Annotated in this window: 52 protein-coding genes, 4 tRNA genes, 1 other RNA gene and 1 riboswitch (1 of these 58 cut by a window edge); of the genes, 28 read left to right on the forward strand and 29 right to left on the reverse strand. The window is 71.7% G+C overall.

The genetic code is table 11. The annotated features are described in order from the left end of the window. Positions 1–163 precede the first annotated feature (163 nt). A complete protein-coding gene (locus tag AMK21_RS07685; RefSeq protein ID WP_073875412.1) occupies positions 164–745 on the reverse strand; it encodes a hypothetical protein in 582 nt (193 codons plus the stop codon). 219 nt (positions 746–964) lie between these two features. Continuing rightward, positions 965–1,207: a hypothetical protein gene (locus tag AMK21_RS07690; RefSeq protein WP_073875674.1), complete on the reverse strand. Its 243-nt coding sequence runs from the start codon at positions 1,205–1,207 to the stop codon at positions 965–967. Positions 1,208–1,309: 102 nt separating this feature from the next. On the opposite strand from AMK21_RS07690, the gene upp reads away from it, so the two are divergent. Beyond that, positions 1,310–1,945 carry a uracil phosphoribosyltransferase gene (gene upp, locus AMK21_RS07695; RefSeq protein WP_018513622.1) on the forward strand — a complete coding sequence of 212 codons (636 nt, stop codon included), beginning with the start codon at positions 1,310–1,312 and terminating at the stop codon, positions 1,943–1,945. A 108-nt stretch (positions 1,946–2,053) separates the two neighbouring features. Here upp and AMK21_RS07700 read toward each other — a convergent pair whose 3' ends face one another. The 6 genes from AMK21_RS07700 to AMK21_RS07725 form a co-directional block, all read right to left on the reverse strand. Continuing rightward, on the reverse strand, positions 2,054–2,671 hold the full coding sequence (locus AMK21_RS07700; RefSeq protein WP_073875414.1) for a LytR C-terminal domain-containing protein: 618 nt from the start codon (positions 2,669–2,671) through the stop codon (positions 2,054–2,056). A gap of 185 nt (positions 2,672–2,856) precedes the next feature. Next, complete coding sequence (locus AMK21_RS07705; RefSeq protein ID WP_003967677.1) at positions 2,857–3,153, reverse strand: type II toxin-antitoxin system VapB family antitoxin; 297 nt, start codon at positions 3,151–3,153, stop codon at positions 2,857–2,859. Between the two features lie 246 nt (positions 3,154–3,399). Beyond that, on the reverse strand, positions 3,400–4,938 hold the full coding sequence (locus tag AMK21_RS07710) for a M28 family metallopeptidase (RefSeq protein WP_073875416.1): 1,539 nt from the start codon (positions 4,936–4,938) through the stop codon (positions 3,400–3,402). Between the two features lie 186 nt (positions 4,939–5,124). Beyond that, positions 5,125–5,757, reverse strand: coding sequence for an HhH-GPD-type base excision DNA repair protein (locus tag AMK21_RS07715; protein WP_073875676.1), 633 nt, complete (start codon positions 5,755–5,757; stop codon positions 5,125–5,127). A 196-nt stretch (positions 5,758–5,953) separates the two neighbouring features. Then, a complete protein-coding gene (locus AMK21_RS07720; RefSeq protein ID WP_073875418.1) occupies positions 5,954–7,198 on the reverse strand; it encodes an RNA polymerase sigma factor in 1,245 nt (414 codons plus the stop codon). An 18-nt stretch (positions 7,199–7,216) separates the two neighbouring features. Next, on the reverse strand, positions 7,217–7,624 hold the full coding sequence (locus AMK21_RS07725) for a YciI family protein (RefSeq protein WP_064232345.1): 408 nt from the start codon (positions 7,622–7,624) through the stop codon (positions 7,217–7,219). Between the two features lie 222 nt (positions 7,625–7,846). Here AMK21_RS07725 and cbiE point away from each other — a divergent pair, with 222 nt between their 5' ends. Both cbiE and cobM read left to right on the forward strand, forming a co-directional pair. Beyond that, positions 7,847–9,112 carry a precorrin-6y C5,15-methyltransferase (decarboxylating) subunit CbiE gene (gene cbiE / locus AMK21_RS07730; RefSeq protein ID WP_073875419.1) on the forward strand — a complete coding sequence of 422 codons (1,266 nt, stop codon included), beginning with the start codon at positions 7,847–7,849 and terminating at the stop codon, positions 9,110–9,112. After that, positions 9,109–9,858, forward strand: coding sequence for a precorrin-4 C(11)-methyltransferase (cobM, locus tag AMK21_RS07735; RefSeq protein WP_073875420.1), 750 nt, complete (start codon positions 9,109–9,111; stop codon positions 9,856–9,858). Before cbiE ends, cobM begins: the two co-directional genes overlap by 4 nt. 73 nt (positions 9,859–9,931) lie before the next feature. Here cobM and AMK21_RS07740 read toward each other — a convergent pair whose 3' ends face one another. After that, positions 9,932–10,585: a GNAT family N-acetyltransferase gene (locus AMK21_RS07740; RefSeq protein WP_073875421.1), complete on the reverse strand. Its 654-nt coding sequence runs from the start codon at positions 10,583–10,585 to the stop codon at positions 9,932–9,934. A 625-nt stretch (positions 10,586–11,210) separates the two neighbouring features. On the opposite strand from AMK21_RS07740, the gene AMK21_RS07745 reads away from it, so the two are divergent. From AMK21_RS07745 to AMK21_RS35840, 5 genes are all read left to right on the forward strand, one after another. Then, entirely contained in the window at positions 11,211–11,552 is a 342-nt protein-coding gene (locus AMK21_RS07745; protein ID WP_073875678.1) for a hypothetical protein, read from the forward strand. Between the two features lie 289 nt (positions 11,553–11,841). Further along, positions 11,842–12,945: a hypothetical protein gene (locus AMK21_RS07750; RefSeq protein ID WP_073875422.1), complete on the forward strand. Its 1,104-nt coding sequence runs from the start codon at positions 11,842–11,844 to the stop codon at positions 12,943–12,945. 114 nt (positions 12,946–13,059) lie between these two features. After that, positions 13,060–13,554: a hypothetical protein gene (locus AMK21_RS35830; protein WP_234421856.1), complete on the forward strand. Its 495-nt coding sequence runs from the start codon at positions 13,060–13,062 to the stop codon at positions 13,552–13,554. A 17-nt stretch (positions 13,555–13,571) separates the two neighbouring features. Next, on the forward strand, positions 13,572–13,904 hold the full coding sequence (locus AMK21_RS35835; protein ID WP_234421857.1) for a hypothetical protein: 333 nt from the start codon (positions 13,572–13,574) through the stop codon (positions 13,902–13,904). 26 nt (positions 13,905–13,930) lie between these two features. Then, positions 13,931–14,206: a hypothetical protein gene (locus AMK21_RS35840; protein ID WP_234421858.1), complete on the forward strand. Its 276-nt coding sequence runs from the start codon at positions 13,931–13,933 to the stop codon at positions 14,204–14,206. A gap of 5 nt (positions 14,207–14,211) precedes the next feature. Here AMK21_RS35840 and AMK21_RS07760 read toward each other — a convergent pair whose 3' ends face one another. Further along, positions 14,212–15,321, reverse strand: coding sequence for a cobalt-precorrin-5B (C(1))-methyltransferase (locus AMK21_RS07760; protein WP_073875424.1), 1,110 nt, complete (start codon positions 15,319–15,321; stop codon positions 14,212–14,214). Between the two features lie 29 nt (positions 15,322–15,350). Here AMK21_RS07760 and AMK21_RS07765 point away from each other — a divergent pair, with 29 nt between their 5' ends. Beyond that, positions 15,351–16,133, forward strand: coding sequence for a cobalt-precorrin-6A reductase (locus AMK21_RS07765; RefSeq protein WP_199863124.1), 783 nt, complete (start codon positions 15,351–15,353; stop codon positions 16,131–16,133). On the opposite strand, the gene AMK21_RS07770 is transcribed toward AMK21_RS07765, so the two are convergent. The 3 genes from AMK21_RS07770 to AMK21_RS07780 are packed head-to-tail and all read right to left on the reverse strand — an operon-like array spanning position 16,103 to position 19,588. Beyond that, positions 16,103–17,614, reverse strand: coding sequence for a precorrin-2 C(20)-methyltransferase (locus AMK21_RS07770; protein WP_199863139.1), 1,512 nt, complete (start codon positions 17,612–17,614; stop codon positions 16,103–16,105). The two genes, AMK21_RS07765 and AMK21_RS07770, sit on opposite strands and share 31 nt — an antisense overlap. A gap of 35 nt (positions 17,615–17,649) precedes the next feature. Continuing rightward, positions 17,650–18,276, reverse strand: coding sequence for a precorrin-8X methylmutase (locus AMK21_RS07775; RefSeq protein ID WP_030562749.1), 627 nt, complete (start codon positions 18,274–18,276; stop codon positions 17,650–17,652). A gap of 37 nt (positions 18,277–18,313) precedes the next feature. Beyond that, positions 18,314–19,588: a nitrite/sulfite reductase gene (locus AMK21_RS07780; protein WP_073875426.1), complete on the reverse strand. Its 1,275-nt coding sequence runs from the start codon at positions 19,586–19,588 to the stop codon at positions 18,314–18,316. Positions 19,589–19,775: 187 nt separating this feature from the next. Next, positions 19,776–19,855, forward strand: a riboswitch (cobalamin riboswitch). A gap of 119 nt (positions 19,856–19,974) precedes the next feature. On the opposite strand from AMK21_RS07780, the gene cobN reads away from it, so the two are divergent. Then, positions 19,975–23,580, forward strand: coding sequence for a cobaltochelatase subunit CobN (gene cobN / locus AMK21_RS07785; RefSeq protein ID WP_073875429.1), 3,606 nt, complete (start codon positions 19,975–19,977; stop codon positions 23,578–23,580). Between the two features lie 413 nt (positions 23,581–23,993). Here the strand turns inward: cobN and AMK21_RS07790 are convergent, their stop codons facing one another. Then, positions 23,994–25,832, reverse strand: coding sequence for a lysyl oxidase family protein (locus AMK21_RS07790; protein ID WP_199863125.1), 1,839 nt, complete (start codon positions 25,830–25,832; stop codon positions 23,994–23,996). 224 nt (positions 25,833–26,056) lie between these two features. Here AMK21_RS07790 and AMK21_RS35035 point away from each other — a divergent pair, with 224 nt between their 5' ends. Then, on the forward strand, positions 26,057–26,197 hold the full coding sequence (locus AMK21_RS35035) for a hypothetical protein (RefSeq protein WP_158070705.1): 141 nt from the start codon (positions 26,057–26,059) through the stop codon (positions 26,195–26,197). A gap of 426 nt (positions 26,198–26,623) precedes the next feature. Here the strand turns inward: AMK21_RS35035 and AMK21_RS07795 are convergent, their stop codons facing one another. Then, positions 26,624–27,700 carry an ABC transporter ATP-binding protein gene (locus AMK21_RS07795; protein WP_073875435.1) on the reverse strand — a complete coding sequence of 359 codons (1,077 nt, stop codon included), beginning with the start codon at positions 27,698–27,700 and terminating at the stop codon, positions 26,624–26,626. Between the two features lie 118 nt (positions 27,701–27,818). On the opposite strand from AMK21_RS07795, the gene AMK21_RS07800 reads away from it, so the two are divergent. Next, positions 27,819–28,100 carry a type II toxin-antitoxin system Phd/YefM family antitoxin gene (locus AMK21_RS07800; RefSeq protein ID WP_234421859.1) on the forward strand — a complete coding sequence of 94 codons (282 nt, stop codon included), beginning with the start codon at positions 27,819–27,821 and terminating at the stop codon, positions 28,098–28,100. Between the two features lie 4 nt (positions 28,101–28,104). After that, a complete protein-coding gene (locus AMK21_RS07805) occupies positions 28,105–28,386 on the forward strand; it encodes a type II toxin-antitoxin system RelE family toxin (protein ID WP_073875686.1) in 282 nt (93 codons plus the stop codon). 361 nt (positions 28,387–28,747) lie between these two features. On the opposite strand, the gene AMK21_RS07810 is transcribed toward AMK21_RS07805, so the two are convergent. From AMK21_RS07810 to AMK21_RS07830, 5 genes are all read right to left on the reverse strand, one after another. Next, positions 28,748–29,173, reverse strand: coding sequence for a type II toxin-antitoxin system VapC family toxin (locus AMK21_RS07810; protein ID WP_073875437.1), 426 nt, complete (start codon positions 29,171–29,173; stop codon positions 28,748–28,750). Next, positions 29,170–29,448, reverse strand: a complete 279-nt coding sequence (locus AMK21_RS07815; RefSeq protein WP_030595375.1) for a CopG family transcriptional regulator — start codon at positions 29,446–29,448, stop codon at positions 29,170–29,172. Before AMK21_RS07815 ends, AMK21_RS07810 begins: the two co-directional genes overlap by 4 nt. 67 nt (positions 29,449–29,515) lie before the next feature. Beyond that, positions 29,516–30,421, reverse strand: coding sequence for a phosphorothioated DNA-binding restriction endonuclease (locus tag AMK21_RS07820; protein WP_073875439.1), 906 nt, complete (start codon positions 30,419–30,421; stop codon positions 29,516–29,518). A gap of 94 nt (positions 30,422–30,515) precedes the next feature. Further along, positions 30,516–32,960 (reverse strand): WYL domain-containing protein, encoded by a 2,445-nt coding sequence (locus AMK21_RS07825; protein ID WP_234421860.1) that lies wholly within the window; start codon positions 32,958–32,960, stop codon positions 30,516–30,518. Positions 32,961–33,230: 270 nt separating this feature from the next. Continuing rightward, positions 33,231–33,318 (reverse strand) — tRNA-Ser (locus AMK21_RS07830). Positions 33,319–33,450: 132 nt separating this feature from the next. On the opposite strand from AMK21_RS07830, the gene ffs reads away from it, so the two are divergent. The 6 genes from ffs (at position 33,451) to AMK21_RS07860 (ending at position 41,880) form a co-directional block, all read left to right on the forward strand. Next, an RNA gene (gene ffs, locus AMK21_RS07835) (signal recognition particle sRNA small type) lies at positions 33,451–33,545 on the forward strand. 128 nt (positions 33,546–33,673) lie between these two features. Next, positions 33,674–35,935, forward strand: coding sequence for a DNA polymerase III subunit gamma and tau (locus tag AMK21_RS07840; RefSeq protein WP_073875441.1), 2,262 nt, complete (start codon positions 33,674–33,676; stop codon positions 35,933–35,935). Positions 35,936–36,035: 100 nt separating this feature from the next. Further along, complete coding sequence (gene purD / locus AMK21_RS07845) at positions 36,036–37,295, forward strand: phosphoribosylamine--glycine ligase (RefSeq protein ID WP_073875443.1); 1,260 nt, start codon at positions 36,036–36,038, stop codon at positions 37,293–37,295. A 280-nt stretch (positions 37,296–37,575) separates the two neighbouring features. Next, positions 37,576–39,225: a hypothetical protein gene (locus AMK21_RS07850; protein ID WP_073875445.1), complete on the forward strand. Its 1,650-nt coding sequence runs from the start codon at positions 37,576–37,578 to the stop codon at positions 39,223–39,225. Positions 39,226–39,415: 190 nt separating this feature from the next. Further along, positions 39,416–40,870, forward strand: a complete 1,455-nt coding sequence (locus tag AMK21_RS07855; protein WP_073875447.1) for a N,N-dimethylformamidase beta subunit family domain-containing protein — start codon at positions 39,416–39,418, stop codon at positions 40,868–40,870. Between the two features lie 95 nt (positions 40,871–40,965). After that, positions 40,966–41,880: a phosphoribosylaminoimidazolesuccinocarboxamide synthase gene (locus AMK21_RS07860; RefSeq protein ID WP_073875449.1), complete on the forward strand. Its 915-nt coding sequence runs from the start codon at positions 40,966–40,968 to the stop codon at positions 41,878–41,880. 49 nt (positions 41,881–41,929) lie between these two features. Here AMK21_RS07860 and AMK21_RS07865 read toward each other — a convergent pair. The 8 genes from AMK21_RS07865 to AMK21_RS07900 form a co-directional block, all read right to left on the reverse strand. Next, positions 41,930–42,005: transfer RNA gene (locus AMK21_RS07865), tRNA-Gly, on the reverse strand. A 23-nt stretch (positions 42,006–42,028) separates the two neighbouring features. Then, the gene (locus AMK21_RS07870) at positions 42,029–42,661 is read right to left on the reverse strand and encodes a response regulator transcription factor (protein ID WP_073875451.1); all 633 of its coding nucleotides are present in this window, start codon (positions 42,659–42,661) and stop codon (positions 42,029–42,031) included. 31 nt (positions 42,662–42,692) lie between these two features. Beyond that, complete coding sequence (locus AMK21_RS07875) at positions 42,693–43,994, reverse strand: sensor histidine kinase (protein ID WP_073875453.1); 1,302 nt, start codon at positions 43,992–43,994, stop codon at positions 42,693–42,695. A gap of 35 nt (positions 43,995–44,029) precedes the next feature. After that, positions 44,030–44,851, reverse strand: a complete 822-nt coding sequence (locus AMK21_RS07880; protein WP_073875455.1) for an ABC transporter permease — start codon at positions 44,849–44,851, stop codon at positions 44,030–44,032. Beyond that, the gene (locus tag AMK21_RS07885) at positions 44,848–45,870 is read right to left on the reverse strand and encodes an ABC transporter ATP-binding protein (protein WP_073875457.1); all 1,023 of its coding nucleotides are present in this window, start codon (positions 45,868–45,870) and stop codon (positions 44,848–44,850) included. Before AMK21_RS07885 ends, AMK21_RS07880 begins: the two co-directional genes overlap by 4 nt. 135 nt (positions 45,871–46,005) lie before the next feature. Beyond that, a tRNA-Gly gene (locus AMK21_RS07890) sits at positions 46,006–46,081 on the reverse strand. Between the two features lie 79 nt (positions 46,082–46,160). Beyond that, positions 46,161–46,232 (reverse strand) — tRNA-Gly (locus AMK21_RS07895). 248 nt (positions 46,233–46,480) lie between these two features. After that, positions 46,481–46,816, reverse strand: coding sequence for a histone-like nucleoid-structuring protein Lsr2 (locus tag AMK21_RS07900; protein ID WP_073875459.1), 336 nt, complete (start codon positions 46,814–46,816; stop codon positions 46,481–46,483). 422 nt (positions 46,817–47,238) lie between these two features. Between AMK21_RS07900 and purS the strand changes: the two genes are divergently transcribed. From purS to purM, 9 genes are all read left to right on the forward strand, one after another. Then, positions 47,239–47,490: a phosphoribosylformylglycinamidine synthase subunit PurS gene (gene purS / locus AMK21_RS07905; RefSeq protein WP_073875461.1), complete on the forward strand. Its 252-nt coding sequence runs from the start codon at positions 47,239–47,241 to the stop codon at positions 47,488–47,490. Beyond that, complete coding sequence (gene purQ / locus AMK21_RS07910) at positions 47,487–48,167, forward strand: phosphoribosylformylglycinamidine synthase subunit PurQ (RefSeq protein ID WP_073875463.1); 681 nt, start codon at positions 47,487–47,489, stop codon at positions 48,165–48,167. Before purS ends, purQ begins: the two co-directional genes overlap by 4 nt. Then, positions 48,164–50,413 carry a phosphoribosylformylglycinamidine synthase subunit PurL gene (purL, locus tag AMK21_RS07915; RefSeq protein WP_073875465.1) on the forward strand — a complete coding sequence of 750 codons (2,250 nt, stop codon included), beginning with the start codon at positions 48,164–48,166 and terminating at the stop codon, positions 50,411–50,413. Before purQ ends, purL begins: the two co-directional genes overlap by 4 nt. A gap of 127 nt (positions 50,414–50,540) precedes the next feature. Next, positions 50,541–51,092 carry an ArsR/SmtB family transcription factor gene (locus tag AMK21_RS07920; protein WP_073875467.1) on the forward strand — a complete coding sequence of 184 codons (552 nt, stop codon included), beginning with the start codon at positions 50,541–50,543 and terminating at the stop codon, positions 51,090–51,092. Between the two features lie 33 nt (positions 51,093–51,125). After that, positions 51,126–51,977, forward strand: a complete 852-nt coding sequence (locus tag AMK21_RS07925; protein ID WP_073875469.1) for a M23 family metallopeptidase — start codon at positions 51,126–51,128, stop codon at positions 51,975–51,977. Between the two features lie 44 nt (positions 51,978–52,021). Then, positions 52,022–52,825 carry a maleylpyruvate isomerase family mycothiol-dependent enzyme gene (locus tag AMK21_RS07930; RefSeq protein WP_073875471.1) on the forward strand — a complete coding sequence of 268 codons (804 nt, stop codon included), beginning with the start codon at positions 52,022–52,024 and terminating at the stop codon, positions 52,823–52,825. A gap of 50 nt (positions 52,826–52,875) precedes the next feature. Beyond that, a complete protein-coding gene (locus AMK21_RS07935) occupies positions 52,876–53,724 on the forward strand; it encodes an META domain-containing protein (RefSeq protein ID WP_073875473.1) in 849 nt (282 codons plus the stop codon). A 342-nt stretch (positions 53,725–54,066) separates the two neighbouring features. Further along, positions 54,067–55,593, forward strand: a complete 1,527-nt coding sequence (gene purF / locus AMK21_RS07940) for an amidophosphoribosyltransferase (RefSeq protein WP_073875475.1) — start codon at positions 54,067–54,069, stop codon at positions 55,591–55,593. A 60-nt stretch (positions 55,594–55,653) separates the two neighbouring features. Continuing rightward, positions 55,654–56,727, forward strand: a complete 1,074-nt coding sequence (gene purM / locus AMK21_RS07945) for a phosphoribosylformylglycinamidine cyclo-ligase (protein WP_073875477.1) — start codon at positions 55,654–55,656, stop codon at positions 56,725–56,727. Positions 56,728–56,853: 126 nt separating this feature from the next. Here the strand turns inward: purM and AMK21_RS07950 are convergent, their stop codons facing one another. Next, on the reverse strand, positions 56,854–56,908 hold the 3' end of the coding sequence (locus tag AMK21_RS07950) for a DUF3073 domain-containing protein (RefSeq protein ID WP_073875479.1). The gene runs 203 nt beyond the window's last position; only the last 55 of its 258 coding nucleotides appear in the window; the start codon falls outside the window, past its right edge; it ends in the stop codon at positions 56,854–56,856.

Consider the following 56,908-nt stretch of genomic DNA (forward strand, 5'->3'; position numbering starts at 1 on the left):
GGACAGGGCGGAAACGGGCCAGGGCCGGAGGGGGCCGGAGTCGGAGTCGGGGGGTGCGCGGTCCGGCTCGGGAAGGTGTCCAGCAGCGGGAGGGTGTCCGGCCGAGGGAGCGCCGTCCGGCCCCCGGGAAGGCTGTCCGGCGGGCAGGGCCGCCGGACAGCCCCTAGCGGACCGCCTCCAGGACCTCGGCCGCTCCCAGCGCGTCGGCGATCTCCGTCAGCGCGTCGGTTCGCAGCGTCAGCAGGTCCTTCTCGGAGACCCCGAAGTCGGCGAGGATGCCCAGATCGCCGATCGGGCCCGCCGGGACGGAGCCGGAGTCAGGATCGGAGCCCGTATCCGCGCCGGGGTCGGTGGTCGTCGCGGAGGAGGACGCGGGCCGGGCCGGGCCGTCCGGTTCGCCGTCCTCCGTGCCGTCGAGGTCGACGAGCTCTTCCAGCGCGGCGATCTCGTCCTCGGCCCCTGGTTCGCGGCCGAGCAGTTCGTCGGTGAGCAGGATCTCCCCGTACGAGGAGCGGGCGGCGGCGGACGCGTCCGAGACGTAGATACGGGGGTCCTCCTCACCGTCCACCCGGAGGATGCCGAACCAGGCGTCCTCCTGCTCGATGTAGACCAGGACCGTGTCCTCGTCCACCGAGACCTTCTGGGCCAGATCCGTCAGGTCGGACAGGGTCTCCACATTGTCGAGCTCTGTATCGCTCGCTTCCCACCCGTCTTCGGTGCGCGCGAGCAGTGCGGCGAAGTACACCGTGACTCTCCCACTGGTCATAGGTGAATCGGTCCGACGGGAGGGCAGACGGCGATCCGTCTGCTCTGAGCCCCGCCCAATCGGCATCGTGGCAGAAACAAGCGCCGAGCGAGACCTCTTCGGCCGTTGCGTCGGCCATCAGTTCCAGGAGTGCCTGGTCGGCCGTCTGCCTGACGGACCCGATCAGCGGAGGGCGTGCGCCGGTGGTACCGGAGGGCTTCACCAGCGGAACGTACGCATCCGCATCTGTTGCCGCATACGGGCCGCACGGGCCCGCCGCGGCTGCACCCGGTCCCGCAGCTGCTTGGCCTCATGGAGCTCGCGGAGGAATTGGGCGCGCCGCCTGCGCCGCGCCGCGTCACTCTCCTGCGCGTCCGTGACGTCACCCGTCGCGCCCTGCGGCTCGCGCGCGTCGCTCACTCCGCGTGAGCCCGGGTTCCGCGGCTGTTCCCCGTCCGCCATCGACACATCACCCCAACGCTGGGTCCGTATGCCCCCACCTTCCCCCCGAACAGGTGGTTGATGCCAGCGCAGAGTGCCGGAAGGCGCGGTTACTGTTGACGCATGCGGATCCACGTCGTCGACCACCCGCTGGTGGCGCACAAACTGACCACGCTGCGCGACAAGCGCACCGACTCCCCGACCTTCCGGCGCCTCGCCGACGAGCTGGTCACCCTTCTCGCCTACGAGGCCACCCGGGACGTGCGTACCGAGCAGGTCGACATCGAGACCCCGGTGACGCCCACGACGGGCGTCAAGCTCTCGCACCCCCGGCCCCTCGTCGTCCCGATCCTGCGCGCCGGCCTCGGGATGCTGGACGGCATGGTGCGGCTGCTGCCCACCGCCGAAGTGGGCTTCCTCGGCATGATCCGCAACGAGGAGACGCTCCAGGCGGAGACGTACGCGACCCGGATGCCCGAGGACCTCTCCGGCCGCCAGGTCTACGTCCTCGACCCGATGCTGGCCACCGGCGGCACGCTCGTCGCGGCCATCCGCGAGCTGATCAAGCGCGGCGCCGACGACGTCACCGCCGTCGTCCTCCTCGCGGCGCCCGAGGGCGTCGAGGTGATGGAGCGCGAGCTGGCGGGCACCCCCGTCACCGTCGTCACCGCCTCCGTCGACGAGCGGCTCAACGAGCACGGCTACATCGTGCCGGGCCTCGGCGACGCCGGTGACCGGATGTACGGGACCGCGGAGTAGCCCACGCCCATCAGGCACGAGAAGAACAGAACGGTGCCCCTTCCACGTGAGCTTCTTTTACGTCGCGGGAGGGGCACCGGTGTGTCCGCGCGTGCCTGTGCGTGCTGCTCAGCCGCTCTTCGTCGTCGAGCAGGACGCCGACGGCGCCGGGGACGGCTTCGTGAGGGCCGTCATCGCGGCCGTGGCCTCCGCCGGGGTGCTGAACGCCTTGAACTTGGCGCCGAGGATCAGGTCGACCTCCGCCGTCTTGCGGTTGTCGGTCTTCCGCACCGTGCCCGGCAGCTGCGTGCCCAGCACGGTGAAGCTGCCGTCCGCCGCGGTCGGTGCGCCGAGCAGCACGCCGGGGCCCGGGACCTTCTTGTCGTACGCCTCCGGGGCGTTGCCCACCTCGCCGACGGTGAACCCGCGCTTCTTCAGCTCGTCCGCGGCGGCCTTGGCGAGCCCGCTGCGGGTCGTCGCGTTGTAGACGTTGACCTTGATCCCGGCCGGCTTCGGCAGAGCCTTGGCGGGGGCCGCGGGCTTCGGCGTGGGGCAGTCCCGCTGGTGGCCGGCGGCGCTCGCGCTCTTGTCGCCGCCCGTGAAGACGTCGATGAGCTGCAGTGTTCCCCAGCCGGCGAGGCCGAGGGCCACCACGGCCGAGACGCCCGCGAGGACGATCCTGCGGCGGTGCCGGGGGCGGCGCATGCGGGGATAGGTTTCGCCCGTGATGCGGTACTTTCCGCCCATGCCGGGGGGAGTGAGCATGCTCATGGAGGCAGCGTAGTGCGACCCGGTGATGCTGCGTACTAAATGATCAACGTATGGCACCCGGATGAGCACGAAAGCACCCGAAAGGCCCGAATTCGCGTGCGACCGCGAGGGCTGCTGTTATAAGGGTGATACGCACGGACGCGCGGGGAACGATGGCGGTGTCAGCCCAGGTCGAGGACGCGTGCGTGCAGCACCTGGCGCTGCTGGAGCGCGGCGCGGACCGCCCGGTGCAGCCCGTCCTCGAGATACAGGTCGCCCTGCCACTTCACGACGTGGGCGAAGAGGTCGCCGTAGAACGTGGAGTCCTCGGCGAGGAGGGTCTCCAGGTCGAGCTGGCCCTTGGTGGTCACGAGCTGGTCCAGGCGAACCGGACGCGGCGCGACATCCGCCCACTGTCGGGTGCTTTCCCGGCCGTGGTCGGGGTATGGCTTCCCATTTCCGATGCGCTTGAAGATCACACGGAAAGCCTACCGGGCAAGGGGCGCCGGGCGCAGCCAGGGAACCCCACTGCGGTGGCCTGCGAAACGTTGTAGAGCGCCGCATAGCGCTGGATACCGGGACAGGGTTTCCCCCGTACGGGTGGGAGCGCGCGTTCTCGCGTGGGTGCGCGTGGGCGTGGGTGGGCGTGGGCGTGCCGCAGGCTACGAGGTGCTGAACCCGTCTCGTAGCCTGCGGCACGTGTTCTGTCGGTGCCCGCGGGGCTGTTACTCCGTGACCTCGTGGCCGTGGCCGTCGTGCAGGCCGCCGCCGCTGCCCGGCGTGCCGGTGCTGGGGGCCGGGGTGACCGGGCGGGTCAGCGAGCGCAGGTCGTGGGCGTACGTGCCGACCGCGTTGGCGATCACGTCGATGTTGAGGTCGAAGTGCCGCATGCTGATGTTGCTCAGGTCGTCGCAGGCCTCGTGGTAGCACGGGTCGTACGCGACGCCCGCCTCTCCGCCGTACGTCCGGGCCTGGGTCGCCGTCTTGATGCCCTCGGCGCCCGTGAACGTACCGCCGGAGGGGATGCCCACCTCGATGAACGGGCCGTAGTCCGAGCGGCCGGTGAAGTCCGTGCCCTCGTGCTTCTTGCCCTTGCCGTCGAGGAACTCGTTGATGTCGCGTTCCAGCTGGGCCGAGCCCTCCGGGCCGGGGCCCTCGCCGACCCCGTCGGAGTCGTCGCCGTCGTAGACGAACTGGACGCCGTTGGGCGAGGCGATCATGTCGAAGTTCAGGTAGAGCGCGATCTGCTCGCGCTGCTTCTCGGAGAGCCCGGCGACGTACGCCTCCGAGCCGAGCAGGCCGTTCTCCTCGGCCGACCACCAGGCGAAGCGGACCTTGTTGGCGGGCTTGCTCTTCGACTTGGCCAGCTCCAGGGCCACTTCGAGCAGTCCGGCCGAGCCCGAGCCGTTGTCGTTGATCCCGGGGCCCTCGGTGACGGAGTCGAGGTGGGCGCCGAGCATCACGGTCTTCGCCGCCTCGCCGCCGCGCGTCTCCGCGATGACGTTGCGGGTGGCGCGCTCCTCCTGGAGCTCGCGGATCTCGAAGGAGACCGTCACCTCGCCCCCGGCCAGGTCGGCGGCGAGCTGTTCGCCCTCCTCCTGGGTGACCCCGCCGGTCGGGATCCTCCCCGCCGCGATCTCGCCGAGCGTGCCGGAGAGGACGCCCTCGGTGTTGTTGTAGATGACCGCACCGGCCGCACCGGCCTCCGCAGCCGCCGCCTGCTTCTGGGCGAAGGCGCAGCCGCCGCGCTTGATGAGCGCGATCTTGCCGGTGAAGTTCGCGGAGGCGTAGTCGGACGCCTCACAGCCCGAGGTGTCGTCCACGGGGACGCCGACCAGTCCCGCCGACAGACCGCCCACCGGCGTCGACGGGGTGTACGTCATCGCCTTGATCGTCACCTCGCGGGGCGTCGGCGACACCACGGAAAGCTTTTCGGCCAGGGTCTCCGTGTAGACGAAGCGGAAGTTCTCGTAGGAGACCTGGTACCCGGCGCGCTGGAGCTGCCGGTGGACGTACGCCGCCGAGGCGTCGTGGCCGAGCGATCCCGCCGCGCGGTGACCGCCGGCCGAGTCGGCTATCGCCTGGAACTGCTGGAGATGGCGGTAGGCGTCACGTGCGGACGCGTTCTTCACCAGCTCCCGGGACAGCTTGACCGCCTCCTTCGAGGCGCTCTTCGAGTGGCCTGACCCGTGCGAAGGCCCGTGGTGCGGGGCTGCGCCCAGGAGGAGCGGCGTGGCCAGGGCGGTGGCGGCCACAACTGCCATGGCTCTGCGACGTGTTGCGTGCACAAGAGTCCTTCCGGTCGAGACGTGACGGAGGTGCGAACGAACGTGCTGCGAAAGCTGTTGCGAAAGCTAGCGAGTGGGGTGGCTTCTGGGAACAGCAGTGGCTGATTTTGATCGTTTCCGCCGGGTGTCCTGTCCGGGTGCGTGCTGAGTTGTGCATTCCGGTCACCCCTTGGCCTTGGGCGCGCCCTTGGCCGTTTTCGCCGCCTTGGCCGCCGCCTTGGCCTCCTGCTTGTACGCGCGCACTTCCGCCAGCGACTCGGGTCCGGTGATGTCGGCGACCGACCGGCGCGAGCCGTCCTCCCCGTACGCCCCCGCCGCCGCCCGCCACCCGGTGGGACGTACGCCGAACCGCTTGCCGAGCAACGCCAGGAAGATCTGGGCCTTCTGGGTGCCGAAACCCGGCAGGTCGTTCAGCCGTCGCAGCAGCTCCTCCCCGGTGCCCGCGTCCCGCCAGACCGCGCTCGCGTCACCCTCGTACTCCGCCATCAGGAACTGGCACAGCTGCTGGACCCGCCGCGCCATGGAGCCGGGGTAGCGGTGGAGGGCCGGTTTCGTGGTGAAGAGGGCGGTGAAGGCGTCCGGGTCGTAGGCGGCGATCTCCGCCGCGTCCAGGTCGTCCGAGCCCATCCGCTCCGCCAGCGTGTACGGGCCCGTGAACGCCCACTCCATCGGGACCTGTTGGTCCAGCAGCATGCCGACGAGGGCGGCCAGGGGGCTGCGGGCGAGAAGCTCGTCCGCGGCCGGCTGCTGGGCGATCCGCAGGGTGGGGTCCTTGCCGCTGTCGCTCTTGGTCATACGTTCGATGATCCCGAGGGCGGGCGCCGACGGCGACTCCAATGACTCCAGTCGCGCCGATGAGCCCGTCTGGCCGTCTCCGGCCGCGTCAGGCCCCGCCCGGCCTGTCGGTACCGGCCTCGACTGCTGCTCGGCTTCCACTGAAGGAGTACGCGAGCGCGCTCGTGACGTCGCCATACGCGGTCGTCTGCCGACGCTACGGGACCAGCTGGTCCGCCCGCCCCCGCAGATAACGGGCCTCGGGTTCACTGAGGGTGCCGTCGGCGGCGGCGAGATAGGCGGTACGGGCGGCTTCGTGGTCCCCGGCCCGCTCCAGGAGATGGGCTCGTACGGCATCGAGTCGGTAGTGACCGCCCGACATCCCCGCCAGCGCGTCGACCTCCACCAGCCCCGCCCGCGGCCCGTGCACCATGGCCACCGCGACCGCGCGGCCCAGAGCGGCGGCTGGGTCGGGGGTCCGGTGCACGAGGAGCTCGTACAGGGCGAGGATCTGCGGCCAGTCGGTGTCATCGGCGCGCCCGGCCTCGTCGTGCAGGGCGGCGATGGCGGCCTGGAGCTGGTAGTCCCCGGCCGGCCCTTGGGTGAGCGCCTCCTCGGCCAGCGCGGTGCCTTCCGCGATGGCCGTACGGTCCCAGAGGGCCCGGTCCTGTTCGTCGAGGGGGATCAGCTCGCCGCCGGGCCCGGTGCGCGCCGGAGCGCGCGCCTCGGTGAGGACCATGAGCGCCAGCAGCCCGGTCACGCGCCCCTCCCGGGGGAGGAGCCGGCGTACGGCACGGGTGAGCCGGATGGCCTCGCGCGCCAGGTCGGTGCGGTGGAGCTCGGGGCCCGCGGTGGTGGTGTACCCCTCGTTGAAGATCAGGTAGAGGACCTGGAGGACGGCCGCGAGCCGCCGGTCCCGGTCCTCGGGCTCCGGCCGCCGGAACTCCGCCCCTCGCACCGCCCGCTTCGCCCGGCTGATGCGCTGCGCCATCGTCGCCTCCTCCACGAGGTGGGCGCGGGCGATCTCCGCCGTGGTGAGCCCGCCGACCGCGCGGAGGGTGAGCGCGATCTGGGCGGCGGGGGAGAGGGCGGGGTGGCAGCAGAGGAAGAGGAGGGTGAGGGTGTCGTCCTCGGACGGCGCCCGCCCCTCCCCGGGCGGCGGGGCGACGAACGCGTCCGCCGGGGTGAGGGCGGCCACGGTCTCCTCACGCCGCCGACGGGCTTCGTCACTACGCAACCGGTCGGTGAGGCGCCGGGAGGCGACCCGGATCAACCAGCCACGCGGATTCTCCGGAACGCCGTCCTCCGGCCACTGCGCGGCGGCCGCGATCAGGGCCTCCTGGACGGCGTCCTCGGCCGGGTCGAAGTGCCCGTAGCGGCGGACGAGCGCGCCGAGGACCTGCGGCGCGTTGCGGCGCAGCGGGTCCTCGATGCCGTCGTCGGTCGTACGGTCCGCCTTCAGTGGTCGCTCCTGGTCGAATCAGTCGATCCCGCCGCCGATGGTCCGGATGAGCACCGGGTACTCGGGCGCCCCGGCCGGCTGCGGACAGCGTGCCACGCGGGCGGCGATCTCGGTCACCCGCTCCAGGCTCTCGCATTCGAGGATCCAGAACCCGGCCAGCAGCTCCTTCGTCTCGCTGTACGGGCCGTCCGACACCACCGGCCGCCCCTCGGCGTCGACGCTGACGGCCCGCCCCTGCGCGGGCTCCGTGAGCCCGTACGCGGTCACCAGCTCACCCGACTCGGCGAGGTCGTCGTTGATGCCGCCCATGTAGGCGAACATCTCCTGCATGGCCTTCTCGTCCCAGGCCGGACTGTCCGCCGACCCCTTGCCGGCCTGCGCGTCGTAGTCCGCCTGGCTGCCCTGGACCATCACCAGATACTTCATGACCGTCGCCTCCTGGTAGCGAGCTCTTCGTTTCCTTGGTTCTCCGCTGACACAGGGGACGTCGGGGCCGGGGCGGGGTTCTCGACACGACGCGCGGATTCTTTTCGGGATTCACCCGCTGGAGGGGGCGGAACAGCACGTTCAGTAAAGTGCGGCAACGTTGCGCCTGCCTGCCGACCTGCCGACCTGCCCACCACCTCCATAGAACGAGGTCCTCCGACCGTGTCTGCCGCCCCTCCTGTGGTCGTTCCTCCCCCTCCCGTCTCGGTCGTGGGGATCGGCGCGGACGGCTGGTCCGGGCTGTCCGGCGGGGCGCGGGAGGCGCTGCGGGAGGCGGAGGTACTGATCGGCGGGGCGCGCCAGCTGGACCTGCTCCCGCCGGAGTGCGCGGGCGTACGGGAGGCGTGGCCGTCACCGCTGCGCCCCGCCGTACCCCGGCTGCTGGCCGAGCACCGGGAGCGCCGGATCGCGGTGCTGGCGAGCGGGGACCCGATGTTGTACGGGATCGGGCGCGCGCTGGCGGAGGAGCTGGGCCCGGAGGCGCTGCGCGTGCTCCCGCACCCGTCCTCGGTCTCGTACGCCTGCGCGCGGCTCGGCTGGCCCCAGGAGGACACGGAGGTCGTGACGCTGGTGGGCCGCCCGGCGTCCCGCCTCGTCGTGTCCCTCCACGAGGGCCGGAGGCTGCTGGCCCTGAGCGCGGACGCTTCGACGCCCGCGACGGTGGCGGCCCTGCTCACGGCGCACGGCTTCGGCCCGAGCCGCATGCGCGTCCTGGAACAGCTGGGCAGCGGGGCGGAGGCGTACGTGGAGGGCGTCGCGGAGACGTGGACGCACGCGCCGGGGGACCGCCTGAACGTCATCGCGATCGACTGCCGGGCTTCGGCGGACGCGCTGCGGCTCGGCGCCGTACCGGGCCTGCCGGACGAGGCGTACGAACACGACGGCCAGCTCACCAAGCGCCACATCAGGGCCGCCACGCTCGGGGCCCTGGCACCCGCGCCCGGAGAACTGCTGTGGGATGTGGGCGGCGGATCGGGCTCGATCGCGATCGAGTGGATGCGCACGCACGTTTCCTGTCGGGCGGTGAGCGTGGAGAGGGACCCGGCGAGGGCGGACCGGATCAAGCGGAACGCGGATCGCCTGGGGGTCCCGGGCCTGAGGGTCGTCACGGGCCCGGCCCCCTCGTCCCTGTCCGAACTGGACGTGCCGGACGCGGTGTTCATCGGCGGCGGCCTGACGGCACCGGGCCTGCTGGACGCCTGCTGGGAGGTGCTGAGGCCCGGGGGCCGACTGGTCGCGAACACGGTGACGCTGGAGTCGGAGGCGCTGCTGGCCGAGCGGTACAGGGCGTACGGCGGTGAGCTGACCCGGCTCGCGGTCGCTCACGCGGTCCCGGTGGGCGGATTCACGGGCTGGCGCCAGGCGATGCCGGTGACGCAATGGTCCGTACGCAAACCCTCAGTCCCAGTCTCAGGAGATCGAACATGACGGTGTACTTCATCGGCGCGGGCCCCGGTGCGGCCGACCTGATCACGGTGCGCGGCGCGCGACTGCTCGCCGCCAGCCCGGTCTGCCTGTACGCGGGCAGCCTGGTCCCGGTCGAGCTGCTGGCCGAGTGCCCGCAGGACGCCCGGCTGATCGACACGGCGGACCTGGACATCGAGCAGATCACCGCGGAGCTCGTACGGGCCCACGCGGACGGCCACGACGTGGCGCGGCTGCACTCGGGGGACCCGTCGGTGTTCAGCGCGGTGAACGAGCAGATGAAGCGCCTGGACGAGGCGGGAGTCCCGTACGAGGTCGTCCCCGGCGTCCCCGCGTTCGCCGCGGCGGCCGCGGCCCTGAAGCGCGAGCTGACGGTCCCGACAGTCGGCCAGACGGTGATCCTGACCCGCATCGCCCAGCGTGCCACGGCCATGCCGGAGGGCGAGGACCTGGCCACCCTGGGCCGCAGCGGCGCCCTGATCGTCCTGCACCTGGCGGCCCGCTACGTGGACCGGGTGGTGGAGGAACTGACCCCGCACTACGGCGCGGACTGCCCGACGGCGGTGGTCGCGATGGCGTCCCGCCCGGACGAGGTCATCCTGCGCGGGCCCCTGGACTCGATCGCGGAGCAGGTGAAGGCTGCGGGGGTGATCAGGACGGCGGTCATCATGGTGGGGCGGACGCTGGGGGCGGAGCAGTTCCGGGACAGCCACTTGTATGCGGTGGGGCGGGACCGGGGCGCCTGCTGACGGGCGGGTTCCGGAGCTCTGAGGGGGACTCTCCAGCCCACTCGGAAAGAGACATCGGCCCGGGAGCGTCGGCTCAGATCTCCTGCCCCTGCGGCGGAGCTTCGCGGACCACGCTGGTCATCGGGCCGCGGGTGCACCACCCCAGGAACTCGTACAGCGCCCGACCGTCAACCGTCGCGGCCAGCACAGCAGACGAGGAGCCCGAGGCAACAGCTGCGTTCTCCAGTGTCCGCATGACGAGGCTGCCAAGTCCCTTGCGGCGGTGGGCCGACGAGGTCTCGACCTGGTCGAAGACGGCGGTGCGTCCAGGGCCGGGCAGGGCAACCTGACCGCGGGCGGCGAACGCACCGTCCTCCGTCACCACGAGCACCCGCGTGACCCCGCCCCGCGCCCAAGTACGCACCTGATAGCCGTCCGGGGCCACCGCGGCGTTCGAGTGCAGCGGTGTCGACATCAGGAAACCGTCGTCAGCAAGGCGCCAGCCGGGCGCTGCCCACGAGGCGACAGTCTGCGGCGGCAAGAAGACCTTGAGCCAGGTGCCCGGGACAGTGACCGTCTCCGTCAGCTTGCGGACGAGTGACTCGTCAGCATCCGTCAGCACGTGCCGGGTGACGTGGCCGTTCAGCCCGACGTCGACGGTGAAGCCCCAGGGCTCGGACACCGGCGGCGCGGCTCCGCGTGAGACGACCCAGCCCTCCACCCATGAACGTACGGCTTCGGCGTCCATGCGGATCCTTCCGTAATAGGTACAGAATGCAAGTGAACATTACGCAGGAAGTCCTACGGTCATATGGCGATCTCCTCACCCGGCTCTGTCCACTGGGAATCCCTGAACCCTTTCGCCGCCCGTGAGGCAGGTCTGGCCGCGTAGGGGTGAATGCGGCGAGACCTCCGTACGGATCCCCATGGGCGGGCCAGTATGTCGCTGTGACCTGAACTTCCCGGACCCCCTGTCGCAGGAGCGGCAGGTTCTCGTCCTCTCGTACTTCCGTGACCGGCCCCCACGTCCGGCCCGAGTCACGAGAGACTCTGATTCTCAGGAGAATGCGCGGTTCGGTGCTGAGGTGGTCGGCCTGTGTGTCGTCTCCGGACTGGTGCACCGGGGTCTCGTCTCTCGTGGTCATTGCCGGACTCCTTCACCTGTCCCGGCACTCGTCCGGGTCAACAACCAGGAAAGCGACTGGAGTCGGGGGTATCCACGGCATCGGTGCGGCACTCTTGAAGCAGATCTGTGCACGGATGTCAGAGGGGCCGGAACTGCGCGAGAGTGGGTGCCATGGGACTGGCGGAACGGCGCAGGGCCTTGGGCTACAGTCAGGAAGAATTGGCCCACTTACGTTGAGGGTGCACGACTGTTCCGGGAGGCCTGGATCGCGGGGGTTCGCCGGCACTTTCCTGGGGAGCCGAAGGCTGGGTACGTGACTCCGTGGGATGACACCCCGCAGTGGGAGCGCGAGGCGGCGGGGGCCGTGTACGAGCAGGTGCGTCAGTTCGTTGCGGTCAGCGGGGGGCGTACGTCGCGGTTGTCCCGTGAGCAGCGGGGGCGCTTCGTCGCGATCTGCTGGACGGCCCAGATGTTCAAGCATTTCGACGACCCGAAGCCGGGCTACGTGGCGGACTGGGCTGATCTGCCCGTCTGGCAGCAGGAATCCGATGCCGACATCTTCGACGCCATTGAGAAGGCCTTGGGCTGACCGGGCGGGATCGGGCAGGAGGTTCTCGCCGGGGCTCCTGCCAGCTTGCGGGAGTCCTACTCGTCCATGGGTGCGTCAACAGGCCCTGGCCTGACACTCTTACGGGTTGATCTGTGCTGGTCTGCCCGCCCGTTCGGCGGATTGTCCTCAAGGCGCTTCAGCGCTGCGGTACCGTCATCATGTCATCACGCTCTGTGCGCACCTCGTGTGCATGGGGCGGCCCCCGGAGGTGTTCTCAGCACCGATCCGAGGGCCTTCACCCAACTAGTGGAAGAACAGGTCCACCGGGATGCTTTGGCATGCTATCGCGCCGGTTCGGCGCTACACGAAGGCCTCGCACGATGTCGTGCGTCATCCGCGTCTGTGCAGTGACGCGAAGATCCTGCTGTTGTACGTGCAGGGGTTGCCCGATGAGCAGACCCATCTGGCGTTGTCCGAGCATGGGCGGAAGCTGGGGATCAAGGGGCGGGCCTTTCAGCGGGCCAAGGAGCAGTTGGTCGTGAACGGGTTCGTTCATGAGCGGCGAGTTTCCGGGGCGCGGGGGCTGTGGACCACCCTTCAGCTGTTCGCCAATGTGCCGTTGAGCGATGACGATGCCCTTGCTGTGTGGCGGGAGGCCGCCGCCTGCGTCGAGGCGTCTCCGAGTGTGCAGTTTCCGACCGTCGGTGATCCGGGGGCCCGGATGGTCGGTGGCCAACTACCGGTAGACGAAGAACTGGGGGAGAACTCATCCCGCCCACCCACCGAAGCCCCGCTCGAAGGCGAAGGCGGAGGCGTGCCCGTCCAGTTGGTGGCGCTCTCGCCTCAGGAAGTTGAGGCTGAGCGGGTGTTGTTGTCTCTTCGGCACTCCGATCGGCAGTTGCGTCTTGGGGTTCGTGAGGCTCGTGAGCTTGTTGGGCTGGCCGTTGAGTGGTTGCGGCGGGGGGTTTCCGGTGGGGAGCTTCGGCGGGTGCTGAGCAGTGGGTTGCCGGCGAAGGGGGTACGGTCCGCTGTGGGGTTCCTGCGGCATCGGCTGGAGATGAAGATGCCCGAGGCGCCGGAGGGGGAGAAGCCGCCTGCCGGTGCGGAGGTCGGGGTGGAGGTCGGGGCGGAGGAAGCGCCGCCTTCCGTCCTGCCTGCCGCGCCTCCCGTCCCTCCGTACGTTCCGCCACTCGTCACCTGCCAGGGGCCCGGGAACGAGCATGTCTTCCGGGCCTACAGCGAGGAGACCGAGTGCCCCGACTGCCAGCAGGCCGCTGCCTATGCGCGGTGGGCCGAGCGCAGGGCCGCCGATCTCGGGATCGATCTCGCCGAGGACGCCGCCAAGGCCGTGGAGGCCGGGCGGGATCCGGACGGGTGGCGGTCGCGGCTCGCCGCCGCCGCCGCCGCGGCCGGGGGTGGCGCCGAGCAGTAGCCGCGGGGGTGGGGCGGTGGGGCTCAGGCTGTGGTGTCGGGGGCTGTGCGGGTGCGCTGGATGCATTCGCGCCTGACCGCCAGGCCCCGGCGCGCAGATCATTACGCTGCACTGGTGCTGTCATATGAGGAGTTGACCCCGCCGGAGCGTGCGTTGTGGGACGCCTTTCCCGAGGGGCGTCGCGTTGATCTGCGTACCGGTGTGGCGGAGGCGGATGATCCGGCTGAGGGTGCTCGGTGGGGGGCCGGGCGTACCGTCCGTGCCGCCGTTGTCGCGGCGCTGCTGCTCGGTGCGAACGATGAGGAGCGGTCCGGCGCCGTGGCTGCCCTGCGGCTCGTGGGGGCGCGTGTCAGTGGGCGTCTCGATCTGTCAGGGGCGGAGATCTCCCACACCTTGTCCCTGGAGGGCTGCCGGCTGGACGAGCCGGTGCGGCTGTACGGCGCTACGACGCGGACGATCGTGATCGCGGACAGCTGGGTTCCGGGCGTCGACGCCGAGCTCGCGCGCATCGGGGGTGATCTGGATCTGCGGCGGTCGACTGTCGCGGGCGGCGCTCTCAACCCGGTGGCCTCGTCCTGGAGGGCAGTGTCTTCGGCGAGCGCCTTGTGACCCGGGGCGGGCTGCGGGTGCCCAGCGCACAGTTGCTCAACGGTCTGTTCCTGCCCGGCGCACGGCTGGAGAACCCCGGTGGCGTCGCCCTGGCCGGGGGCGCCGTGGCCGCTTCGTCCGTGGACTGCTCGCAGGGGTTCACGGCGCAGGGGGAGGTGCGGCTGCCAAGGACCCGAATAGGTGGGCTGCTGACCTTCGAGGGTGCGCATCTGGACGGGGGCGGTACTGGTACTGCCCTGGACTGTGTGTCGATGTCCGTGGGGGAATTCGACCACCGGTTCGCGGCCCCGCCCTCCGGCGACTCACTCTGTCTCTGCCGGCGCGGGTGTGGGGGCACCTGCTCGATGTGACCGTGGGCTACGGTTACCGGCCCTGGATGGCCGGTGTCTGGCTCCTCGCGCTGACCTTGCTGGGCACGGTGGCCTTCAGTACCCACACCCCGATCCGGGTCAAGGAAGACGAAGGCAGCCCGTTCCAGCCCTTCGTCTACACACTCGACCTGCTGATTCCCATCGGTGATCTGGGGCAGCGCACGGGGTGGTACTGGTCGGACGCCAGTGTTCAGTGGCTGGCCTATCTGCTGATCGCCTTCGGCTGGGTGCTGACGACCGCCCTCGTCGCCGGTGTCACCCGCGCGCTGCAGAAGGGGTAGAGCATCTACCCCCGCCCCACCACCACCCCCGCCCGGTCGATGCAGATCACGTCCACCTCCACCGGGGCGCCCCGCAGCACGGACAGCGCCTCGTCGCGGGCGCGGGACGCCACCAGGTCGCCCAGCCGCACCCCCGCCGCCTCGCTCAGCCTCAGCGCCTCCAGGCCCGTGTTGGCCGTGGTGATCCGGGAGGCCAACTCCTCGTCCGCGCCGCCCGTCCGGGCCAGGTCCGCCAGGAAGGGCTTGTCGACCTGGGAGCGGGCCGAGTGGAGGTCCAGGTGGCCGGCCGCCAGCTTGGAGAGTTTGGCGAAGCCGCCGCAGATCGTCAGGCGGGGGACAGGGTGGCGGCGTACGTACTTGAGGACCGCGCCCGCGAAGTCGCCCATGTCCAGGAGGGCTATGTCCGGCAGGCCGTACTCCGCGGTGACCGTCTTCTCCGACGTCGAACCCGTACAGCCCGCCACGTGCGTGAGGCCTGCCGCTCTCGCCACGTCCACTCCCCGGCGGATCGAGTCGATCCAGGCCGAGCAGGAGTACGGGACCACGACGCCAGTCGTGCCCAGGATCGACAGGCCGCCCAGGATGCCGAGGCGGCCGTTCCACGTCGAGCGCGCGATCTCCTCGCCGTGGTCCACCGACACCGTCACCTCCACGTCCCCCGGCTCCCCGTGCTCCGCCGCAACCCGTTCCACGTGCTCGCGCATCAACTGGCGCGGCACCGGGTTCACCGCCGGCTGGCCCACGTCCAGGGGCAGGCCGGGCAGCGTCACCGTGCCCACGCCCGGGCCCGCCCGGAACACCACCCCGGCGCCCGGCGGCAGCCTCCGTACCGTCGCCCTCACCAGCGCCCCGTGCGTCACGTCCGGGTCGTCCCCCGCGTCCTTCACCACCCCGGCGCTCGCCTGCCCGTGCCCCAGCTCCTCCACCGCCAGCGCGAACGCCGGTGTCTGGCCCCTCGGCAGCCTGATGCTCACCGGGTCCGGGAAGTCGCCGGTCAGCAGTGCCGTGTACGCGGCCGTCGTCGCGGCCGTCGCACACGCACCGGTCGTCCAGCCGGGGCGTAGACCCGTGTGCTTGAGTTGGGCACTGCGACCGCCCCGCGCCTCAGCGGTCATGAGATGCGTTCATGAGAAGAGTCCGTTCGATGCCTGTGGCCGTGCCTGTGCATGTTCTTGTTCTGGGAGGGACTACCGAGGCCCGCCTGCTGGCCGAGCGCCTCGTCGGTGACCCGCACGTGCGCGTCACCACCTCGCTCGCCGGGCGCGTGGCCACTCCCCGACTGCCGCCCGGTGAGGTGCGCGTCGGTGGGTTCGGCGGACCTGACGGGCTCGCCGACTGGATCCGTGCACAGGGTGTGGACGCCCTTGTCGATGCCACCCACCCCTTCGCCTCCACCATGAGCCGGAACGCGGTCCTGGCCGCCGCCCAGGTCCATGTTCCTCTCCTCGCCCTTCGCCGGCCCGGCTGGGTCGCCCAGGACGGCGACCGCTGGCACTCCGTCGGGTCGCTCGCCGAGGCCGCGCACCTGTTGCCGACACTCGGTGAGCGGGTCTTCCTCACCACCGGACGGATGGGGCTCGCCGCCTTTGCGGACCTTGACGCGTTGTGGTTTCTCGTGCGGTCCGTCGATGCGCCGGAGCCGCCCTGCCCTCGGAGGATGGAAGTTCTGCTTGATCGGGGGCCGTTCAGCCTTCAAGGGGAGCGGGAGCTCATCCGGCGCCACCGCCTTGCCGTCCTCGTCACCAAGGACAGCGGCGGCGACGCCACCGCCCCCAAGCTCACCGCCGCCCGCGAGGCCCGGATTCCCGTCGTCGTGGTGCGGCGGCCTCCGGTTCCCGAAGGGGTGCCGGTGGCCGCTACGCCCGACGAGGCCGTGGAGTGGGTCGTACGGAAGCTCTACGCGGAGGGCCCGGCAGCCTCCGGGTAGCGGCGCGGGGTCCACACGATGGACCGGCCCGTCTCGCCCCGCCGCACCCAGCGCGTCTGCGACGAGCCCACGATCAGCAGCGTCCGCATGTCCACCTCCGCCGGGTCGACATCCGCCAGTCGCACCGTACGTACGCTCTCCGTCGGGCCGCCGACATCCCGTGCCAGAACGACCGGGGTGTCCGGGGAGCGGTGCTCCAGGAGCAGGTCGCGGGCCTTGCCCACCTGCCACGTACGGGACTTGGAGCCCGGGTTGTACAGGGCGAGCACCAGGTCCGCCGAGGCCGCCGCGCGCAGGCGTTCCGCGATGACCTCCCATGGCTTGAGGCGGTCCGAGAGGGAGATCGTGGCGTAGTCGTGGCCCAGCGGTGCGCCGGCGCGCGCCGCCGCCGCGTTGGCAGCGGTGACGCCGGGCAGGACCCGTACGGGGATGTCCGCGTGCTCCTCCCGCGCGGCCACCTCCAGCACCGCCGTCGCCATGGCGAAGACCCCGGGGTCGCCGCCCGAGACCACCGCGACGCGGTGGCCCCGGCGGGCCAGGTCCAGCGCGAACTCGGCGCGCTCGGACTCCACCTTGTTGTCCGAGCCGTGCCGCGCCTGGCCGGGGCGGACCGGGACCCGGTCCAGGTAGGTGGTGTAGCCGACCAGGGCGTCGGCTGCCGCCAATGCCCCGCGCGTCTCCGGCGTCAGCCACAGCGGGCCCGCAGGACCGGTGCCGACGACGACCACTTCGCCGACCGCCGCCCCCGAAGGCCTCACCGCGTCCACACGGCTCGGCAGCACCGCCACCGAGAAGTACGGCACCGACGCCGGGTCGATGTCCGCCAGGTCGCCCGTGCGCTCCCCGGTCATCGTCGCCCGCTCCACGTACCGCGCCTCCGCCAGCCTCCCCGAGGCCTCGAACGCGCCGCGCACCGCCGGGAACGTCCGCCCCAGCTTCATCACCACCGCCGTGTCCGTGGCGGCGAGACGGGCCGTCAGCTCCTCCTCCGGCAGCGTGCCGGGGAGGATCGTGAGAATCTCCTCGCCCTCGACCAGGGGAGTGCCGAGGCGGGCCGCCGCCGCGCTGACGGACGTCACGCCGGGGATGACCTCGGTGGCGTACCGGTCGGCCAGGCGCTTGTGCATGTGCATGTACGAGCCGTAGAACATCGGGTCGCCCTCGGCGAGGACCGCCACCGTCCGGCCCGCGTCCAGGTGCGCCGCGAGGCGGGCCGCGGCCTTCTCGTAGAACTCCTCCAGCGCGCCCCGGTAGCCGCCCGGGTGGTTCGTGGTCTCCGTCGTGACGGGGTAGACCAGGGGCTCCTCGACGTGGTCGGGCCGCAGGTGCGCGGCGGCGATGGAGCGGGCGATGGAGCGGCCGTGGCGGGCGCTGTGGTACGCGATGACGTCCGCCTCGCCGATGGCCTGGACGGCCCGGAGCGTCATCAGGTTCGGGTCGCCGGGGCCGAGCCCGACGCCGTACAGCCTGCCGCCGCTCATGCTGATGTCCGTCACGGAGGTGTTCGGGGTGCTCACTACTCTTCCTCGCTGGCTATGGCGTTGAGGGCGGCCGCCGCTATCGCGCTGCCGCCGCGCCTGCCGCGCACGATCAGGTGCTCCAGCCCCGACGCGTGCTCGGCCAGGGCCTCCTTGGACTCCATCGCGCCGACGAAGCCGACCGGGACGCCGATGACGGCGGCGGGGCGCGGGGCGCCCTCCTCGATCATCTCCAGCAGGCGGAACAGGGCCGTCGGGGCGTTGCCGACCGCGACCACCGCCCCCTCCATACGGTCCCGCCACAGCTCCAGGGCCGCCGCGCTGCGGGTCGTGCCCATCTTCGCGGCCAGCTCGGGCACGGACGGGTCGGACAGCGTGCACACCACGTCGTTGTTCGCCGGGAGCCGCTTGCGGGTGACCCCGCTGGCCACCATCGCCACATCGCAGAGGATCGGGGCGCCGGAGCGCAGGGCCGCGCGGGCGTCGGCCACGGCGTTCGGCGAGAATGCGAGGTCCGTTACGAGGTCGACCATGCCGCAGGCGTGGATCATCCGGACGGCGACCTGGCTGACGTCGGCGGGCAGCCCGGCCAGATCCGCCTCCGCGCGGATGGTGGCGAAGGACTGGCGGTAGATCGCCGGTCCGTCCTTCTCGTACTGGTGCACAGTGCTGTCGCTTTCTTCAGCTGATGGATCAGAGGGATCAGGCGCGGGCTGCGGCCACAGCTGCGGCCAGTGCCGCCGGGTCGTTCCCTACGGTTGCCGGGGGGTCCCGGCGCTCTCCCCGTACGTGGGAGATCCGGTGTCCGTCCGGCGTGACGACCACGTCGATCCACTCCCCGTGGGGGTGGCCGCAGCGGCGTTCGCACCCGGACCAGTACACAGGTAGCCGCCCAGGCGGTCCGACAGCGGCCCCCGCTTCGGCCCGCACGTCGGACAGCGACTTCGCGCAGCCGGGGTGGCCGATGCAGGCGCCTACGCCGGTCCAGGGGGAGTCGGGGGCGGTGATCAGGCCGGACTCGGACAGCGTGCGGAGTGCCTCCACCACCTCCGGTCGAGGGACCGGGCCCGGGATGACGATCCCGCGCCACGGGGTGAGCCGCAGCTCGCCGCCGTACCGCCTGGCTGTCTCCGTGAGCAGTCGCCACTGGGCGGGGGTGAGGCGGCCCAGGGGGACTTCGGCGGTGATCGCGGAGCCGTGCGTTCCGGGGGCGGGGGGTGTCGCCGTACGCGGGCGGGGGCGGTGGACCGTCGGGCCCGCCGCCGAGCCGGTGGTGCGGACCAGCTCCGCCCGTACGTCGTCGGGCAGGTCCTTCACGCGCCACGCGCCCGGGTCCCCGGCCGCGCGCAGGAACTCCTCGGCGGCCAGCAGGGCCGCGCGCGGGGCATCGGTGGCCGGGACCCGGAACACCTCGTCGGCCGCCCCGATCCGCAGCAGGGCGGCCCCCGAGGGGCCCTCCGCGATCAGCGTCACGTCCGCGCCGAGGGCGTCCACGTCGCCCCGGCCGTCGTCCAGGGCGAACAGGAAGCGGCCGGAGAGCGTGGCGGCGGCCGCCGAACCGCACACCAGCCGGTCCAGTTCCGTCAGCCACACTCCGAGTCCCCCAGAACCGTCCAGCCCGGCCAGCGGCGAGGCCACGATGTTGCGGGCCCGCTCGTGGGCGGCGGAGGGGAGGAGGCCCGCGTCCGTGAGCAGGCCGGCCAGCTCGCCGCCGCACTCCGTACCCAGGCCGCGCAGCTGGACGTTGCCCCGCGAGGTGAGATGCAGCTCACCGTCCCCGAACCGGGCCGCCGCCGTCAGTAGCGCGTCCGCCTGGTCCGCGCTCAGCACGCCGCCGGGGATGCGTACGCGGGCCAGCGCCCCGTCGTCCGCACGGTGGAGCCGCAGCGTTCCCGGGCAGGCGTCGCCACCGGTGCGGGGGGAGACGCCACCCGCGGAAAGGGGCGAGGGGGCGGAATCGGGCATGGCGGCGAGCATACCGACCGGGCCGGTCCCGGCGGTGGGGTCGCGTCTGTGACCTGTGGGACAGGCCCCCGCCTCGTGAGTGACGCACGGGCCGAACAGTGATCACCACCGCACCCCCGCCCCCTGCCCCGCCCCACCCCCGCCGCTTAGGATGCAGGCGGTGGTCCGTTCAGGCCGCCATCGCCAGACGGCGACAGGGGAGGAAGCCCGGTGAGATTCCGGCGCGGTCCCGCCACTGTGAGCCCGGCCGCCACCACCGGCCGGGCGAGTCAGGAACTCCCTTCCCCGAGCGCCCGGTTTCCCAGCCGGGCGCGGCGCCCGGTTCTCTGAGCCGGACGCGGGGAGACCCCTCCGACACCGCCCGGGGCGTGGACACCCCGAGGAAGGCCTGACGCAGCATGATCCTGCTCCTGTCGACGTCCGACACCGACCTCCTGAGCGCCCGAGCGTCCGAGGGACCGGTCAGCTACCGGTACGCCAACCCCTCCCGCGTCGACCTCGACGGCCTCCCCGAGCTGCTGGACGGCGTCGACCTCGTCGTCGTACGCCTCCTCGGCGGCGTACGCGCGTGGCAGGAAGGCCTCGACGCGGTGCTGGCCACCGGGCGGCCGGTCGTCGTGCTGACCGGTGAGCAGGCTCCGGACGCGCAGCTGATGGCCGCCTCCACCGTGCCGATCGGGATCGCGGCCGAGGCGCACGCCTACCTCGCGCACGGCGGGCCCGCCAACCTGGAGCAGCTGGGCCGGTTCCTGTCCGACACCGTGCTGCTGACCGGCCACGGCTTCGAGCCGCCCGCCCCGGCGCCCGCGTGGGGAGCGCTGGAGCGGGTGGCCCGTGAGGCGCCCGAGGGTGCGCCGACGGTCGCCGTCCTCTACTACCGTGCCCACCACATGAGCGGGAACACCGCGTTCATCGACGCCCTGTGCACGGCGGTCGAGGACGCGGGGGCCCGGCCGCTCCCGCTGTACGTCGCGTCCCTCCGTACGCCGGAGGCCGAGCTGATCGACGCACTCGGCGCCGCCGACGCCATCGTGACCACCGTCCTCGCGGCCGGCGGCACCCGGCCCGCCGAGGCGTCCGCCGGGGGCGACGACGAGTCGTGGGACGCGGGCGCGCTGACCGGGCTCGACGTGCCGATCCTCCAGGCGCTCTGCCTCACCAGCCCGCGCGCCGCGTGGGAGGAGAACGACGAGGGCGTCTCCCCGCTGGACGCGGCCACCCAGATCGCGGTGCCGGAGTTCGACGGCCGGCTGATCACCGTCCCCTTCTCCTTCAAGGAGATCGACGAGGACGGGCTCCCGGCGTACGTCGCCGACGCCGAGCGCGCGGCCAGGGTCGCCGGGATCGCCGTACGGCACGCGAAGCTGCGGCACATCCCGAACGCGGAGAAGAAGATCGCGCTCGTGCTCTCCGCCTACCCGACCAAGCACTCCCGGATCGGGAACGCCGTCGGTCTCGACACGCCTGCCAGTGCCGTGGCGCTGCTGCGGCGGCTGCGCGCCGAGGGGTACGACTTCGGGCCCGAGGCCGACATCCCGGGGCTGGTCTCCGGCGACGGCGACGAGCTGATCTACGCGCTCATCGAGGCGGGCGGCCACGACCAGGAGTGGCTGACCGAGGAGCAGTTGGCCAAGAACCCGGTCCGCATCCCGGCCGCCGACTACCGCCGCTGGTTCGCCGCTCTCCCCGAGGAGCTGCGCAGCGCGGTGGAGGAGCACTGGGGCCCGGCGCCCGGCGAGATGTTCGTCGACCGGTCCGCCAACCCCGAGGGCGACATCGTCCTCGCCGCCCTGCGGCGCGGCAACCTCCTCATCCTCATCCAGCCGCCGCGCGGCTTCGGCGAGAACCCGATCGCGATCTACCACGACCCCGATCTCCCGCCGTCCCACCACTACTTGGCCGCCTACCGCTGGATCGCCGCCTCCGCCGACGACAACGGCTTCGGCGCCGACGCCATGATCCACCTCGGCAAGCACGGGAACCTGGAGTGGCTGCCGGGCAAGAACGCCGGTCTGTCCGCTGCCTGCGGTCCGGACGCCGCCCTCGGTGATCTGCCCCTCGTCTACCCGTTCCTGGTGAACGACCCGGGCGAGGGTACGCAGGCCAAGCGGCGCGTCCACGCCACGCTGATCGACCACCTGGTGCCGCCGATGGCCCGCGCCGACAGCTACGGCGACATCGCGCGCCTTGAGCAACTCCTCGACGAGCACGCGCAGATCGCCGCGATGGACCCGGCGAAGCTGCCCGCCGTCCGTGCCCAGATCTGGACGCTGATCCAGGCGGCGAAGCTCGACCACGACCTCGGCCTGGAGGACCGGCCGGAGGACGAGGGCTTCGACGACTTCATCATGCATCTCGACGGCTGGCTCTGCGAGATCAAGGACGTCCAGATCCGCGACGGCCTGCACGTCCTGGGCAACCCGCCCGCCGGGAGTGACCGGGTCAACCTGGTGCTCGCTGTGCTGCGCGCCCGGCAGATCTGGGGCGGTACGGCGTCGCTGCCGGGGCTCCGCGAGGCGCTCGGGCTCGACGAGTCGGCCGCCACACGTACCGCCGCCGACGAGGTCGAGGAGCAGGCCCGCGCGCTCGTCCAGGCCATGGACGACGCCGACTGGGACCCGGCCGCCGTCGCCGGTGTCGCCGCCGGGCTGCCGGACGCGGTGGCCGACATCCTCACCTTCGCGGCCACCGAGGTCGTCCCGCGCATGGCGGCCACGACGGACGAACTCGCTCACGCCGTACACGCGTTGAACGGTGGGTTCGTTCCCGCCGGGCCGTCCGGTTCGCCGCTGCGCGGGCTGGTGAACGTGCTGCCGACCGGTCGCAACTTCTACTCCGTCGACCCCAAGGCCGTTCCCTCCAAGCTCGCCTGGGAGACCGGGCAGGCGCTCGCCGACTCGCTCCTCACCCGCTACCGCACCGACAACGGCGACTGGCCCACCTCGGTCGGCCTCTCCCTCTGGGGCACCAGCGCCATGCGCACGGCGGGCGACGACATCGCGGAAGCCTTCGCGCTGCTCGGCATCCGGCCCGTCTGGGACGACGCCTCGCGCCGCGTGACCGGCCTGGAGCCCATCCCGTACGCCGAGTTGGGCCGCCCCCGTATCGACGTGACGCTCCGCATCTCGGGCTTCTTCCGGGACGCGTTCCCGCACACGATCGGGCTGCTCGACGACGCCGTACGGCTGGCCGCCTCGCTCGACGAGCCCGCCGAGCAGAACTACGTAAGGGCCCACGCCCAGGCCGACCTGGCCGAGCACGGCGACGAGCGCCGGGCCACCACGAGGATCTTCGGGTCCCGCCCCGGCACGTACGGCGCCGGGCTCCTCCAGCTCATCGACTCCCGCGACTGGCGCACCGACGCCGACCTCGCCGAGGTGTACACGGTCTGGGGCGGTTACGCCTACGGCCGCGAGCTCGACGGCCGCCCGGCCCGCGAGGAGATGGAGACGGCCTACAAGCGCATCGAGGTCGCCGCCAAGAACACCGACACCCGCGAGCACGACATCGCGGACTCCGACGACTACTTCCAGTACCACGGCGGCATGGTCGCCACCGTGCGCGCGCTCAAGGGCAAGGCCCCGGAGGCCTACATCGGGGACTCCACCCGCCCCGAGACCGTCCGCACGCGCACGCTCGTCGAGGAGACCTCCCGCGTCTTCCGCGCCCGGGTCGTCAACCCGAAGTGGATCGAGGCGATGCGCCGCCACGGCTACAAGGGCGCGTTCGAACTGGCCGCGACCGTCGACTACCTCTTCGGGTACGACGCCACGACCGGCGTCGTCGCCGACTGGATGTACGACAAGCTCACCGAGACGTACGTGCTCGACCCGGAGAACAAGCGGTTCCTCCAGGAGGCCAACCCCTGGGCTTTGCACGGCATCGCGGAACGCCTGCTGGAGGCCGAGTCGCGCGGTATGTGGGCCAAGCCGGACCCGGCGGTCCTCGAAGCGCTGCGCCAGGTCTACCTGGAGACCGAGGGCAATCTGGAGGGCGAGGACTGACCCTCCTTCCTCTCCCGTCCTTCTTCCGCCCCCTGCCCCGGCACACCCGGCGGGCGGCGTCCGGGGCGGTGGGGGTCATTTGACCATGATCGCTACGAGCGTGAGTGCGGCGGCCAGGGCGATGGCGGCCCCGCTGACGATGAACCAGGTCTGGTAGATGAGCTCGGAGCGGTCGGGGGGGCTGGAAGCGGTTCCTCTCGCCCTGCGCCACCGCGACCGTCGGTCGGCCCGGAAGTCACGGGTCCGGGACGACTTGGCGGGAACTCGGGTTTGGACCTCGGCAGGGGCGGCCGTCAGGCAAGGGGCGGGAGGGACACGTGAGCCGCGCACGTAGCCGGCCCCGGGAGGATCTCCCGGGGCCGGCGCCAGGAACGAGGAGACGGGCTCAACCCGTCAACCCGGTCAGCGAACAGTCAGTTGGCGTCCACCAGATGATGGGCGGGAACCTTCACCGTACGGGCGCCCTTCTTCCCTCCGAGGACGACCTTCCGCAGGGCGCTGTTGTTGCTGTAGTCGGTCTCCTTGAGCTGGTTCTCCGGGTTGGCGAGGACCTGGATGTAGTACGTGCCGTTCGGCAGGTCGGTGATGTCGAAGGACTGGCCGGGCAGGTCCTGGGTGTAGGTGTCACCGGAGCCGACGTCGAGCACCTCGCGGACGGAGATCGAGTTCTCCTGGCCGCAGGCGGTGGACAGGTCGGTGTTGCCCGGGTGCCAGTTGGCGTTCTTCACCGTGTAGTCGACGGCGTCGGTGTTGGCGAGGCAGAAGGCCTCCTTGCCACTGCGCACGGTCTCGTTCTTGTCGGCCTTCAGCAGCCGGTAGCTGGCGAAGTCCGTGAAGTGCCAGTGCTCGTGGCCGGGGCGCGGGTCCCACTCCATGGTGCCGGTCGGGGTGTAGCCGACCTGGTTGCCCTTGGCGTCGTAGAAATACTGGTAGGCGTCCATCAGCTCCGCGCCCGGGGAGCGGAACCCGTCCACGACGAGCTTGGCCGGGCCCGCGTTCCACACGTTGGCGCTGAAGGCGAGGTAGTCCTTGCCGGGCACGTCCTCGTAACCGTCGCTGACGGTGATGCCGTACGCGGGCAGCGAGCGCAGGTCGGGCTTGGGCACGTCGGGCACGGTCGCCTTGCCGGTGGGCCGCTTGGTGTTGGGCTGCACCCCGGGCGCCTGCCGCGACCCGTCGGTCTGCCCGGCCCGGTCACCGACGCGAGCGGCGGAGAACCCCTGCGCCCCGAAGGCGTCCTTCCCGGCGCTCTGCTTCCCGGCGGCCTGCTTCTTGAGCGCCCAGGGGAGGGCGGGCGGCGCCGGCGGGTAGGGCCCGTGACCGACGTTGTACGTGGCCCCGGCACCGCTCGTCGCGGCGGCGGGGGCGTCGGTACGGGCGGGGGCGCCGTGCCCGGCGTGGCCCGAGGGGGCCGGGTCGGCGGCGGCACCATGCCCGGCGTGGGCGTCGTGCGCGGACTTGGCGGCAGCCTTGGAGCCGGTGTCGGCGGACGAAGCGGACACACCACCACCGCTCTCACCGCCTTCCGCGCCCTCCCCCTCCCAACTCCGCTCGCGGACGACCACCTTGACGCTCTGCGGCTTGTCCTCGATCCCGAAGAGATCGCGGTACTTCTTGGTCACGGAGACCTTGGCGGTGTACGTGCCGACGGCCAGCTGGACGGGCTCGGAGTAGTACCCGGCATAGGTGTTGGCTGCCCACCCGTTCTCCACGCCCCACACGGAGCCGAGGGTGAAGGGGTTGACCGGACAGCTCTGCGGATACTTCGAGTTGGCGGGAGCATCGGGCCGCACCCGCCCGGAGGCGTTGTTGGGACAGAAGCTCTCGGTCTTCTCCAGCACCGGCTTGCCCGCGGCGTCGACGACGCTGACCCGCATGAAGTCCGGCAGCCCGGAGAAGTCCTTCACCAGCCCCGCGGGGAGCGCCTTGGTCTGCGTCTTCTTCCCGTCCCGGATGATCTGCGAGGCGACGACCGGATCCTTGTAGGACTTCCGGGTCACCTTGAACTCGAAGGCGCCGTTCTCGGAGGTGAGGTAGGTCCCCAGATCGAGATAGACCCCGGGATCCTCCTTCCACGAGTCGAGCGTCACCGAGGTGGAGGCGGCGATCAGGCTGAGCTTCGGCCCCGCCGCCGCCGTCTTCGCATCAGGCGCGGCGGCAACGACCCCCGCCGTGACGGCGACCGCCGCGGCGATGGCGACCGAGGGGCGGGTGAGACGGCTGGTGCGGCTTTGCTGGGATCTGGTCATCATTCCTCGTACTTCCGGCTTTCCGGGTGCGTGACGGGACGCGGACGAACAGCACGGCCCCAACTCACCTGTGGCGACGCTGTGTCCGGTCTGTGAGAGGGGGCCGGGGGCGGATCGGGTTGTCTCGTGTCCCCCGAGTGGCCCAGGGTTGTCCGAAAAAGGGCTGTGCTCACCCCGTACGGCCGCGGCCCGCGGCCCGCCCGCCCCGACGGCCACCCGTACGGTCCGTGCACCGTGTCGGGAAGCGCCGCATCCAGGTCAGCCGGGGCGAGGCCGAGCGTGCGCCAGGTCTCGGCGGCGTCGAGGACGTGCGGATGCTCGGTGGCCCACAGCATCTCGATCCGGTGGTGTCCGCCGCCCGGCCGTAATCGGCCAAGCTCGTCACCGGCGAGCACGGGTCACGGGGTGGGACAACGCTCCGCGTGCGCTGGTCCCCGGTGCTGGAACAGCCCCATGGCCGACACCCCGTCACCCCACCGGGACCACCAACGTCGCAGGCCTACGTGTCCGACCTACGGCTGTGGGGTGGAGTCGGCCTCGTCCGAACTGGGTGCTCAGCCGGCGCCGTGATGTGTGGGCGCCGTTCGGGCCCTCCCCGGTTTGCCGCTGCCCGTACGGCCATCAGCATGCCCACGGGATACGGGTGATCGCGGGCGCCGGAGGCAACGACCGACAGGCCCGGCAGAGGGTCTGGCCGATGGTCGTGGGGTCGACCGGTCCGGGTTCACCCACGCCCGGCCCGGTCGCCGGCACCGCTGGGTTCCTCGCCGGACCGGGGAGGCGGTGCGGCGAGGTCAGGGTGCGCGGTAGAGGACCGTCCTGCCGGTGACCGCGATCCCGGTCCTCTCGCCGGGGCGCACCCCTACCGGCCCGGAGACCCGGACCGACACCGGGGTGTCGAGCCCGGGAACCGCGACGACGACCATCGCGTCGTGGCCGTAGAAGTGCACGTCCACCACCGTGCCCGGGGGGCGGTCCACGCCCGCCTCGGTCAGCGTGAGCTGCTCCGGGCGCAGGACGACCGTCCCGGTGCCGCCGTTGACGGTGGTGGAGCCCTTCCCGGCGCCCACCGCACCACCGTGCGCCGCCAGCGGGACCGGGCCCAGCGCGGTGAGGGCCGTGGCGCCGTCGACGGTACCGGGCAGGAGGACGGCGTCGCCGACGAAGCCGGCCACCCAGCAGTCCGCCGGGTTCCGGTAGATCTCCTCGGGGGTCGCGCACTGGGCGACCCGGCCCGCCCGCACCACCGCGACCAGGTCGGCGGTGGAGAGCGCTTCCTGCTGGTCGTGGGTGACCAGCACGCCCGTGGCGCCCGTGGCCCGCAGTGCGGCGCGCACATCGGCGCGCACGCCCGCGCGCAGGGCGCTGTCGAGGGCGTTGAAGGGCTCGTCGAGCAGGACGAGCTCGGGTTCGGGGGCCAGTGCGCGGGCCAGGGCGATGCGTTGCTGCTGGCCGCCGGACAGCTCGTGCGGCATCCGGTTCCCGTACCCGGGCAGGCCCACCAGTTCGAGCATCTCCTCGGTGCGCCTGCGGCGCTCGGCCACGGGGACCCCCGGCAGACCGAAGGCCACGTTGCGGGCCACGCTCAAGTGCGGGAACAGGGCGCCTTCCTGAGGCACGATCCCGATCCGGCGGCGCTCGGGCGGCAGGTGGACGCCAGGCCCGGCGACGACCTGGCCGCCCAACTCGACCGTGCCGCCGTCGGCGCGCAGGAAGCCGGCGAGAATCCGCAGCATGGTGGTCTTCCCGCAGCCGGAGGGCCCCAGGACGGCGGCCAGCCGGCCGTCCGGCACGGTGAGGTCCAGACCGTCGAGCACCCGCGTCGCGTCGTCGTAGGACTTGATGAGCCCGGTGATCCGCAGGTCGGTCATGTGCGGTGCCTTCCGAGGAGGTCGAATCGAGAGGCGGATGGGAACGCCGCGGAGATCGATGTCGCCGTGGCCTCCCGGTACCACCCGAGCCGCCATGTACATCTGCTACATTCATGACATGAGTGAGCCAGTGATTGAATCCATGGCGGATGTCCGCAGTCACCTCGCTGACGTCATCGATCGCGCTCGGCGGGAGGAAACCCCGACGATCATCACTCGGCGCGGCAAGCAGGAAGCCGTCGTGATCGACATCGAGGAGTACCAGCGCCTGCGCGAGATCGCGGAGAACGCCGAGGAAGCATGGCTCAACCGGCTGGCCGACGAAGCCGAGTCCGAGGGTGCGGAAGGGTCGGTCTCGCTCGAAGAGATGGCCGCCTTGCTGCGTGCCGATCAAGGCTGACCTGATGGGGCACATCACGCGCTTCACGCCGCACGCCCAGCGGGACATGCTCAAGATCCCGCGCCCGGACGCCCTGCGCATCCTGTACCGCCTCACCGAACTCCAGAAGGCGCTGAACGTCGGCGACGCCGCATCGTTCGACATCAAGGCCCTCCAGGGGCACAGTGCCCGCTGGCGGCTCAGGGTCGGCGATTACCGCGTCGTCTACACCGTTGAGGACGGTCAGCTGATCGTGTGGGTCCTGGCCGTCGGCAACCGCCGCGACATCTACCGCCAAGTTCCGTAGGCCCTCCGCAGCGCAGGTTGGCGCCGACTGCCCGCCGGGAGTCGCGGGGGCGTGCGCCTACCTGTTCGTCGATATGTTCTGAATGCCGCTTGTAAACACAGCCAAAACTGCAACCACGTACGACGAAGGGCCCCACTGCGAACGGTGGGGTCCTTCGACGTATTGCCCGGTGAGAGCAATGGCGGAGGATACGAGATTCGAACTCGTGAGGGGTTGCCCCCAACACGCTTTCCAAATGTTCGTCCGGGGGTTCGGAGAGGGACGGGGTTGTTCTGATCTGGGACGGAGCCGCGCGTCGGAGGGATGGTGAACGGCGCTGTACGGGAGCGAATGAGACCAGGACTGAGACCGGAGCGCCGGGTCATACCTTCTTGACGACGATCGACTCCGGAACCAGCCTCTCCAGGTCGTCCACGTCCGAGGTGAAGACGGTGACCTGCCCCTTCTGCTGGCGCGCGATGACGGCGAGTATCGCGTCGATCGCGTACTTGTGGCCGTGCAGCCTGGCATCCGACAGCAGGCGGCGGGCCCGGCGGGCCTCGTCCTTGCCGATGTCGGCGACTTTGAGCCGGGAGAGTACCCAGTCCCAGCGCTGCTCGGTGGTTCTGGCGTCGTACGCCTCGACCAGCGTCATCGGAGACGTGACCACCTCGGCTTCACCCCGGGCTGCGAGGTCGAGCCACGCGATCATCTTCCGGTCGCCGCGCACGGCCAGGGACAGGGCTTCGCAGTCCAGTACGAAGACGCGCAGCGGCCGCTGCCCGGGTTCACCGGACCGCTTCCTCACGCGGCTTCTCCGGCGCCGTGCGTTCCGGTGGCGCGCCGGCGCTCGTGCTCGGCGTCGAGGCCCTCCAACTCCTCGAACGCTGTGGTGCGCTCTTCCTCGGTGAGAGGACCGTGCTCCTCCTGCAGCCAGTCCGACAGCTCCCCCAGTCGGTCCCGGTCGCGCTTGAAGCGCAGCGCCTCGGCGACGTACGCCGACATCCCCCGTTCTGCCGCCTCCGCACGGATCTCGTCCAGGAGATCCTCGGGAATCGTCACCGTTACCTTCTTCGTCGCCATACAAGCGACCATACTCTTGGTATCACACTCCTTACCAGTGCAATTCTTGTGACCGCCAGGTCGGCGGTCAGGCGGTCGTGGCGGGACGTGGGCTGCCGTGGAAGACCTGGCTGGTGTGCCAGGAACGGTGGGCGGCGGCGATGGGGCGGACGCCCGGCTGGGGGCCGATGAGCGGACGGCCGGCGAGCGTGATGACGTGCTCGCGGGCGGCGGTGCTGTGGCCGACGAAGCTCTGCGAGACCAGGATGCGGTGGCCCTTGCCATGGCCTTCGCCGAGACCGAGTACGCCTTTGTCGAACAGCTTGTGGTGCAGCGAGCACAGGCACAGCCCGTTCTCGACGTCGTCCGGTCCGTCGAACGCCCACCAGCGCACATGGGCGGCCTCAAGCCCGACCGGCACCGCGCCGATCCTGCCGTCATACCCGCAGAAGGCGCACTGGTACTCGTACGCCGTCAGGACCATCTCCCGCATCCGCCGGTCCCGCTGCCTGCGCGCGGCCGAGAGCAGTGCGGTCTCGGCCTCCTCCGGCTCCAGGCCGACGGCTTCGCACAGCTCGCCGTGGAGGGAGGGCGGGAAGTTCAGATCGAGCAGCACCCGTGTCATCCGGCCGAGAAGAGACGGCTCCCGCCGCAGCGCCGCCCTTAGCTCCGGCGTCAGCCGCCCAGCGGCGCCGGTTGCGCGCAGTTCCCTGACCCCGGTCCCGGGGCTGCCCGGCCCGCGCTCGGTGCGCACCTCCCACACGCCGTCACTCACCAGGTGATGGAAGGGATAGGCGGGCGTCGTCCGGTTACCAGGACCGTACTCGGCGAGCAGTCCCCGCAGGTCCTCCTCCACGGCGCTGTACCGCAGCTCGCCATCGGCGTCCTGCTGGAACCGGCTGAGCGCGTACAGGAACAGCAACGGCTTGTGCGGAGCCCGCGTCCCGCTCCTCGTCCACTGCCTCAACTGCGCGGTGCGCTCGACCCAGTCCATGGTCGGCGATCGTAGTGGCGGCTCGTCGCAGCGCTTGGTCGTGGGGCATCGCCGCAGTGGCCGGCCGAACACCGAGCCACGACGCGGATCCCGGCTACCCGGGCATGACGCCGTGGATGCGGGAGAGGGTGAAGACCCGTTCGTCGTCGCGCAGGTGGCACCACGCATACAAGTAGGGCGGGTCGAGCACGAGCTCGCTGAGGGTACGTACGGTCCGGTTGCCCGAGGCGGCGACGTACTCGACCGTGATGGCTGTGTCGGCGTCGATGGCATGGGCGAGCTGGCGGACATCGCTGTACGCCAGGTTCTTCGCGCATCCGGCGACGATCTCCTCGGTGTCCGTGCCGTAGGGGACCCCGGTGCCGAACGGGTCGGGGGCCGGAAGTATCGGCGGGGCGGCCCGCAGTCTGGCGGCCAGCGTGCTCAGGCCGGCTGTCACCGGAGTCACCGTCGGCACGGACCGCCGCCGCTGGCCTGGGAGTGGGGGCGGGGGCGGGACCGGTGCGGCGGCACGTCGGCGCCGGGTCTTTTCGACGCGTACGGTTCCGTCGGCCCTCTCGGCAACGGGGGCGTAGCCGGCGGCCCGGAGCGTGGCGAGGGTCTTGTCGAGTGGGGTCCGGCTGACCAACACGGTCGGTGCCAGCAAGCGCAGGCCGAGGGCGGCGAGCTTTCTGTGCGTGACGAGTTCGGCGAGGAGCGCGGGTTCTTCGCCGTGGATCACACAGGCAGCGGGGGTGATGCGCACACGGCCGTGAGTGCGTGCGGAGTCGTTGATCAGGTACGACAGCGACTGGGGGAGGGCGCCGACCGCGACGGCGCTCAGGTCTGCCGCGAGGGCATCCGCCGTGCGGCCCGTGTCCAGGGCACGGCGAACGGTTGTGGGGCTGAACCGCCACACCGATGCCGTGCCACCGACTTCCTTGTCAGCGACGGTGTCCAGCAGCGCGGCGAGGCGGGCGGACGGTGTGCCGGTGACGACGGCGGTGAGGTCCGCGCCGAAACGGGCTGCCCTGGTGGCCGTCGGCAGCAGCCGCTCACAGGCGGCGGCCAGCGCTTCGGCGTGGTCGGTCCGCAGAGCGGCACCGATGGGGGACAGGGCGCCGCGGGCGACGACCCCGAGCAGTTCCGCTTCCCGGATCGTGGTGGCGAAAGGCGTGGTGTCCTGGGGGAGCTGCTCGGCGAGCGGGCGATGCCAGGCGACCAGCGGCCCCAGTTCCGCGGGGCTGTGCACTCCCCGGTCCGCCGGGAGCTGCGCCGCGGCGGCGAGGAGCCCCTCCCGGGCCTGTGGACAGCCGCCGCGGGGCGGTGTTCCGGCGAGCGCGGGCAGCGCCTTGCCGTCCTCGCCGCGCGCCTGGGTCGGAGTCAGCGGAAGCGTCCGCCAGGCGTGGAGAAGCGCGGTGAGCTGCTCCGCCGGTTCTCGTTCCGCCCAGGTGTCGTATCCGTCCGTTGCCGCGACCTGGCCGCCGTCCCGGGCCAGCAGCCCGGCGTCGTACGCCGTCTCCAGAACAAGGCGTACGACGATGTCGTCGCACTGTGCCGCCTTGCTGATCCGGGACAACTCACGTGCTCCGACCCCGCCGGACTTCAGCAGGACCGGCGGAGCCGCGGAGCACGTCGCCAGAACCGACGCGGCATGCGCGGCGAACGCCGTGGCGGCGGCCGCCGCCTCCCGATCCACTTCCGCCGAGGTGACGGACACCGTCCGCACGACGGGCGGGACGGGCTCGAAGGGGGCGCGCCAGCCGGCTCCGCGCAGTGCGAGCGCCACCTCGGCGGGCATGCGTGTGGATCCGTACCCGGAGTGCCGGTCCCGGACCAGCAGTCCCCGCTCCAGTGCCCAGCGCACACTCGGCTCGGAGTCGGCCGGCGGGGTCCTGAACATGAGGAAATGCGCCTGTGATTGAGCCTGTTCACCCCGGTGAGAGGCTCGCCGCTCAAGCAGATTCCGGGTGGACGAAGGTGCCGAAGCGATCACCGCGGCCACCCGCTCCGGATCGCTGTGGTGTTCCAGGAGGGCCGTCAGCCGATGCTTCTTGGTGGTGCCGGGTGACGGGATGCCCAGGGCCACCAGCATGCGGCGCAGTTCCTCGGAGGTCGTGTCCGCCAGTAGCCGGGTGAGCGGGGCGTCCAGCCCCAGCGGCGAGTCCCACGCCTGCGGCAACGGCGCCGCCATGCGCAGCAGCCCTTCGCCGTCCGTCCAGACGAGTGCGCGGTCGGCCAGCGCCTCCAAGGCCGCGCCCAGCCCGCGAGCGCTCTCCGTTCCGGTCACATCCACCAGATCGGCCAGGGCGGCACATGGAACGGGCCCCGATGCCGCCAGTGCCTCGGCTACCTGCAGGTGTGGCAGCGCGAGTCCGGTCAACACCGGGGCCACCGACGCCGGGCGCTGAAGGCGGTCCGCGAGTTCGCCGAACGATCGTGGTTCCGGCGGGGACACGGCATCCGGGCGAGCTGCCAGGACCCGCTCAAGCCGGTCGACTTCCAGATCACTCAGCCACGCGGCCAGAGTTGATCCACTGAGCTTGCCGATAGGGGACACCTCACAAAGACGAGTGCCGGTGGTCTCCGACCGGAATCGGTCCTGCACAGACCCAGAATGGCGGATCGCGGGGGACGCTTGCGTCCTGAGTCGGCAGAAACCCGCTTCTGAGTGAAGGCGATGTCCTGTGACTCGACCCGGCTGCGGCAAGTCGGCGGAATGAAATGTCTCTTATGTCGGAAATGAATGAGACCAGAACTGAGACCACCAACGTCGAAGGCCCCCGCAGCGAGCTGCGGGGGCCTTCGACGTATTGCCCGGTGAGAGCAATGGCGGAGGATACGAGATTCGAACTCGTGAGGGGTTGCCCCCAACACGCTTTCCAAGCGTGCGCCCTAGGCCACTAGGCGAATCCTCCGCCGCAAACAATACAAGACGTTGGAGGGTGCTCGCGAACATGTTCCCCGAAGATCGTCCGGAGAGGTCGTGCAGGTCGTCCGGCGGGGTGGGTGGGTGGACCGGACGGGGTGGGGATCCGCTAAGGTGGGCGTCAGCCCCTCACGTGGCGCTATCTGACTGAACTCCCCCAGGGCCGGAAGGCAGCAAGGGTAGGTTGGCTCTGGCGGGTGCGTGGGGGGCCCTTTGCGTTCCGGGGGCGGGTGTGGGGGCGCTGGTGGCTGTCAGGGCGGTCTGCCGGCGCCTGAACTGGGCCGGGAGGCCCCGTGCGGGCCGTGTGGGGTTGGTTGTCAGTCCGCCCCGATAACCTCGTAGCTGTGTCGTCCCTTGCGCTGTACCGCCGCTACCGCCCCGAGTCGTTCGCCGAGGTCATCGGTCAGGAGCATGTCACTGACCCGCTCCAGCAGGCCCTGCGGAACAACCGGGTCAATCACGCGTACCTGTTCAGCGGGCCGCGTGGCTGTGGAAAGACGACCAGTGCGCGCATCCTCGCCCGCTGTCTGAACTGCGAGCAGGGGCCCACGCCGACCCCGTGCGGGGAGTGCCAGTCGTGCCGGGACCTCGCGCGCAACGGGCCGGGGTCCATCGATGTCATCGAGATCGACGCCGCATCGCACGGTGGTGTGGACGACGCCCGTGATCTGCGCGAGAAGGCGTTCTTCGGGCCCGCCTCCAGTCGTTACAAGATCTACATCATCGACGAGGCCCACATGGTCACCCCGGCAGGGTTCAACGCCCTGCTGAAGGTGGTCGAGGAGCCGCCGGAGCACCTCAAGTTCATCTTCGCGACCACCGAGCCCGAGAAGGTCATCGGGACGATCCGGTCGCGTACGCACCACTATCCGTTCCGGCTCGTTCCTCCGGGGACCCTGCGCAGCTACCTCGCCGATGTGTGCGGCCGGGAGAACAGCCCCGTCGAGGACGGCGTCCTGCCGCTCGTCGTGCGGGCCGGCGCCGGGTCCGTGCGTGACTCCATGTCCGTCATGGACCAGTTGCTGGCCGGTGCGGGCGACGACGGTGTGACGTACGCCATGGCGACCTCGCTCCTGGGGTACACGGACGGCTCGCTCCTCGACTCGATCATCGACGCCTTCGCCGCCGGTGACGGGGCCGCCGCCTTCGAGGTCGTGGACCGGGTCATCGAGGGCGGTAACGATCCCCGGCGGTTCGTGGCCGATCTGCTGGAGCGGCTGCGCGATCTGGTGATCCTCGCCGCCGTGCCCGACGCGGGGGAGAAGGGGCTCATCGACGCCCCCGTCGATGTCGTCGAGCGCATGCAGGCCCAGGCCTCCGTCTTCGGCGCCGCCGAGCTCAGCCGCGCCGCCGACCTGGTCAACGACGGGCTCACCGAGATGCGCGGCGCCACCTCGCCGCGCCTCCAGGTGGAGCTGATCTGCGCCCGGGTCCTGCTTCCCGCCGCCTTCGACGACGAGCGGTCGACGCAGGCCCGGCTCGACCGGCTGGAGCGCGGTGCGTCCGCCGCGGCTGCCGCCTCGTTCGCGGCGCCGCCCGCCGCCGCTGTGCCCATGGGGTACGCCCCCGGGCCCGAGGCCCACGCCCCGCAGGGCCACATGCCCCAGGCCGCCTCCGCCGCCCCCGCGGGTCAGGACGCCGCCCGTGCCGCTGTACGGGGCGAGGCGCCGGCCCCCGCGCCCGCCGCCGAACCCGTCACCGCGCAGCCCTCCGCCCCGCAGCCCCCCGCCCCGCAGTCCCCCGCCGAAGCCCCCGCCCAGCGCCCCGGGTCCTGGCCCACCGCCGCGGGCGGCGAGCAGGCCCGGCGCCCCGGCGGCTGGCCCACCGCGTCCGCCCCCGGCAGCGGCCCCGCCACCCCGCCCCCCGCCGTACCCGCACCGGCCCCCGCCACCCCCGCGGCCCCCTCCGCACCGGCCGCCCCGGCAGCGGGCGGACAGGGCATGGCCCAAGGAGCCGGGCAGGTCCAGAGCATGTGGCCCGACATCCTGGAGGCGGTGAAGAACCGGCGCCGCTTCACCTGGATCCTGCTCAGCCAGAACGCCCAGGTCACCGGGTTCGACGGGACCACCCTCCAGATCGGCTTCATCAACGCGGGCGCCCGGGACAACTTCGCAAGCAGCGGCAGCGAGGAGGTGCTCAAGCAGGCACTCGCCGAGCGGTTCAACGCCCAGTGGCGGGTCGAGGCGGTCGTCGACACCTCCGGCGGCGCTGCGGCCCCCCCGCCCCCCGTCGGTGGACGCCCGGCCCCGCAGTACACGCCGGCCCCGACGCCCTCACCCGCCACCCCGACCCCGACGGCGTACGAGGGCAGCCCGGCGCACGCCCCCCAGCAGCAGCACAACCAGCAGTCCCAGCAGGCCGCCGCCCCGTCCTCCGCCGGGCAGCAGCAGCCGCAGCAGACCCAGCAGGGCCGGGGTGCGGGCCCCTCCGCCCCCGAGCCATCCCACGGCGGGTACGCCTCCGAGCCGCCGCGCCCCGTGGCCCCCGAGGACGACACCGCGGAGGCGGACGATCCGGATCTCGTCGACTCCGCCCTCTCCGGCCACGAGCTGATCGTCCGCGAGCTGGGCGCCACCGTGGTGGAGGAGTTCACCAACGAGCAGTGAGGCGAACGAGCAGCAACGCGACCGGAGCGGAGCAGGTACCAGCCGTCCACGGAACGGCGGCCGTCCGGGCCCGCCGCCCCCGGCGGCTAGGCTGCACCCCGTGAAGGTCCTCGTCATCGGCGGCGGCGCCCGCGAACACGCCCTGTGCCGCTCTCTGTCCCTCGACCCCGATGTCACCGCTCTGTACTGCGCCCCCGGCAACGCCGGCATCGCAGAGGTGGCCGAACTGCACCCGGTCGACGCGCTCGACGGTGACGCCGTCGCGCGCCTCGCGACCGAGCTGGGCGCCGAGCTGGTGGTCGTCGGCCCGGAGGCGCCGCTCGTCGCCGGGGTCGCCGACGCCGTGCGCGCGGTCGGCATCCCGTGCTTCGGCCCCTCCGGCGAAGCCGCCCAGCTGGAAGGCTCCAAGGCGTTCGCCAAGGACGTCATGGCCGGGGCCGGTGTCCCCACCGCCCGCAGCTACGTCTGCACCACCCCCGCGGAGATCGACGAGGCCCTCGACGCCTTCGGCGCTCCGTACGTCGTCAAGGACGACGGCCTCGCGGCGGGCAAGGGCGTCGTCGTCACCGACGACCTCGCCGCCGCCCGCGACCACGCCCTCTCCTGCGACCGCGTGGTCATCGAGGAGTTCCTCGACGGCCCCGAGGTCAGCCTCTTCGCGATCACCGACGGCATCACCGTGCTGCCGCTCCAGCCCGCCCAGGACTTCAAGCGCGCCCTGGACGGCGACGAGGGCCCGAACACCGGCGGCATGGGCGCCTACTCCCCGCTCCCGTGGGCCGACCCCAAGCTGGTCGACGAGGTCCTCGAAACCGTCCTTCAGCCGACCGTCGACGAGCTCCGCCGCCGGGGCACGCCCTTCTCCGGGCTGCTCTACGCGGGCCTCGCGATCACCTCGCGCGGCGTGCGGGTCATCGAGTTCAACGCCCGCTTCGGCGACCCCGAGACCCAGGTCGTGCTGGCCCGGCTCCGTACGCCGCTGGCCGGTGTGCTGCTCGCCTCCGCCAACGGCACCCTGGACCTGCTCCCGCCGCTGGCGTGGCGCGACGACGCGGCGGTCACCGTCGTGATCGCCTCACAGAACTACCCGGACACGCCGCGCACCGGCGACCCGATCGACGGGCTCGCCGAGGTCGCGGCGCAGGACGCGCCCGATGCGTACGTCCTGCACGCCGGTACCCGTGCCGAGGGCGGCGCGGTGCTGAGCGCGGGCGGCCGGGTCCTCTCGGTGACCGCGACCGGCAAGGACCTCGCAGCGGCCCGTGAGCGCGCCTACACCGCGCTCGGCCGTATCCGCCTCGACGGCTCCCAGCACCGGACGGACATCGCCCTGAAGGCCGCCGGAGGCGTCGGAGGCTGATCCCGCCGGCCACCCCGCCCCTGCCCCATGGAGTGAACAGAGGAAGTGCACAGACGCGAAGCCGCAGCCCTGCCCTACGGACGCGGACACGTCAGCAGCTTTGCCCAAAGCCATTCCATCGAGTGACGACTGGGCCAGACGGATGACGCCCGCCGGGACCCCAACTAGGGTGCGGCGCAAGCGTTCCGGCACTTGGCCCACCGGCATTGCGGTGTCGGTGACGGGTGCCACAGTGGGGGAGTGAGCAACCGCCGCGGGGCAGAGGGGGTGGCATCCGGCCGTGTCCGGTATCGACGTGGGTGAGGAGCTGGGTGCGCGGGCCGCACAGGCCCGGGCGCTCGCCCTGCTGCGGATCCGCAGCAGGGCACTGGCCGTGGTGATCACGCCCGCGGCCGTGGCCGTCGTGCTGTTCGCCGCGGGCGCCCAAGGGCACCTCGGCGGGCCCGTCTGGGACGGTGTGCGCTGGGCGGTGCTCGGGGTCGCCGTCGTGGTGCTGCTGGTGGCCGCCGCCGTCGTGGTGTCCGTCGCACGGGCCCGGCCCGCCGTGAGCCCCATCGTTCCCGTGGCGGAGGAAGGGGCCCCCGACCTCTACCGGCTGGTCCGGGACCTGGCCGACCGGCTCGGCGTCCCCGCCCCCTCGGCCATAGCGCTGACCCCGGACTGCGACAGCTGGCTGGAGGACCGCGCCCACCGCAGCAGCGGTGGAGCGAGATCGGAAGCCAGGAACGCGGCCCCCGTCCTGGTGATCGGCTCCCCCTTCCTCTGGTGGATGCGGGTCGCCGAGCTCCGCGCCGTCCTCGCCCCCGTCGTGGCGGGCACCGACTCGTCCGCGCACCCCGACATAGCCGCCGCCCGCCGCTTCGTCCGCGGTCTGGACGCCGCGGTGGCCGACGGCGCCGCCCCCGGCCGGGGCGCGCTGCGCGGGGCGCCCGTGACCTTCGCCGGCTGGATCGCCCGGCTGCTGCTGCGCGCCTGCCGGGAACACGCCGCCGAGATGGAGCGGTGCGTCGCGGCCACGGCCTCCATGCGTGCCCAGGGCGTCGACTACGCACTCCGCATCGCCGCCCAGGAGCAGGTCGGCCTCGCCTACGCGGGCTGGGACCGGCTGCTGACCAGGGTCGCCCTGCCCGCCTGGCGGATGGGCCGCTGGCCCTCCCGGCTGGACGCCGGGGTGGTCTCCGCCCTCACCGAGCTCTCCCGCCGGGACCGGCTGGCCGACGGCTTCACCTCGCGCCTCGGCGAACGTCCCGCCTGCGACCTGCTGGAGGAGCCCGGCATCGCCGACGAGGCCACATCCCTGCTCGCCGCCCGCCTCTTCCACGGCGGCCCGGCGGAGAGCGGTCCGGACTGGGCGCCGGTGGACTGGCAGCAGTATCCCGACGAGGTCGTCGACCGGAAGTGGCGTACGGAGGCGGCCCGGCTGCACCGGGTGCTCGACGCCATGGGGGTCCCCCCGGCCTCCGTGGCCGATCCGGCGGTGCCCACCCTGGCCCGCGTCATGGAGCACCTGGCCGGTCCCGGCGGGCCCGGGGAGGAGCTCGCGGCGGGCATCGGGGCGGCGGTCGCCCGCGACGATGCCCAGGCCCCGGCGCCCGGCCCGGCCCAGCAGACGGCGTCCGCCGCCGCCGACCCCCTCGACCTCTGGGGCCCCGACCCTCTCCCCCTCTTCCCGCTCCAGCCGCCGCGTACGGGCACGGAGCTGCTCGCCGACCACGTCGCCGCCATGGTCTGCTGCGCGGCCGTGGACACGGCGGGCGCGGCCCCCGGCCTCGACTGGCTGGACGGCCCCGCGCTGCTCGTCGACGGCGAGCGCCGGGCGGACCTCGCGGTGCCGGTCCTCAGCCTGGTCGAGGACGGCGACCCGGACCCGCTGCGGTCCTGGCTGGCCGAGGTGGGCGTCCGCTCCGACAAGCCCGTACGGCTGGTGTGACAGCACGCAGAGGCCGGCGTAAAGGCAGAGCCAGGCGGCGTCAAAGCACGCAGCCCCCGGAAGAGGAGGTTCCGTTCACGTCAATCAGCGACGAAGGGTGACGGAGTGCGCGCGTAATGTGATGTGCTGGGGACCGGCGCTGACATCGTGCGCGCCGGAGTTGTCCGGGGACCTGAGGGAGGGGCGCGGCATGGGGGCGGAGCAGATTCGCCGGTGGGAGTCGGGCGCCCTCGCGCACGCGGTGAGCGACCCCTTCGGCCAGGGCCCGCTGCCCTGGCTGCGCGGCAGTGAGAACTACTTCGACGACACCGGCCAGGTCGTCCCCTGGTACGCCGACCTCGGCCGCTCCACCGGCGGCGGCACCCGCACCGCCGACGACGTGCACCGGCAGATCAAGGGCTTCGTCTCGCCCGGAGCGGCCGCCCCCGGCGAGGCCATCGACTTCCACATCACCGTGGACCCGCCCCAGCAGTTCTCCGTGGACGTCTACCGGATCGGTCATTACGGGGGCGACGGCGCGGCCAAGATCACCACGAGCCCGCGCCTCTCCGGCATCGTCCAGCCGCCCCCGCTGGCCGCCGACCGGACCGTCTCCTGCCACCACTGGTGGATGTCCTGGCGGCTCCAGATCCCCACCTACTGGTCGGTCGGCGCGTACGTGGCCGTCCTGACGACCGCCGACGGGTACCGCTCGCACATCCCGTTCACCGTCCGCCACGACCACCCCGCCGACCTGCTGCTCCTGCTCCCGGACATCACCTGGCAGGCGTACAACCTCTATCCGGAGGACGGCCGCACCGGCGCCAGCCTCTACCACGCGTGGGACGAGCGGGGGCGGCTGCTCGGCGAGGAGGACGCGGCCGTCACGATCTCCTTCGACCGCCCGTACGCCGGGGCGGGCCTACCGCTGCACGTGGGGCACGCGTACGACTTCATCCGCTGGGCCGAGCGGTACGGCTACGACCTCGCCTACGCCGACGCCCGTGACCTGCACGCGGGCCGCATCGACCCCAGCCGCTACCGGGGCCTGGTCTTCCCCGGCCACGACGAGTACTGGTCAACGCCCATGCGCCGGGCCGCCGAGCGCGCCCGCGACTGCGGCACGTCGCTCGTCTTCCTCTCCGCCAACACCATGTACTGGCAGGTGGGCCTCGCCCCCTCCGCCTCCGGCATCGCCGACCGCCTGCTGACCTGCCGCAAGCGCCGGGGCCCGGGAAAGTCCGCCCTCTGGCGCGAGGTGGACCGGCCCGAGCAGCAGCTCCTGGGCATCCAGTACGCGGGCCGGGTCCCCGAGCCCAGCCCTCTGGTCGTGCGCAACGCCGAGCACTGGCTCTGGGACGCCGCGGGCGCGGCCGACGGCGACGAGATCCCGGGCCTGGTCGCCGGTGAGGCCGACCGCTACTTCCCCCGTACGAGCCTGCCCGAGCACGACAACCGGATCCTGCTCGCCCACTCCCCGTACCAGGACTCCGAGGGCGCCACCCGACACCAGGAGACCTCGCTCTACCAGGCCCCCTCCGGCGCCCTCGTCTTCGCCTCCGGCACCTTCGCCTGGTCCCCGGCCCTGGACCGCCCGGGCCACACCGACTGCCGGATCCAGCGGGCGACGGCCAACCTCCTCGACCGGATCTGCAAGCGCGACTGACGGCCGGCGGGCGTGTTCAAGGACCCGCTCCCGCCACCGCCCCCTCCGTGCGGGACAATCGGAACCGCTCCTGGATCAATCTACGCGGAGGCACCGTGTCCGGTTTTGTAGAAAAGCCCGAGCCCGTGCAGGTTCCGGGCCTCACCCACCTGCACACCGGCAAGGTACGTGACCTGTACCGGAACGAGGCGGGCGACCTCGTCATGGTCGCCAGCGACCGTATCTCCGCGTACGACTGGGTCCTGCCCTCCGAGATCCCCGACAAGGGCCGCGTCCTCACCCGGCTCTCGCGCTGGTGGTTCGACCAGCTCGCCGACCTGGTGCCCAACCACGTCCTCTCCACCGAGCTGCCGCCCGGCGCCCCGGCGGACTGGGAGGGCCGCACCCTCATCTGCACGTCCCTGCGCATGGTCCAGGTCGAGTGCGTGGCCCGCGGCTATCTCACGGGCTCCGGGCTCGTCGAGTACAACGCCTCCCGTACGGTGTGCGGCATCGGCCTGCCCGAGGGTCTGGTCGACGGTTCCGAGCTGCCCGGCCCGATCTTCACCCCGGCCACGAAGGCGGCCGTAGGCGACCACGACGAGAACGTCAGCTACGAGGAGATCGCCCGCGAGGTCGGCGTGGAGACGGCCGCCGAGCTGCGGCGGACGACACTCGACGTCTACCGCCGGGCCCGGGACGTCGCCCACCAGCGCGGGATCATCCTGGCCGACACCAAGTTCGAGTTCGGCTTCGAGACGACCGAGGACGGCGGCGAGCGGCTGATCATCGCCGACGAGGTGCTGACGCCCGACTCCTCGCGCTTCTGGCCCGCCGCCACCTGGAAGCCGGGCCGTGCGCAGCCGTCGTACGACAAGCAGTTCGTCCGGGACTGGCTGACCTCGCCGGCCTCCGGCTGGGACCGCGCGAGCGAGCAGCCGCCGCCGGCGCTTCCGCAGGAGGTCGTGGACGCGACCCGCGCCAAGTACATCGAGGCGTACGAGGTCCTGACCGGCTCCAACTGGTCGTAGGAGGTACGCAGAAGGCCCCGGTCGATGTCGACCGGGGCCTTCTGTTCTGTGGAGCGGACGACCAGGTTCGAACTGGCGACCTCAACCTTGGCAAGGTTGCGCTCTACCAACTGAGCTACGTCCGCAGTGCGCCGCAGCGCGATGCTCACTATACCCAACCCCGCTCGCGTGCGAGACGAACCGCCGTGTGCCGGTTCTCCGCACCGATCTTGGAGGCGGCCGAGGAGAGGTAGTTGCGGACCGTCCCCTGTGAGAGCGAAGCCCGCTCCGCGATCTCCGCGACCGGCGCCCCGTCCGCCGCCAGTTCGAGCACCTCGGCCTCCCGGGCGGTCAGCGGGGAGTCCCCGGCGGAGATGGCGTCGGCCGCCAACTCCGGGTCGACATAGCGGTTTCCGGCGTGGACGGTACGGATGATCTCGGCGAGCCGCCGGGCGCTGACGGTCTTCGGCACGAACCCGCGTACGCCGGCGGCCAGCGCCCGCTTGAGGTGCCCGGGACGGCCGTGGCTGGTCACGATCATGGTGCGGCAGCCGGGCAGTGCGCTGCGGAGCGATGTGGCGATCTTCACACCGTCCGCGCCCGGCATCTGGAGGTCGAGGACGGCGACATCGGGCCGGTGCGCGAGGGCCATGGCGAGCGCCTCGGGGCCGCTCGCCGCCTCCGCGACCACCACGAGGTCGTCCTCCAGGGCGAGCAGCGCGGCCAGGGCGCCCCGGATCAGGTGCTCGTCGTCGGCGAGCAGGACCCGCACGGGCCGGCCGGCGGAGTCTTCGGTGGTCATCTTCGCTCCGAGTGGGCGGTACGGGAGGTGGTCATCGTCCCTCCGGGGCACGGGTCCGGGTGGCGGGGGAGGGGCGGGCGGCCGGAGCCGTGAGCGGGACCGTCGCCGTGACCCGGAACAGGCCGTCCCCGGCCGTTCCGGCCTCCAGCGACCCGCCCAGGGCCGCGAGCCGCTCGCGCAGCCCGGCCAGGCCGGAGCCGCCACCCACCTCGGAGACCGCCCCCGCCCCGTCGTTCTCGACCTCCAGCACGACCGCGCCCGCCGCCGTCGTGAGCCGGATCACGCAGTGCCGGGGGTCGCCGTGGCGCAGGACGTTGGTCGCCGCCTCACGGACCACCCAGCCGAGGGCGGCCTGGACGGCCAAAGGCGCCCCGATGCCCGCCGGGCCGTCGGCGCCCTTGACGGTGCAGGTGATCCCGGCGGCCTCCAACACGCCCTTGGCGCCGAGCAGTTCGGTGGGCAGGTCGGCCTCGCGGTAGCCCCGTACGACATCACGTACCTCCTGCTGGGAGGCTCGGGCGATCCGCTGCACCTCGACCATCTGGTCCACGGCCGCCGCGTTCCCGCGCTGGGCCAGTTCCACGGCGAGCTCGCTCTTCAGCGCGATCACCGCCAGGTTCCGGCCCAGCACGTCGTGCATGTCCCGGCCGAACCGCAGCCGTTCCTCCGCCACCGCCAGCCGGGCCTGCATGTCCCGCGCCTCCTCGGCCTGCCACATCACGGTCAGGCTCCAGGCGCTCGGCCGACCCGAGACGAGCACCAGCAGGAAGACGACGAACAGTGAGAAGGCCGCCCCGAAGAGCAGTCGGCCGGGCACCCCGACAGCCGCCAGCAGCGCCACGACCGCCACCGCGAAGGCCGCGCACTGGAGTACGTACTTCCGGACGGGCACGATGAGCACGTACGGCGTCGCGAAAGCCAGGGGCAGGTCCAGTACCAGCAGGGCCAGTCCAGCGTCCGCGACCCCGCCCACCGCCGCGAGGGCCACCAGCAGCCCGGTCAGCACCGCCAGCAGCACCGCGGGGAGCCGCAGCCGCCGCAGCGGGAAGGGCTCCACGCCCCGGTAGTGAGCAAAGGCGGGGGACACGTTGCGGTTGCTCAGCAGGCACTGGCCGGCGTTCACCGTGAGGAAAGCCACCGCCAGGGAGACCGCCACCGGGCCCTGGCCGAAGGCCTTGCCGAGCGGCAGCAGACCCCAGGTGACGAGGAAGACCCAGGGGAGCGAGCAGAGCGTGACCCGGGTGTAGAGGTCGATGCGCTGGAGCTTGGTGCGCTCGTGCCAGCCGCGCCGCAACCCCCGTACTCGCCCGATCACCTCGTTCAGCTCCTTCACGTCGTCCCTGTGGCTCCGTCCGGCGCGCTCCGCTGTCAGCCCCGCGGGTCCCAGCGGAACCACCGCTGCACAGCAAACACCGCGAACGCGGTCCAGGCCAGCGCCGCCACCCCGGCCGTGAGCAGGTCGCCGCCCTCCACACCGCCCAGCCAACCGTGCCGGATGAGGGTCATCACGCCGGTCAGCGGCAGCAGCTCGAACACCGAGGCCAGGCCGTCCGGGAAGATGTCCAGCGGGACGAGGATCCCGGAGCCGAAGAGCGAGACGAAGAACAGCGGCAACGTGGTGAGCTGCGAGGTCTGGACCGTCCGGGTCACCGCGGAGGTCGCGGCCGCCAGGCCGGCCATCATCGCGAGACCCACCAGCAGCCCCGCCAGGAACAGCTCGGGCCGCTTCGGCGCACTCAGGTCGAAGGCCACCGCGCCGGCCGCGACCAGCAGGACGACCTGGAGGAGCGCCAGTGCGACGGCGGGCAGCGCGTTGGCGGCCAGGATCTCGCGGTCGGTGACCTCGCCGGTGCGCAGCCGCTTGAGGACGAGCTCCTCGCGCCGGGTGACGTACCCGGTGACGAGGGTCATGTAGACGACCTGGACCAGCACGATGCCGATTCCGCCGGTGAGGGCGGCGCCCGCGATGGAGAGGCCGGTGCCGGCGAGGTCGATCTGCTGGAGCGAGGCCCGGATCGAGAAGATCATCACGACCGGCAGCACCAGGGCGACGAAGATCGCGGACCGGTTGCGGACCAGCAGGATCAGCTCGGCGCGGGCGAGCGCGGTGAGCCGCCGCGCGGAGGCGGAGGCCTTCGAGGGGGATGCGGGGGAGCGGTCGGGGGCCGTGAGGGCGGTGGGCGTGGTCATGCCGTCACCTTCTTCCTGGTCTCGTCCGTGGGCTCGGTCCCCGCCCGGCGCGGGTCGTCGGCGCGGGAGCGGAGCTGGGTGTTCGCGATCTGGAGGAACGCCTCCTCCAGGGAGGCGGAGCGGGCATCCAACCCGAGGAGCCGCACGCCCGACTCCCGGGCCCAGCGCAGCAGTTCGTGCAGGGACTCCTGGAGTTCGGAGGTACGGATCTCGATCCGCTGCCCCTCCGCCGCCGCCCGCAGCGAGAGCGGAAGGTGTCCTGCCGGTACGCCGTCGGGCAGCGTGAACCTGATCCTGGCGGGCTGCGACGCGGTGACCTCGGCGGTCGTCCCGGCCGTCACGATCCGCCCCTGGTGCATGATCGCCAGCCGGTCCGCGAGCGCCTCGGCCTCCTCCAGGTAGTGCGTGGTCAGCAGTACGGTCGTGCCGCCGTCCCGGAGCGTCCGGATCAGCTCCCAGGTGTCGCGCCGGCCCTCCGCGTCCAGCCCCGTCGTCGGCTCGTCCAGGAAGAGCACCTCGGGCCGCGAGGTCAGGGCCAGCGCCAGGTCCAGGCGCCGCTTCTCGCCGCCGGAGAGCTGCTTGACCCGCACCCCCGACCGGCTCGTGAGGTCGACCATCTCCAGGGCCTCGGCGGCGGGGCGGGCGCCGGTGGTGCACGCCGACCACATCCGCGCGGTCTCCATCACCGTGAGGTCGGAGGGGAAGCCGCCCTCCTGGAGCATCACCCCGGTCCGGGGCCGGACGGCGGCGCGTTCGCGGTACGGGTCGTGGCCGAGCACCCTGATGGTCCCGGCGGTCGGGAGGGCCAGTCCCTCGAGGAGCTCCACGGTGGAGGTCTTGCCCGCGCCGTTCGTCCCGAGCAGGGCGAACAACTCGCCGCGGGCCACGGAGAAGGAGACCCCGGTAACGGCCTCGAAGCCGCCTTTGTAGCTGCGGCGGACCCCGTCCGCCGCGATCACCGTCTCCGCGTCTGCCGGGCCACCTGTCGTTCGGTCGCTGTGAAAGTCGTCGCTGGTCATGCTTCGAGCGTCTCCCCGGACCGGGCCCGCGAGCGGTGCGCGCTGTCACCACTGCTCATGACAAACGTCATGGGAAAGGGACGGGGAGAAGAACGACAAAGGCCCTGACCGAATCGGTCAGGGCCTTTGTCTCTGTGGAGCGGACGACCAGGTTCGAACTGGCGACCTCAACCTTGGCAAGGTTGCGCTCTACCAACTGAGCTACGTCCGCAGTGCAGCCACTCGGCTTTCACCGGTGGAGCGAGCACTACTCTACCTGATCCAACGGAGTGGTCTGAAGAGTTGTGCAGAGCGGGTGACAGGAATTGCACACTGCGCCTTCCCCCTGGAAGGGGGATGTTCTACTACTGAACTACACCCGCACGCGGCTCGGGATCCGGCCTTTCGGCCTCGCCCCTCGGCGTGCTCCAGACTCTAGCCGACCTGCGGGGGTGTCGCGCAAGTCGGCTCCCGGCGGGTCTCCCGGAGCGGGTCGCCGGCCGGCTCCCCGGACCCCGGTCCCGCTCCTGCGTACCCCGCCCGCACCCCGCCTGACGGAGCGTCCGCCGCTCGGAGCATCCAGCTCCTGGGGCGTCCGCCGCCCCGGAGGGCGGACGCTCATGCCCCCGGCTCAGTCCGCCGCGTTGAACGCCTCGTAGACCTTCTTCGGGATCCGGCCGCGGGCCGGCACCTCCATCCGGTGCGAGCGGGCCCAGGCGCGGACGGCCGCGGGGTCCGGGGCGAGGGAGGTGTGGTGGTACGAGGCGGGGGTCCTGCCGTGCTTACTGGCATTTGTCTGCTTTCGGCCGGCCGCCACGTAAGGGGCCAGAGCCTTCCGCAGTTTCTTCGCGTTGGCGGGATTGAGGTCGATCTCGTACGTCTTCCCGTCCAGGGCGAAGGTGACCGTTTCCGCCGCTGTTCCCCCGTCGAGGTCGTCGGAGAGCGTAACCACTACGCGCTGGGCCACGGATATCGGTCCTTTCCTACGGCCTCGGCGCGTCGGACGTGCGCCGGTGGGCCGGCCTTCCGGCTGTTAGGCGGATACGGATCGACTGCTGTCGACTGTTCCGGTGTTCCCGGGGCAATGCTGCTTTCCCCGGTAATCATTTGTACAGCGGTGGGTGCCGCATTGTGAAGCCCAGCCAATTACATCCGCGTGTCCGTGCGCAATCCGGCGCATGATTTTTTCCCAGGACTTTTCCCGCATGTTGTCACGGCCGATATCCCGGCGTGATCTGCGCCGAGCCCTCCCCCTCTCCTCCGTCACGCCCGTTCCGTCCGATATCTACTCGCGTAGAATTTTCGGCCAGGTACGCTGAGTGGACCCGCGGGGGTCTGGGGAACCCCCCGGAGAGACAGCCGCACCACACCACCACACCGGGAGTGCCAGTGGCACGCGTCGTAGTCGACGTCATGCTCAAGCCGGAGATCCTCGACCCGCAGGGACAGGCGGTGCAGCGTGCGCTGCCCCGTCTCGGCTTTGAGGGAATCGCGGACGTTCGTCAGGGAAAGCGTTTCGAGCTGGAGGTCGAGGGGCCGGTGGACGACGCCGCCCTCGCCCGGATTAACGAGATGGCCGAGACCTTCCTCGCCAACACCGTCATCGAGGACTTCGTCGTGAGGGTGGAGGAGGAGAAGTGACCACCCGTATCGGCGTCGTCACTTTTCCCGGCACCCTCGACGATCAGGACGCTCTGCGGGCTGTCCGGATCGCGGGCGCGGAGCCCGTGTCGCTGTGGCACCGCGACAAGGACCTGCACCAGGTCGACGCGGTCGTCCTGGCCGGCGGTTTCTCCTACGGGGACTACCTGCGGGCCGGCGCGATCTCGCGCTTCTCGCCGGTGATGGAGCCGCTCATCGAGCAGGCGAAGGCCGGTATGCCGGTCCTCGGCATCTGCAACGGCTTCCAGATCCTGACCGAGGCGCACCTGCTGCCCGGCGCGATGCTGCGCAACAACCACCTGCACTTCATCTGCCGCGACCAGAGCCTGCGGGTGGAGAACGCGGAGACCGCCTGGACCTCGGACTACAGCGCCGGCCAGGAGATCAAGGTCCCGCTCAAGAACATGGACGGCCGGTACACCGCCGACGAGCGCACGCTCGACGAGCTGGAGGCCGAGGGCCGCGTCGCCTTCCGCTACCTGGACGGCAACCCCAACGGCTCGCTCCGTGACATCGCGGGCATCACCAACGCCGCGGGCAACATCGTCGGCTTGATGCCGCACCCGGAGCACGCCGTGGAGCCGCTCATCGGCACCGGCCGCACCGACGGCCTCGGTTTCTTCACCTCGATCATCAAGAAGCTGGTCAACGCATGAGCCTGGATACGGTCAAGCACGCGGCCGAGACCCCGGACGCCGAGCAGCCCTGGAAGGAGCTCGGCCTCAAGGAGGACGAGTACACCCGGATCCGCGAGATCCTGGGCCGCCGTCCCACCGGCGCCGAGCTCGCCATGTACTCGGTCATGTGGTCGGAGCACTGTTCGTACAAGAGCAGCAAGGTCCACCTGAAGCAGTTCGGCGAGAAGGTCCCCGCCAACGACGCCATGCTCGTCGGCATCGGCGAGAACGCCGGCGTCGTCGACGTCGGCCAGGGATACGCGGTCACCTTCAAGGTCGAGTCGCACAACCACCCCTCGTACATCGAGCCCTACCAGGGCGCGGCCACCGGCATCGGCGGCATCGTCCGCGACATCCTCGCCATGGGTGCCCGCCCGATCGCGGTCGTCGACCCGCTGCGCTTCGGCGCGGCCGACCACCCCGACACCAAGCGCGTCCTGCCGGGCGTCGTCGCGGGCATCGGCGGTTACGGCAACTGCCTGGGCCTGCCGAACATCGGCGGCGAGGTCGTCTTCGACGCCTGCTACCAGGGCAACCCGCTGGTCAACGCCGGCTGCATCGGCGTGATGAAGCACGAGGACATCCACCTCGCGCAGGCGTCGGGCCCCGGCAACAAGGTCATCCTGTACGGCGCCCGCACCGGCGGCGACGGCATCGGCGGCGTCTCCGTGCTGGCTAGCGAGACCTTCGAGTCCACCGGCCCGGCCAAGCGCCCCGCGGTCCAGGTCGGCGACCCGTTCCAGGAGAAGCTCCTCATCGAGTGCACCCTGGAGATCTTCAAGGAGAAGCTCGTCGCGGGCATCCAGGACCTCGGTGGCGCCGGGCTCTCCTGCGCCACCAGCGAGCTGGCCTCCGCCGGTTCCGGCGGTATGCGCGTCGAGCTGGACACCGTGCCACTGCGCGACTCCTCCCTCTCGCCCGAGGAGATCCTCATGAGCGAGTCGCAGGAGCGCATGTGCGCGATCGTCGAGCCGCGGCACGTGGACCGCTTCCTGGAGATCTGCGAGAAGTGGGACGTCATCGCCACCGTCATCGGTGAGGTGACCGACGGCTCCCAGCTGGAGATCTTCTGGCACGGCGAGCAGATCGTGGACGTCCCGCCGCGCTCGGTGGCCCACGAGGGCCCGACCTACCACCGGCCGTTCGCCCGCCCGTCCTGGCAGGACGCGCTCCAGGCGGACGACGCCGGAAAGCTCGCCCGCCCCGCGAGCGCCGCCGAGCTCCGTGAGCAGGTCCTGAAGCTGGTCGCCTCGCCGAACCAGGCCTCCAAGGCGTGGATCACCGACCAGTACGACCGCTTCGTGCAGGGCAACACCGTCCTGGCGATGCCCGAGGACGCGGGCATGGTCCGCATCGACGCCGAGTCGAACCTGGGCGTGGCGATGGCGACCGACGGCAACGGCCGGTACGCCAAGCTCGACCCGTACACCGGCGCGCAGCTCGCGCTGGCGGAGTCGTACCGCAACGTCGCCGCCTCCGGCGCCAAGCCGCTCGCCATCTCGGACTGCCTCAACTTCGGCTCCCCGGAGGACCCGGACGTCATGTGGCAGTTCGCCGAGGCCACCCGTGGTCTCGCGGACGGCTGCCTGGAGCTGGGCACCCCCGTCACCGGCGGCAACGTCTCGCTCTACAACCAGACCGGTGAGACGGCCATCCACCCGACGCCGGTCGTGGCCGTGCTCGGTGTGATCGACGACGTCACCCGGCGTACGCCGGTCGCGTTCGCGGAGGAGGGCCAGCTCCTCTACCTGCTGGGCGACACCCACGAGGAGTTCGGCGGCTCGGCCTGGTCCGAGGTCGTCCACCAGCACCTCGGCGGCCTGCCGCCCAAGGTGGACCTCGGCCGCGAGAAGCTGCTCGCCGAGATCCTCATCTCTGCCTCGCGCGACGGCATGATCGACGCCGCGCACGACCTGAGCGACGGCGGCCTGATCCAGGCGGTCACCGAGTCCTGCCTGCGCGGCGGGAAGGGTGCCCGGCTGGTCGTGCCGGACGGCCTGGACACGTTCACGTTCCTCTTCTCCGAGTCGGCGGGGCGCGCGGTCGTCTCGATCCCGCGCAGCGAGGAGCTCCGCTTCAACGACATGTGCGGCGCACGGGGTCTGCCCGTCGCCCGGATCGGTGTCGTGGACGGCGAGGAGATCGAGATCCAGGGCGAGTTCAGCATCCCGCTGAGTGAGCTCCGTACGGCGCACGAGGCGACGATCCCCGCGCTGCTCGCCTGAGCCCGCGTGTCGTCCGAGCCCCCGCCCGGGCCATCCGGGCGGGGGCTTCGGCGTTCTCTCGGACTCTTCTTCGAAGCCGTCGCGAACTCTCTTGATAGAAATTACGTAATTACGTAAGGTTGGTGTCATGGAGCTGGAGAGGCGGGTCGCCGAGCTGGAGAGGCGGCTCACGGCGCTGGAGCGGCAGGACCGAGAGTCCCCCCGCCTGGGCGACGGCGACTTCTGGGCGCTGGACGGGCTGAAGCAGCAGCTCGCCGGTGTCGGGGAGGCCGGGGCCGACGGGGGAGTGCTCTTCACCGGCGCGGTCCGGCTGCCCACCGGCGAGAGTTACGAGTGGCAGTACGGCGCCCTCGCCGGCGCCCTGCTCACAGGGCCTCTGCCCGAGGGGGAGGGTCCAGCGGATGAGTGCCGACCCGACGACGCGTCGGCGACGGCGGACTCACTCGCCGCGCTCGGCCACCCGGTACGGCTGCGCCTGCTCCGCGAGATCCTCGGCGGCCGCCGTACCGCCGCCGAACTGGCCGCACTCGACGCGGTCGGCACCACCGGCCAGATCTACCACCACCTGCGCCAGCTGACCGGCGCGGGCTGGCTGCACACCACCGGCCGCGGCCGGTACGAGGTGCCGGCCGCCCGGGTGGTGCCGCTGCTGGTGGTGCTGACGGCGGCGCGGCCCTGACCGGAACGACCGACACGACGCCATGGGGGAGACATGTCCGTCCGCACCGTCCTCGCGACCGCCCTGCGACTGTCCTGGCTGGTCCTGATCGCGCTGGTGGTCAGCGAGTTCTTCACGGATCTGCCCGGACCGGGGTGGGTGACCACCCTGCTGCCCGCCGGGGTCGTCCTCGTCCTCATGGTGGCCGTGATGACCCTGCAGGCCCGGGCCGCCGCACCCCGGCGCGAACCGCGCGACCCGGTCGAGGTCGCCCCACCGGTGACCGGCCGCTGGACGGCCCTCAACAGTCCGGCCGACAAGGTGCCGAGCCACGGGACGCACATCTACGGGCAGACGTACGCGATCGACATCGTGGCCGAGCGGGAGGAAGGGGGCGGTGAGGCCTCGGCCCGCCCCCGGTTCCGGTGGCTCTGGCCGCTCTTCCGCCGCAACCGCGTCTTCCCGGCCTTCGGCGCCCCGCTGCTCGCGGTGGCCGACGCCACCGTCGTCCGGGCGAGCGACGGCCAGCGCGACCACCTGAGCCGCAACTCGCTGCCCGCGCTCGCCTACCTGATGCTCATCGAGGGGAACGTCCGCTCGATCGTCGGTGCGCACCGGGTCATCGGCAACCACGTGATCCTCGACCTCGGCGACGGGACGTACGCCGTCTACGCCCACGCACAGCGCGGCTCGCTCCGGGTGAAGGCCGGGGACACAGTCCGGGCCGGGCAGCCGATCGCGCGTTGCGGCAACTCCGGGAACACCACCGAGCCCCACCTCCACTTCCACCTGATGGACGGCCCGGACCTCGATGCGGCCCGGGGCGTCCCGTTCACCTGGCGCGGCCTCGAACTGCCGGCGAACGGCGAGACGTTCACCGTCGCGGACCGGGCCGAAGGGGTCTGACCGAACGGTGTCCATGGGGCCGGTTAGCGGTTAACCTCGGCACCATGCCTCCGGCCAAGAAGCGCCCACGCGCCTACGATTACCTCAAGACCCAGGCGGCGGTGCTCGCCCAGTTCGCCCATGTCCACGATGCCGTAAGGACTTTGACGCCTGATCAGCTCGCCCGGCCGACCCGGCTCGGCGACTGGACGGTCCGCGAGCTGGCCGTGCACGTCGCGACGGGATTCGTCGGCATCAGCCAGGCCCTGGCCCCTCCGGAGCCGCCCGGTTCCCAGCCCGAGGTGACCCTGCTGGGCTATCCCTCGGTCACCGCCCCGTTCGCCGCCTGGGTCGCCGAGGACGCCGAGAAGGTGGCGGCCGACCGCCCCGACCTCACCGCGCTGTTCGAGGAGGTGGAGACGGAGGTCACCGCCGCCGTCCCGGCCTCGGGCACGGGGGAGCGGCTGGTGGCCGCCGTGGTCGGCTCCATGCGGCTGACCGACTTCCTGGTCACCCGGGCCGTCGAACTGGTCGTCCACACGGACGATCTGAACGAGGCGCTCGGCTCGGATGTTCCGCTCGACCGGCAGGCGCTGGCCGCCTGTACCCGGATGCTGGTGGACACGCTCGCGGACCGGGCGCCCGGCGGCTCGGTCGAGGTGCGCGTCCCGCCGTTCGCGGTGGTCCAGTGCATCGGCGGGCCCCAGCACACCCGGGGTACCCCGCCCAACGTCGTGGAGACCGACCCGCTGACCTGGATCCGGCTCGCCACCGGGCGTACGGAGTGGGCGCGGGCCCTGGCGGACGCCGAGGTCAGTGCGAGCGGCGAGCGCGCCGATCTCGGCGCGTTGCTGCCCTTGATGGGCTGAGGGACACCGGGCGACGGAACCGGATCGGGGGCCCGGCCCGTCCCATCGCCATGCACACACAACGTATGGCAGTCAGCGTCAGCGTCCTGGCCCTCCTCACCCTCGCCGCCTGCGGTACGGAGTCGGGTTCCGGCTCCGGCTCCGGTGACGGCAGCGACACCGTGCAGAGCGATGTGCCCGTCACGGGGGTGGCCTGGAGCGTCGACTCCATGACCGTCGGCGGGAGGAAGACCGAGGCCCCGGAGGGCTCCCGGCTGGAGTTCGACCCGAAGGGCCGGGCCAAGGCCGGCTTCGGGTGCAACCACATCAGCGCGGACTCCCGGGTGGAGGGCGACCGGATCACCCTGGCCGAGCCCGTCTCCACGCAGATGGCGTGCGACGAGAAGACCGAGAAGTTCGAGAAGGCCGCCCTCGCCGCGATGGACGGCGAACTCACCGCGAAGGTCTTCGGCGAGAAGCTGACCCTCACCACCGAGGGCGGCGACACCTTCGCGCTCAGCGAGGAGAAGCCGGCCGACCTGGTCGGCACCCGGTGGGCGGTGACCACCCTGCTCAGCGGCGGGACGGCGACCTCCGTGCCCGCCGGCCTCCCGAAGGAGCGGGTGCCCCACCTGACCTTCGGCGAGGACGGCACCGTGCACGGCAACTCCGGCTGCAACTCCTTCCACGGCAAGGCCGAGGTCAAGGGCTCCACGATCACCTTCGGCCCGCCGGCCGGCACCCGGAAGATGTGCCCGGAGGCGGAGATGGAGGTGGAGCGCGCGGTCCTCGCGGCCCTGGACGGCCCGGCGACGTACACGATCAAGGGCTCCACGCTCACCGTCACGTCGAAGGACGGCAAGGGCGTCGGCGCCACGGCCACCCCCGCGACGGCCGAGGGCGCCCAGGAACACGGCTGAATCCGGCCCCTCGGTGTGAGGCTCACCACGAAACGAGCGTTCGGCCGACGGTTGGGGCGGGTTCGGGGCAGGTTCACCGAGCGCCACGGCCGTACGGCCGTCGCCGGGTCCCCGCCCACCGCCCCTACCCGTCGGTAACCGGCCTCCCGGCCCGGCAGTGAGCGCCGCACCCGCTCCTCGGGGCTCACGACGCCCATCCGGTGATCACGCAGCGTGACCGCCCGAAGTCCCGCGAATCACCCGCCCCCCACGTCGTGCGGAGCCGTTCCCCGTGCCCCGTAACGGCTTTGTCGGCCGGTCCCCAATTCGGACCAGTGGTCGATCTCGCCTACACTCGGTGTCGTGCCCCGTGGTGATGGACGACTCAACCACGACCTGCTCCCCGGAGAGAAAGGCCCCCAGGACGCTTGTGGCGTCTTCGGTGTCTGGGCTCCGGGTGAAGAGGTCGCCAAGCTCACCTATTTCGGACTGTATGCCCTGCAGCACCGCGGACAGGAATCCGCGGGCATCGCAGTGAGCAACGGGTCCCAGATCCTCGTCTTCAAGGACATGGGACTGGTCTCGCAGGTCTTCGACGAAACGTCTCTGGGTTCTCTCCAGGGCCATATCGCGGTCGGTCATGCCCGCTACTCCACCACCGGTGCCTCGGTGTGGGAGAACGCGCAGCCGACGTTCCGTGCCACCGCGCACGGCTCGATCGCCCTCGGCCACAACGGGAACCTGGTCAACACGGCCCAGCTCGCGGAGATGGTCGCCGACCTCCCCCGCAAGGACGGCCGCGCCACCCAGGTCGCCGCGACCAACGACACCGACCTGGTGACCGCGCTGCTCGCCGGACAGCGCGACGAGAACGACAAGCCGCTGACCATCGAGGAAGCCGCCGCCAGAGTGCTCCCCGACGTCAAGGGCGCGTTCTCGCTCGTCTTCATGGACGAGCACACCCTCTACGCCGCCCGTGACCCGCAGGGAATCCGCCCGCTGGTGCTGGGCCGGCTCGAGCGCGGCTGGGTGGTCGCCTCCGAGTCCGCCGCACTCGACATCTGCGGCGCCAGCTACGTACGCGAGATCGAGCCGGGCGAGCTCATCGCCATCGACGAGAACGGCCTGCGCACCTCCCGCTTCGCAGAAGCGAAGCCCAAGGGCTGTGTCTTCGAGTACGTGTACCTGGCCCGTCCCGACACCGACATCGCCGGCCGGAACGTCTACCTCTCCCGGGTGGAGATGGGCCGCCGCCTGGCCGCCGAAGCCCCCGTCGAGGCGGATCTGGTCATAGCGACCCCGGAATCCGGCACCCCCGCCGCGATCGGGTACGCGGAGGCCAGCGGGATCCCGTTCGGCGCCGGACTCGTGAAGAACGCCTACGTCGGCCGCACCTTCATCCAGCCCTCGCAGACCATCCGCCAGCTCGGTATCCGGCTCAAGCTGAACCCGCTGAAGGAAGTCATCAAGGGCAAGCGCCTGGTGGTCGTCGACGACTCGATCGTCCGCGGCAACACCCAGCGCGCCCTGGTCCGGATGCTCCGCGAGGCCGGTGCCGCCGAGATCCACATCCGGATCTCCTCGCCGCCGGTGAAGTGGCCCTGCTTCTTCGGCATCGACTTCGCCACCCGCGCCGAGCTGATCGCCAACGGCATGACCGTCGACGAGATCTGCACCTCGATGGGTGCCGACTCCCTCTCGTACATCTCGATCGACGCGATGATCGAGGCGACGACCATCGACAAGCCCAACCTGTGCCGCGCCTGCTTCGACGGTGAGTACCCCATGGACCTCCCGGACCCGGAGCTGCTCGGCAAGCAGCTGCTGGAGACCGAGCTGGCGGCAGGGCCCGCGGCCACCGCCGCGGCCGACGCGCTGCGCCGTCCGTGATCCGGACGCGCCGCCGCCCCTCCCACCAGCCCCGTATCTCCACACGAAAGATCCCAGGCCATGTCTGAGACAACAGGTGCCTCCTACGCGGCGGCCGGCGTCGACATCGAAGCCGGTGACCGTGCCGTCGAGCTGATGAAGGAGTGGGTGAAGAAGACGCAGCGCCCCGAGGTCGCAGGCCTCGGCGGGCTCGGCGGCTTCGCCGGCCTCTTCGACGCCTCGGCGTTTCTGCGCTACGAGCGTCCGCTGCTCGCCTCCGCCACCGACGGCGTCGGGACGAAGGTGGACCTGGCGCGTCAGATGGGCGTGTACGACACCATCGGCCACGACCTCGTCGGCATGGTCGTGGACGACCTCGTCGTCTGCGGTGCCGAGCCGCTCTTCATGACCGACTACATCTGCGTCGGCAAGGTGCACCCCGAGCGTGTCGCGGCGATCGTGAAGGGCATCGCCGAGGGCTGTGTCCTCGCGGGCTGCGCCCTGGTCGGCGGCGAGACCGCCGAACACCCGGGTCTGCTCGGCCCGGACGACTTCGACGTCGCCGGCGCCGGTACGGGCGTGGTCGAGGCCGACCGGCTGCTCGGCCCGGACCGTGTCCGCAGGGGTGACGCCGTCATCGCGATGGCGTCCTCCGGTCTTCACTCGAACGGGTACTCGCTCGTCCGCCACGTGGTCTTCGACCGGGCCGGCTGGACGCTGGACCGCGAGGTCGAGGAGTTCGGCCGGACGCTCGGCGAGGAGCTCCTGGAGCCCACCCGCATCTACTCGCTGGACTGCCTGGCGCTCACCCGCACGACCGAGGTGCACGGCTTCAGCCACGTCACCGGCGGCGGCCTGGCGAACAACCTGGCCCGGGTCATCCCGGCCGGGTTGCACGCCACCGTGGACCGCTCCACCTGGACGCCGGGCGCGGTCTTCGACCTCGTCGGCAAGGCCGGTCAGGTCGAGCAGCTGGAGCTGGAGAAGACGCTGAACATGGGCGTCGGCATGATCGCGATCGTCCCGGCCGACTCGGTGGACGCCGCGCTGACGACCCTGTCCGACCGCGGGGTCGACTCCTGGGTCGCCGGTGAGATCACCGACCGCGGTGACCGCGCCACGGGCGCCGAGCTGACCGGCAGCTACGCACGCTGAACCGCAGGGCGCGGTGCGCCGGGCTCCCCGCCCGGCGCACCGCGCACCCGGGGGCCGGAACCGGATCAGGACACACAGAACCCGGCCCGGGGCAGGCCCGGACCGGGTTGATGTATCAGCGCGAGGTCAAGCGCCGCGGCGCTGTGACGACGGACCGGACTGATCGTCCTGATCCTCGTCA

The sequence above is a fragment of the Streptomyces sp. CB00316 genome (genome assembly GCF_001905595.1).
Lineage (GTDB): Bacteria > Actinomycetota > Actinomycetes > Streptomycetales > Streptomycetaceae > Streptomyces.

Coding starts and splice junctions, on each gene's coding strand:
- AMK21_RS07690 (WP_073875674.1), bottom strand. CDS start 1,207: ATGGCGGACGGGGAACAGCCGCGGAACCCGGGCTCACGCGGAGTGAGC.
- upp (WP_018513622.1), top strand. CDS start 1,310: ATGCGGATCCACGTCGTCGACCACCCGCTGGTGGCGCACAAACTGACC.
- AMK21_RS07700 (WP_073875414.1), bottom strand. CDS start 2,671: ATGGGCGGAAAGTACCGCATCACGGGCGAAACCTATCCCCGCATGCGC.
- AMK21_RS07710 (WP_073875416.1), bottom strand. CDS start 4,938: ATGGCAGTTGTGGCCGCCACCGCCCTGGCCACGCCGCTCCTCCTGGGC.
- AMK21_RS07715 (WP_073875676.1), bottom strand. CDS start 5,757: ATGACCAAGAGCGACAGCGGCAAGGACCCCACCCTGCGGATCGCCCAG.
- AMK21_RS07725 (WP_064232345.1), bottom strand. CDS start 7,624: ATGAAGTATCTGGTGATGGTCCAGGGCAGCCAGGCGGACTACGACGCG.
- cobM (WP_073875420.1), top strand. CDS start 9,109: ATGACGGTGTACTTCATCGGCGCGGGCCCCGGTGCGGCCGACCTGATC.
- AMK21_RS07740 (WP_073875421.1), bottom strand. CDS start 10,585: ATGGACGCCGAAGCCGTACGTTCATGGGTGGAGGGCTGGGTCGTCTCA.
- AMK21_RS07750 (WP_073875422.1), top strand. CDS start 11,842: ATGCTTTGGCATGCTATCGCGCCGGTTCGGCGCTACACGAAGGCCTCG.
- AMK21_RS35840 (WP_234421858.1), top strand. CDS start 13,931: ATGGCCGGTGTCTGGCTCCTCGCGCTGACCTTGCTGGGCACGGTGGCC.
- AMK21_RS07760 (WP_073875424.1), bottom strand. CDS start 15,321: ATGACCGCTGAGGCGCGGGGCGGTCGCAGTGCCCAACTCAAGCACACG.
- AMK21_RS07765 (WP_199863124.1), top strand. CDS start 15,351: ATGCCTGTGGCCGTGCCTGTGCATGTTCTTGTTCTGGGAGGGACTACC.
- AMK21_RS07770 (WP_199863139.1), bottom strand. CDS start 17,614: ATGAGCGGCGGCAGGCTGTACGGCGTCGGGCTCGGCCCCGGCGACCCG.
- AMK21_RS07780 (WP_073875426.1), bottom strand. CDS start 19,588: ATGCTCGCCGCCATGCCCGATTCCGCCCCCTCGCCCCTTTCCGCGGGT.
- cobN (WP_073875429.1), top strand. CDS start 19,975: ATGATCCTGCTCCTGTCGACGTCCGACACCGACCTCCTGAGCGCCCGA.
- AMK21_RS07790 (WP_199863125.1), bottom strand. CDS start 25,832: ATGATGACCAGATCCCAGCAAAGCCGCACCAGCCGTCTCACCCGCCCC.
- AMK21_RS07795 (WP_073875435.1), bottom strand. CDS start 27,700: ATGACCGACCTGCGGATCACCGGGCTCATCAAGTCCTACGACGACGCG.
- AMK21_RS07800 (WP_234421859.1), top strand. CDS start 27,819: ATGAGTGAGCCAGTGATTGAATCCATGGCGGATGTCCGCAGTCACCTC.
- AMK21_RS07805 (WP_073875686.1), top strand. CDS start 28,105: ATGGGGCACATCACGCGCTTCACGCCGCACGCCCAGCGGGACATGCTC.
- AMK21_RS07815 (WP_030595375.1), bottom strand. CDS start 29,448: ATGGCGACGAAGAAGGTAACGGTGACGATTCCCGAGGATCTCCTGGAC.
- AMK21_RS07820 (WP_073875439.1), bottom strand. CDS start 30,421: ATGGACTGGGTCGAGCGCACCGCGCAGTTGAGGCAGTGGACGAGGAGC.
- AMK21_RS07855 (WP_073875447.1), top strand. CDS start 39,416: ATGGGGGCGGAGCAGATTCGCCGGTGGGAGTCGGGCGCCCTCGCGCAC.
- AMK21_RS07870 (WP_073875451.1), bottom strand. CDS start 42,661: ATGACCACCGAAGACTCCGCCGGCCGGCCCGTGCGGGTCCTGCTCGCC.
- AMK21_RS07880 (WP_073875455.1), bottom strand. CDS start 44,851: ATGACCACGCCCACCGCCCTCACGGCCCCCGACCGCTCCCCCGCATCC.
- AMK21_RS07885 (WP_073875457.1), bottom strand. CDS start 45,870: ATGACCAGCGACGACTTTCACAGCGACCGAACGACAGGTGGCCCGGCA.
- purL (WP_073875465.1), top strand. CDS start 48,164: ATGAGCCTGGATACGGTCAAGCACGCGGCCGAGACCCCGGACGCCGAG.
- AMK21_RS07920 (WP_073875467.1), top strand. CDS start 50,541: ATGGAGCTGGAGAGGCGGGTCGCCGAGCTGGAGAGGCGGCTCACGGCG.
- AMK21_RS07925 (WP_073875469.1), top strand. CDS start 51,126: ATGTCCGTCCGCACCGTCCTCGCGACCGCCCTGCGACTGTCCTGGCTG.
- AMK21_RS07930 (WP_073875471.1), top strand. CDS start 52,022: ATGCCTCCGGCCAAGAAGCGCCCACGCGCCTACGATTACCTCAAGACC.
- AMK21_RS07935 (WP_073875473.1), top strand. CDS start 52,876: ATGCACACACAACGTATGGCAGTCAGCGTCAGCGTCCTGGCCCTCCTC.
- purM (WP_073875477.1), top strand. CDS start 55,654: ATGTCTGAGACAACAGGTGCCTCCTACGCGGCGGCCGGCGTCGACATC.